The organism is Enterobacter sp. DSM 30060 (genome assembly GCF_013375955.1).
GTDB classification, from domain to species: Bacteria; Pseudomonadota; Gammaproteobacteria; order Enterobacterales; family Enterobacteriaceae; genus Enterobacter; species Enterobacter intestinihominis.
Window position 1 is genome coordinate 2694699 of sequence record NZ_CP056118.1, and the last position, 56796, is coordinate 2751494.

General features: G+C 48.9%; 59 protein-coding genes, 1 tRNA gene and 1 pseudogene (2 of these 61 running past the window's edge). 35 read left to right on the forward strand and 26 right to left on the reverse strand.

Annotated features, from left to right (window positions below; genetic code table 11):
* From HWQ15_RS12790 to dinB, 7 genes are all read left to right on the forward strand, one after another.
* On the forward strand, nt 1-738 hold the 3' portion of the coding sequence (locus tag HWQ15_RS12790) for an NADH:ubiquinone reductase (Na(+)-transporting) subunit B (protein ID WP_063149356.1). It extends 498 nt beyond the left edge of the window; only the last 738 of its 1236 coding nucleotides appear in the window; its start codon lies off the left edge, out of view; the stop codon is at nt 736-738.
* Nucleotides 731-1525 (forward strand): Na(+)-translocating NADH-quinone reductase subunit C, encoded by a 795-nt coding sequence (locus HWQ15_RS12795; protein ID WP_022647144.1) that lies wholly within the window; start codon nt 731-733, stop codon nt 1523-1525. Before HWQ15_RS12790 ends, HWQ15_RS12795 begins: the two co-directional genes overlap by 8 nt.
* Nucleotides 1518-2156 carry an NADH:ubiquinone reductase (Na(+)-transporting) subunit D gene (locus tag HWQ15_RS12800; protein ID WP_003863219.1) on the forward strand — a complete coding sequence of 213 codons (639 nt, stop codon included), beginning with the start codon at nt 1518-1520 and terminating at the stop codon, nt 2154-2156. The genes HWQ15_RS12795 and HWQ15_RS12800 overlap by 8 nt, the downstream gene beginning before the upstream one ends.
* A gap of 6 nt (nt 2157-2162) precedes the next feature.
* Nucleotides 2163-2759 (forward strand): NADH:ubiquinone reductase (Na(+)-transporting) subunit E, encoded by a 597-nt coding sequence (nqrE, locus tag HWQ15_RS12805; RefSeq protein WP_003863217.1) that lies wholly within the window; start codon nt 2163-2165, stop codon nt 2757-2759.
* Between the two features lie 10 nt (nt 2760-2769).
* Nucleotides 2770-3993, forward strand: coding sequence for an NADH:ubiquinone reductase (Na(+)-transporting) subunit F (nqrF, locus tag HWQ15_RS12810; RefSeq protein ID WP_023299390.1), 1224 nt, complete (start codon nt 2770-2772; stop codon nt 3991-3993).
* Nucleotides 3994-3995: 2 nt separating this feature from the next.
* A complete protein-coding gene (nqrM, locus tag HWQ15_RS12815; protein ID WP_003863212.1) occupies nt 3996-4196 on the forward strand; it encodes a (Na+)-NQR maturation NqrM in 201 nt (66 codons plus the stop codon).
* 107 nt (nt 4197-4303) lie between these two features.
* Nucleotides 4304-5362, forward strand: a complete 1059-nt coding sequence (dinB, locus tag HWQ15_RS12820; RefSeq protein WP_063149357.1) for a DNA polymerase IV — start codon at nt 4304-4306, stop codon at nt 5360-5362.
* A gap of 55 nt (nt 5363-5417) precedes the next feature.
* Here the strand turns inward: dinB and pepD are convergent, their stop codons facing one another.
* On the reverse strand, nt 5418-6875 hold the full coding sequence (gene pepD / locus HWQ15_RS12825) for a cytosol nonspecific dipeptidase (RefSeq protein WP_063149358.1): 1458 nt from the start codon (nt 6873-6875) through the stop codon (nt 5418-5420).
* A 258-nt stretch (nt 6876-7133) separates the two neighbouring features.
* Here pepD and gpt point away from each other — a divergent pair, with 258 nt between their 5' ends.
* The 3 genes from gpt to crl all read left to right on the forward strand — a co-directional run bounded on the left by gpt (nt 7134) and on the right by crl (nt 9399).
* On the forward strand, nt 7134-7592 hold the full coding sequence (gpt, locus tag HWQ15_RS12830) for a xanthine phosphoribosyltransferase (RefSeq protein ID WP_003863205.1): 459 nt from the start codon (nt 7134-7136) through the stop codon (nt 7590-7592).
* Between the two features lie 104 nt (nt 7593-7696).
* Nucleotides 7697-8941, forward strand: a complete 1245-nt coding sequence (gene frsA, locus HWQ15_RS12835) for an esterase FrsA (RefSeq protein WP_023305490.1) — start codon at nt 7697-7699, stop codon at nt 8939-8941.
* A 56-nt stretch (nt 8942-8997) separates the two neighbouring features.
* On the forward strand, nt 8998-9399 hold the full coding sequence (gene crl, locus HWQ15_RS12840; RefSeq protein WP_022647149.1) for a sigma factor-binding protein Crl: 402 nt from the start codon (nt 8998-9000) through the stop codon (nt 9397-9399).
* A gap of 131 nt (nt 9400-9530) precedes the next feature.
* Here crl and phoE read toward each other — a convergent pair whose 3' ends face one another.
* Nucleotides 9531-10583: a phosphoporin PhoE gene (gene phoE, locus HWQ15_RS12845; protein WP_022647150.1), complete on the reverse strand. Its 1053-nt coding sequence runs from the start codon at nt 10581-10583 to the stop codon at nt 9531-9533.
* Nucleotides 10584-10888: 305 nt separating this feature from the next.
* Here phoE and proB point away from each other — a divergent pair, with 305 nt between their 5' ends.
* The 5 genes from proB to HWQ15_RS12870 all read left to right on the forward strand — a co-directional run bounded on the left by proB (nt 10889) and on the right by HWQ15_RS12870 (nt 14571).
* Complete coding sequence (proB, locus tag HWQ15_RS12850) at nt 10889-11992, forward strand: glutamate 5-kinase (RefSeq protein ID WP_015571369.1); 1104 nt, start codon at nt 10889-10891, stop codon at nt 11990-11992.
* Between the two features lie 11 nt (nt 11993-12003).
* Nucleotides 12004-13257, forward strand: coding sequence for a glutamate-5-semialdehyde dehydrogenase (gene proA, locus HWQ15_RS12855; protein WP_063149359.1), 1254 nt, complete (start codon nt 12004-12006; stop codon nt 13255-13257).
* 111 nt (nt 13258-13368) lie between these two features.
* Nucleotides 13369-13444: transfer RNA gene (locus HWQ15_RS12860), tRNA-Thr, on the forward strand.
* A 568-nt stretch (nt 13445-14012) separates the two neighbouring features.
* Nucleotides 14013-14171, forward strand: coding sequence for a hypothetical protein (locus HWQ15_RS12865; RefSeq protein WP_023303150.1), 159 nt, complete (start codon nt 14013-14015; stop codon nt 14169-14171).
* A 157-nt stretch (nt 14172-14328) separates the two neighbouring features.
* Nucleotides 14329-14571, forward strand: a complete 243-nt coding sequence (locus HWQ15_RS12870; protein WP_023303151.1) for a hypothetical protein — start codon at nt 14329-14331, stop codon at nt 14569-14571.
* 21 nt (nt 14572-14592) lie between these two features.
* On the opposite strand, the gene yecR is transcribed toward HWQ15_RS12870, so the two are convergent.
* On the reverse strand, nt 14593-14766 hold the full coding sequence (gene yecR, locus HWQ15_RS23190) for a YecR family lipoprotein (protein WP_223862021.1): 174 nt from the start codon (nt 14764-14766) through the stop codon (nt 14593-14595).
* A 291-nt stretch (nt 14767-15057) separates the two neighbouring features.
* Between yecR and HWQ15_RS12880 the strand changes: the two genes are divergently transcribed.
* Nucleotides 15058-15414: a hypothetical protein gene (locus HWQ15_RS12880; protein WP_045608302.1), complete on the forward strand. Its 357-nt coding sequence runs from the start codon at nt 15058-15060 to the stop codon at nt 15412-15414.
* A gap of 87 nt (nt 15415-15501) precedes the next feature.
* On the opposite strand, the gene HWQ15_RS12885 is transcribed toward HWQ15_RS12880, so the two are convergent.
* Nucleotides 15502-16062, reverse strand: a complete 561-nt coding sequence (locus HWQ15_RS12885) for a tyrosine-type recombinase/integrase (protein ID WP_023303153.1) — start codon at nt 16060-16062, stop codon at nt 15502-15504.
* 1513 nt (nt 16063-17575) lie between these two features.
* Here HWQ15_RS12885 and HWQ15_RS12890 point away from each other — a divergent pair.
* The 9 genes from HWQ15_RS12890 (at nt 17576) to HWQ15_RS12930 (ending at nt 24943) form a co-directional block, all read left to right on the forward strand.
* Nucleotides 17576-17752, forward strand: a complete 177-nt coding sequence (locus HWQ15_RS12890; RefSeq protein ID WP_013098603.1) for a hypothetical protein — start codon at nt 17576-17578, stop codon at nt 17750-17752.
* Nucleotides 17749-17907 carry a hypothetical protein gene (locus HWQ15_RS12895; protein ID WP_023303154.1) on the forward strand — a complete coding sequence of 53 codons (159 nt, stop codon included), beginning with the start codon at nt 17749-17751 and terminating at the stop codon, nt 17905-17907. The genes HWQ15_RS12890 and HWQ15_RS12895 overlap by 4 nt, the downstream gene beginning before the upstream one ends.
* On the forward strand, nt 17873-19321 hold the full coding sequence (locus HWQ15_RS12900) for a hypothetical protein (protein ID WP_023303155.1): 1449 nt from the start codon (nt 17873-17875) through the stop codon (nt 19319-19321). The genes HWQ15_RS12895 and HWQ15_RS12900 overlap by 35 nt, the downstream gene beginning before the upstream one ends.
* Nucleotides 19322-19729: 408 nt before the next feature.
* Nucleotides 19730-20125 carry a hypothetical protein gene (locus HWQ15_RS12905; protein WP_032623407.1) on the forward strand — a complete coding sequence of 132 codons (396 nt, stop codon included), beginning with the start codon at nt 19730-19732 and terminating at the stop codon, nt 20123-20125.
* Nucleotides 20115-20471, forward strand: coding sequence for a hypothetical protein (locus tag HWQ15_RS12910; protein WP_023303157.1), 357 nt, complete (start codon nt 20115-20117; stop codon nt 20469-20471). Before HWQ15_RS12905 ends, HWQ15_RS12910 begins: the two co-directional genes overlap by 11 nt.
* A gap of 656 nt (nt 20472-21127) precedes the next feature.
* Nucleotides 21128-21343, forward strand: a complete 216-nt coding sequence (locus HWQ15_RS12915; protein ID WP_023303158.1) for a hypothetical protein — start codon at nt 21128-21130, stop codon at nt 21341-21343.
* Entirely contained in the window at nt 21340-21699 is a 360-nt protein-coding gene (locus HWQ15_RS12920; protein ID WP_023303159.1) for a hypothetical protein, read from the forward strand. The genes HWQ15_RS12915 and HWQ15_RS12920 overlap by 4 nt, the downstream gene beginning before the upstream one ends.
* Before the next feature lie 16 nt (nt 21700-21715).
* Entirely contained in the window at nt 21716-22756 is a 1041-nt protein-coding gene (locus HWQ15_RS12925) for a major capsid protein (RefSeq protein ID WP_023303160.1), read from the forward strand.
* A gap of 324 nt (nt 22757-23080) precedes the next feature.
* Nucleotides 23081-24943, forward strand: coding sequence for a cell envelope integrity protein TolA (locus tag HWQ15_RS12930; protein WP_023303162.1), 1863 nt, complete (start codon nt 23081-23083; stop codon nt 24941-24943).
* 42 nt (nt 24944-24985) lie between these two features.
* On the opposite strand, the gene HWQ15_RS12935 is transcribed toward HWQ15_RS12930, so the two are convergent.
* Both HWQ15_RS12935 and HWQ15_RS12940 read right to left on the reverse strand, forming a co-directional pair.
* Nucleotides 24986-25657 carry an EAL domain-containing protein gene (locus HWQ15_RS12935; protein WP_023303163.1) on the reverse strand — a complete coding sequence of 224 codons (672 nt, stop codon included), beginning with the start codon at nt 25655-25657 and terminating at the stop codon, nt 24986-24988.
* A gap of 293 nt (nt 25658-25950) precedes the next feature.
* Nucleotides 25951-27201, reverse strand: coding sequence for a DUF6538 domain-containing protein (locus HWQ15_RS12940; RefSeq protein WP_045616431.1), 1251 nt, complete (start codon nt 27199-27201; stop codon nt 25951-25953).
* Nucleotides 27202-27522: 321 nt separating this feature from the next.
* Between HWQ15_RS12940 and HWQ15_RS12945 the strand changes: the two genes are divergently transcribed.
* The 4 genes from HWQ15_RS12945 to HWQ15_RS12960 all read left to right on the forward strand — a co-directional run bounded on the left by HWQ15_RS12945 (nt 27523) and on the right by HWQ15_RS12960 (nt 32629).
* Complete coding sequence (locus tag HWQ15_RS12945) at nt 27523-28743, forward strand: integrase arm-type DNA-binding domain-containing protein (protein ID WP_063149360.1); 1221 nt, start codon at nt 27523-27525, stop codon at nt 28741-28743.
* A gap of 681 nt (nt 28744-29424) precedes the next feature.
* Nucleotides 29425-30156: an ABC-three component system protein gene (locus HWQ15_RS12950; protein ID WP_063149361.1), complete on the forward strand. Its 732-nt coding sequence runs from the start codon at nt 29425-29427 to the stop codon at nt 30154-30156.
* On the forward strand, nt 30156-30665 hold the full coding sequence (locus HWQ15_RS12955) for a three component ABC system middle component (RefSeq protein ID WP_058668608.1): 510 nt from the start codon (nt 30156-30158) through the stop codon (nt 30663-30665). The genes HWQ15_RS12950 and HWQ15_RS12955 overlap by 1 nt, the downstream gene beginning before the upstream one ends.
* Entirely contained in the window at nt 30665-32629 is a 1965-nt protein-coding gene (locus HWQ15_RS12960) for a DUF3732 domain-containing protein (RefSeq protein ID WP_063149362.1), read from the forward strand. Before HWQ15_RS12955 ends, HWQ15_RS12960 begins: the two co-directional genes overlap by 1 nt.
* Before the next feature lie 365 nt (nt 32630-32994).
* On the opposite strand, the pseudogene HWQ15_RS23200 reads toward HWQ15_RS12960, so the two are convergent.
* The 3 genes and pseudogenes from HWQ15_RS23200 to HWQ15_RS12970 form a co-directional block, all read right to left on the reverse strand.
* Nucleotides 32995-33108, reverse strand: a pseudogene (locus HWQ15_RS23200) (DNA-binding transcriptional regulator RamA); the annotation flags it as partial.
* A gap of 55 nt (nt 33109-33163) precedes the next feature.
* On the reverse strand, nt 33164-33415 hold the full coding sequence (locus tag HWQ15_RS12965; protein WP_063149363.1) for a DUF1471 domain-containing protein: 252 nt from the start codon (nt 33413-33415) through the stop codon (nt 33164-33166).
* Between the two features lie 125 nt (nt 33416-33540).
* A complete protein-coding gene (locus tag HWQ15_RS12970) occupies nt 33541-34332 on the reverse strand; it encodes an SDR family oxidoreductase (RefSeq protein ID WP_063146715.1) in 792 nt (263 codons plus the stop codon).
* 148 nt (nt 34333-34480) lie between these two features.
* Here HWQ15_RS12970 and HWQ15_RS12975 point away from each other — a divergent pair, with 148 nt between their 5' ends.
* Nucleotides 34481-35374 (forward strand): LysR family transcriptional regulator, encoded by an 894-nt coding sequence (locus HWQ15_RS12975; RefSeq protein ID WP_063149364.1) that lies wholly within the window; start codon nt 34481-34483, stop codon nt 35372-35374.
* A gap of 34 nt (nt 35375-35408) precedes the next feature.
* Here HWQ15_RS12975 and HWQ15_RS12980 read toward each other — a convergent pair whose 3' ends face one another.
* Nucleotides 35409-36398, reverse strand: coding sequence for an aldo/keto reductase (locus HWQ15_RS12980; protein WP_063149365.1), 990 nt, complete (start codon nt 36396-36398; stop codon nt 35409-35411).
* A gap of 26 nt (nt 36399-36424) precedes the next feature.
* Nucleotides 36425-37276 carry an aldo/keto reductase gene (locus HWQ15_RS12985; protein WP_063149366.1) on the reverse strand — a complete coding sequence of 284 codons (852 nt, stop codon included), beginning with the start codon at nt 37274-37276 and terminating at the stop codon, nt 36425-36427.
* Nucleotides 37277-37544: 268 nt separating this feature from the next.
* Between HWQ15_RS12985 and HWQ15_RS12990 the strand changes: the two genes are divergently transcribed.
* Together HWQ15_RS12990 and HWQ15_RS12995 are read left to right on the forward strand one after the other, a co-directional pair.
* Nucleotides 37545-37832, forward strand: a complete 288-nt coding sequence (locus HWQ15_RS12990; protein ID WP_042934169.1) for a hypothetical protein — start codon at nt 37545-37547, stop codon at nt 37830-37832.
* Nucleotides 37832-38725 (forward strand): TIR domain-containing protein, encoded by an 894-nt coding sequence (locus tag HWQ15_RS12995; protein WP_063149367.1) that lies wholly within the window; start codon nt 37832-37834, stop codon nt 38723-38725. Before HWQ15_RS12990 ends, HWQ15_RS12995 begins: the two co-directional genes overlap by 1 nt.
* Before the next feature lie 126 nt (nt 38726-38851).
* On the opposite strand, the gene HWQ15_RS13000 is transcribed toward HWQ15_RS12995, so the two are convergent.
* The 8 genes from HWQ15_RS13000 to HWQ15_RS13035 all read right to left on the reverse strand — a co-directional run bounded on the left by HWQ15_RS13000 (nt 38852) and on the right by HWQ15_RS13035 (nt 46246).
* Nucleotides 38852-39682 (reverse strand): hypothetical protein, encoded by an 831-nt coding sequence (locus tag HWQ15_RS13000; protein ID WP_063149368.1) that lies wholly within the window; start codon nt 39680-39682, stop codon nt 38852-38854.
* Between the two features lie 265 nt (nt 39683-39947).
* The gene (locus HWQ15_RS13005; protein ID WP_063149369.1) at nt 39948-41012 is read right to left on the reverse strand and encodes an alpha/beta fold hydrolase; all 1065 of its coding nucleotides are present in this window, start codon (nt 41010-41012) and stop codon (nt 39948-39950) included.
* 23 nt (nt 41013-41035) lie between these two features.
* A complete protein-coding gene (locus tag HWQ15_RS13010; RefSeq protein WP_063149370.1) occupies nt 41036-41620 on the reverse strand; it encodes a flavodoxin in 585 nt (194 codons plus the stop codon).
* Between the two features lie 9 nt (nt 41621-41629).
* The gene (locus tag HWQ15_RS13015) at nt 41630-42391 is read right to left on the reverse strand and encodes a carboxymuconolactone decarboxylase family protein (RefSeq protein WP_063149371.1); all 762 of its coding nucleotides are present in this window, start codon (nt 42389-42391) and stop codon (nt 41630-41632) included.
* Nucleotides 42369-42848 (reverse strand): cupin domain-containing protein, encoded by a 480-nt coding sequence (locus HWQ15_RS13020; RefSeq protein ID WP_063149372.1) that lies wholly within the window; start codon nt 42846-42848, stop codon nt 42369-42371. Before HWQ15_RS13020 ends, HWQ15_RS13015 begins: the two co-directional genes overlap by 23 nt.
* 64 nt (nt 42849-42912) lie before the next feature.
* Nucleotides 42913-44370 carry a heavy metal sensor histidine kinase gene (locus tag HWQ15_RS13025; protein WP_063149373.1) on the reverse strand — a complete coding sequence of 486 codons (1458 nt, stop codon included), beginning with the start codon at nt 44368-44370 and terminating at the stop codon, nt 42913-42915.
* Nucleotides 44371-44384: 14 nt separating this feature from the next.
* On the reverse strand, nt 44385-45065 hold the full coding sequence (locus HWQ15_RS13030; protein WP_063216386.1) for a heavy metal response regulator transcription factor: 681 nt from the start codon (nt 45063-45065) through the stop codon (nt 44385-44387).
* A gap of 14 nt (nt 45066-45079) precedes the next feature.
* Nucleotides 45080-46246, reverse strand: coding sequence for an aldo/keto reductase (locus tag HWQ15_RS13035; RefSeq protein ID WP_171936209.1), 1167 nt, complete (start codon nt 46244-46246; stop codon nt 45080-45082).
* A gap of 250 nt (nt 46247-46496) precedes the next feature.
* Here HWQ15_RS13035 and HWQ15_RS13040 point away from each other — a divergent pair, with 250 nt between their 5' ends.
* Both HWQ15_RS13040 and HWQ15_RS13045 read left to right on the forward strand, forming a co-directional pair.
* Nucleotides 46497-47546 carry an alpha/beta hydrolase gene (locus tag HWQ15_RS13040; protein ID WP_063146705.1) on the forward strand — a complete coding sequence of 350 codons (1050 nt, stop codon included), beginning with the start codon at nt 46497-46499 and terminating at the stop codon, nt 47544-47546.
* Between the two features lie 259 nt (nt 47547-47805).
* Entirely contained in the window at nt 47806-48486 is a 681-nt protein-coding gene (locus HWQ15_RS13045) for a nitroreductase (RefSeq protein ID WP_063149375.1), read from the forward strand.
* A gap of 7 nt (nt 48487-48493) precedes the next feature.
* Here the strand turns inward: HWQ15_RS13045 and HWQ15_RS13050 are convergent, their stop codons facing one another.
* From HWQ15_RS13050 to HWQ15_RS13070, 6 genes are all read right to left on the reverse strand, one after another.
* Nucleotides 48494-49696: a multidrug effflux MFS transporter gene (locus tag HWQ15_RS13050; RefSeq protein ID WP_176587394.1), complete on the reverse strand. Its 1203-nt coding sequence runs from the start codon at nt 49694-49696 to the stop codon at nt 48494-48496.
* 390 nt (nt 49697-50086) lie between these two features.
* Complete coding sequence (locus HWQ15_RS23205) at nt 50087-50833, reverse strand: cyclopropane-fatty-acyl-phospholipid synthase family protein (RefSeq protein WP_063149377.1); 747 nt, start codon at nt 50831-50833, stop codon at nt 50087-50089.
* Nucleotides 50834-50845: 12 nt separating this feature from the next.
* Nucleotides 50846-51727 (reverse strand): bifunctional 2-polyprenyl-6-hydroxyphenol methylase/3-demethylubiquinol 3-O-methyltransferase UbiG, encoded by an 882-nt coding sequence (locus HWQ15_RS23210; protein WP_223862020.1) that lies wholly within the window; start codon nt 51725-51727, stop codon nt 50846-50848.
* Nucleotides 51728-51734: 7 nt separating this feature from the next.
* The gene (locus HWQ15_RS13060) at nt 51735-51992 is read right to left on the reverse strand and encodes a YjhX family toxin (protein ID WP_022647185.1); all 258 of its coding nucleotides are present in this window, start codon (nt 51990-51992) and stop codon (nt 51735-51737) included.
* Nucleotides 51993-52257: 265 nt separating this feature from the next.
* Nucleotides 52258-54189, reverse strand: a complete 1932-nt coding sequence (locus tag HWQ15_RS13065) for a bifunctional diguanylate cyclase/phosphodiesterase (protein WP_063149379.1) — start codon at nt 54187-54189, stop codon at nt 52258-52260.
* 17 nt (nt 54190-54206) lie between these two features.
* Nucleotides 54207-54701: a molybdopterin-dependent oxidoreductase gene (locus HWQ15_RS13070; protein WP_022647187.1), complete on the reverse strand. Its 495-nt coding sequence runs from the start codon at nt 54699-54701 to the stop codon at nt 54207-54209.
* 181 nt (nt 54702-54882) lie between these two features.
* On the opposite strand from HWQ15_RS13070, the gene HWQ15_RS13075 reads away from it, so the two are divergent.
* Complete coding sequence (locus HWQ15_RS13075; protein WP_063148326.1) at nt 54883-55392, forward strand: hypothetical protein; 510 nt, start codon at nt 54883-54885, stop codon at nt 55390-55392.
* 22 nt (nt 55393-55414) lie between these two features.
* Here the strand turns inward: HWQ15_RS13075 and HWQ15_RS13080 are convergent, their stop codons facing one another.
* Nucleotides 55415-56796, reverse strand: partial view of a diguanylate cyclase gene (locus HWQ15_RS13080; protein ID WP_063149380.1) — the 3' portion only. The gene runs 403 nt beyond the window's last position; only the last 1382 of its 1785 coding nucleotides appear in the window; its start codon lies beyond the right edge, outside the window — the gene reads right to left on this strand; the stop codon is at nt 55415-55417.

The following is a 56796-nucleotide window of genomic DNA, read 5'->3' on the forward strand; positions in this document are numbered from 1 at the left end:
CTGATTGTTCCGCCAACGCTGCCGCTCTGGCAGGCGGCGATGGGGATCAGCTTTGGCGTGGTGATTGCCAAGGAGATCTTCGGCGGGACCGGACGCAACTTCCTCAACCCGGCACTGGCAGGGCGCGCGTTCCTGTTCTTTGCTTATCCGGCGCAAATCTCGGGCGACCTGGTGTGGACGGCAGCAGACGGATTCTCCGGCGCGACGCCACTTTCACAGTGGGCGGCAGGTGGCGGCGAAACGCTGGTTAACAATGCAACCGGACATCCTGTCACCTGGTTTGATGCGTTTATTGGCAATATTCCAGGCTCCATCGGTGAAGTGTCTACCCTGATGATTTTGATCGGCGGAGCCATCATCCTCTTTGGCCGCGTGGCGTCCTGGCGCATTGTCGCTGGCGTCATGCTTGGGATGGTCCTCACCGCCACGCTTTTCAATTTCATTGGTTCAGACACTAACCCGATGTTCTCCATGCCGTGGTACTGGCACCTCGTGCTGGGAGGCTTTGCGTTTGGCATGATGTTCATGGCCACCGATCCCGTCTCGGCTTCGTTTACCGACAGAGGAAAATGGTGCTACGGCGCGCTCATTGGGGTGATGTGTGTACTGATTCGCGTGGTCAACCCGGCCTATCCGGAAGGGATGATGTTGGCCATTCTGTTTGCCAATCTGTTTGCGCCGCTGTTCGACTATCTGGTCGTGCGCGCCAACATTAAGCGGAGGAAGGCGCGTGGCTGAGATCAAAAATAACGACAGTATCAGCAAAACGCTGCTGGTGGTGCTGGTACTGTGTCTGGTCTGTTCCATTGTCGTGGCCGGTTCTGCCGTTGGGTTGAAACCGCTACAGCAGGAGCAACGTGCGCTGGATAAACAGCGTAACATCCTTGCCGTTGCCGGGCTGATGCAGGAAGGCATGACGAAGGATGACGTCGCAGCGGTGTTTGCCGAACGCATTACCGCACGGTTGGTGGATTTAAAAACCGGGGAGTTAATGGATAAAGACCCGGCGAAATATAACCAGGCGCTGGCGCTAAAAGATCCGCAGATGAGCACCATGCTTGACGCCTCGCAGGATCCGGCAGGCATTAAGCGCCGCAGCAATGTCGCGGAGATTTACCTCGTCCGCGACGAGCAAAAGCGCATCCAGGAAATCGTGTTGCCCATCTATGGCAACGGTTTATGGTCAATGATGTACGCCTTTGTGGCGCTGGATACCGATGGCCGTACGGTCAAAGGCATTACATATTACGATCAGGGCGAAACACCAGGGCTGGGGGGCGAAGTTGAGAACCCTAACTGGCGGGCACAGTTTGTCGGTAAAAAAGTGCTCGATGACAACGGCCAGCCTGCGCTGAAGGTGGTGAAAGGTGGAGCGCGTCCCGGTGATGAATTTGCCGTTGATGGCCTTTCCGGCGCTACGCTCACCTCTAATGGGGTGCAGCACAGCTTTGATTTCTGGATGGGTGAACTGGGCTTTGGTCCCTTCCTGAAGAATGTACGTGAAGGAGCGCTGAACAATGGCTGATACGGGTGAACTGAAAGAAGTTAAAAAGGTGCTGATTGGCCCACTTTTAGCCAATAACCCGATAACGCTTCAGGTGCTGGGTGTATGCTCGGCTCTGGCGGTAACCACCAAGCTGGAAACGGCGGTGGTCATGACGCTGGCGGTAACGCTGGTGACAGCGTTTTCCAGCATGTTTATCTCAATGATCCGCCACCACATACCCAACAGCGTGAGGATCATTGTCCAGATGGCGATCATCGCCTCGCTGGTGATCGTGGTTGATCAGCTTCTGCGCGCCTTCGCTTATGAAACCTCGAAGCAGCTTTCGGTGTTTGTCGGCCTGATTATCACCAACTGTATCGTGATGGGGCGCGCTGAAGCCTATGCGATGAAAATGCCGCCACTGGCGAGCTTTATGGACGGTATCGGCAACGGGCTGGGTTACGGTGTGATCCTGTTGACGGTTGGTTTCCTGCGCGAACTTATTGGCAGCGGCAAACTGTTTGGCATTCCGGTGCTGGATACAGTACAGAACGGCGGCTGGTATCTGCCGAACGGTTTGTTCCTGCTGGCACCAAGCGCATTTTTCATTATCGGTTTGCTGATCTGGCTGATTCGTACGCTGAAGCCTGAACAGCAGGAAAAGGAGTAACCGACGATGGCTCATTACCTGAGTTTATTTGTGCGCGCGGTGTTTGTTGAAAACATGGCGCTCGCTTTCTTCCTGGGCATGTGTACGTTCCTTGCTGTTTCTAAGAAGGTATCGACGGCATTCGGTCTGGGTGTGGCGGTCACTGTTGTGCTGGGGCTTTCCGTTCCGATTAACAACCTGGTGTTCAACTTCGTGCTTCGCGATGGCGCGCTGGTGGAGGGCGTCGATCTTAGCTTCCTGAACTTCATCACCTTTATCGGGGTGATTGCGGCGCTTGTTCAGATCCTGGAGATGATCCTCGATAAATACTTCCCGTCGCTGTACAACGCACTGGGGATCTTCCTGCCGCTAATCGCGGTGAACTGCGCCATTTTCGGTGGCGTCTCATTTATGGTTCAGCGCGATTACAACTTCAGTGAATCGGTTGTGTATGGTTTCGGTTCCGGTATCGGCTGGATGCTGGCGATTGTCACCATGGCGGGGATCCGTGAAAAAATGAAATATGCCAACGTACCTGCGGGGCTTCGTGGCTTAGGGATCACCTTTATCACCACCGGCCTGATGGCGTTGGGCTTTATGTCCTTCTCCGGTGTGCAGCTATAAGGGCTAAAAGATGGAAATTATTCTTGGCGTGGTGATGTTCACGCTGATAGTACTGGTGCTGTCAGGGCTGATCCTGGCAGCGCGTGCGAAGCTGGTGAATTCCGGGGATGTGATCATTGATATCAATGACGATCCGCAGAATCAGATCCGTACCCCGGCAGGGGATAAGCTGCTTAATACGCTCTCCGGCAACGGGATTTTTGTCTCGTCTGCCTGTGGCGGCGGTGGCTCCTGTGGACAGTGCCGTGTGACGGTGAAAGAGGGAGGCGGGGATATTCTGCCAACGGAACTGTCGCATATCACGAAGCGTGAAGCGAAAGAGGGCTGCCGTCTGGCGTGTCAGGTCGCAGTGCGCCAGAACATGAAGATTGAGCTGCCGGAGGAGATCTTCGGCGTGAAAAAATGGGAGTGCGAAGTTATCTCTAACGATAATAAAGCCACGTTCATTAAAGAGCTCAAGCTGCGCGTTCCTGAAGGGGAGAGCGTCCCGTTCCGTGCGGGTGGGTATATTCAGATTGATTGTCCGGCACACACCGTGGCGTATGCTGACTTCGACGTGCCCGAGGAGTACCGGGCCGACTGGGATAAATTTAACCTCTTCCGCTTTGTTTCCGAAGTAAACGAGCCCGCGCTTCGCGCTTATTCCATGGCTAACTACCCGGAAGAGAAGGGCATTATTATGCTCAACGTGCGTATCGCCACGCCGCCGCCGAATGTGCCTGATGCACCCCCTGGCGTCATGTCGTCCTATATCTGGTCCCTCAAGCCTGGTGACAAAGTGACGATTTCCGGCCCGTTCGGCGAATTCTTTGCCAAAGACACCGACGCGGAAATGGTCTTTATCGGCGGCGGTGCGGGTATGGCGCCGATGCGTTCACATATCTTTGACCAGCTCAAACGCCTTGGCAGCAAGCGCAAGATCAGCTTCTGGTACGGGGCGCGTTCACTGCGCGAAATGTTCTATGACGATGAGTTTGAACAACTGGCACGTGATAACCCTAACTTTACCTTCCATGTGGCGTTATCCGATCCGCAGCCGGAAGATAACTGGACAGGTTATACGGGCTTCATCCACAACGTGCTGTATGAAAATTACCTCAAACAGCACCCGGCACCGGAAGATTGCGAGTTTTATATGTGTGGCCCGCCAATGATGAACGCCGCCGTGATTAAGATGCTAAAAGATCTTGGCGTGGAAGATGAGAACATCATGCTCGATGATTTCGGAGGCTGATTATGCTGACCTTTCTGGCGACCTTTGCGGTGTTTGTACTGGTGATATTCGGGATGTCCTTAGGCTGGATCATCAAGCGTAAAAGCATTCAGGGCAGCTGTGGAGGTATATCTTCCATCGGAATGGAAAAAGTGTGCGATTGTCCGGAACCGTGCGATGCGCGAAAAAAACGGATGGCTCGCGAGCAGCAACGCATTATTTAGTCTTGTATGTCGGGTAAGGCAACGCCGCCACCCGACAATTCCCACGCATACTTCTCAACCCTCATTTGTTTACTGTATACTTATCCAGTAATGAGTGAGGGCTTACTATGCGCAAAATAATCCATGTCGATATGGACTGCTTTTTTGCCGCAGTGGAGATGCGTGACAACCCGGCGCTGCGGGATATTCCCATCGCCATTGGCGGCAGCCGGGTTCAGCGCGGTGTCATCAGCACCGCCAACTATCCTGCTCGCAAATACGGTGTGCGCAGCGCCATGCCGACAGCGATGGCGCTGAAACTGTGCCCGCATCTCACTCTTTTGCCCGGACGTTTTGATGCCTATAAAGAAGCATCGAACCACATTCGGGAGATCTTCTCCCGCTACACCTCTCTGATTGAACCGTTATCGCTGGATGAAGCCTATCTGGATGTCACCCACAGCGTGCACTGCCACGGCTCCGCCACCCTGATGGCGCAGGAGATCCGCCAGACTATTTTTAACGAGCTGAACCTGACGGCATCGGCAGGCGTCGCGCCGATAAAATTTCTCGCCAAAATCGCCTCCGATTTAAATAAGCCCAACGGCCAGTACGTCATCACCCCGGAAGAGGTTCCGGCGTTTTTAAAGACGCTGCCGCTCAGCAAAATCCCCGGTGTGGGTAAAGTCTCCGCCGCAAAGCTGGAAAGTATGGGGCTACGCACCTGTGAAGACGTTCAGCGCAGCGATCTGGCGCTGCTGCTTAAGCGTTTTGGTAAGTTTGGCCGCGTACTGTGGGAACGCAGTCAGGGCATTGATGACCGGGATGTGAACAACGAACGGCTGCGTAAATCGGTCGGCGTTGAACGCACGCTGAGCGAAGATATCCATGACTGGGCAGAGTGTGAAACCATTATTACGGAACAACTCTATCCTGAGCTTGAACGACGCTTACTGAAGGTCAAACCGGATCTGCTTATTGCCCGGCAGGGCATCAAACTGAAATTTAACGATTTTCAGCAGACGACGCAGGAGCACGTCTGGCCACGCCTCAACAAAGAGGATCTTATTGCGACGGCAAAAAAGGCATGGGAAGAGCGGCGGGGCGGACGAGGGGTAAGGCTGGTGGGGCTGCACGTCACCTTGCTGGATCCGCAGCTGGAGCGTCAGCTGGTGCTGGGACTGTAGATTAGGCTAATCGTATGCCCGGTAAGCGAAGCGCCACCGGGCATCAAACGGCTTATTACTTAACAGGGATTGCTTTCAGCAGCTCAGTCAGCAGCGTCCAGTAGTGACCGACGCTTTCAATGTGAACCTGCTCATCCGGGGAGTGTGGCCCCGTGATGGTCGGCCCGATGGAGACCATGTCCATATCCGGATACGGTTTCTTGAACAGACCACATTCCAGACCCGCGTGAATAACCTGAATGTTCGGGGTGCTGTTGAACAGTCTCTGATAAGTTTCACGCACCAGTGCCATGACCGGAGAACTTGCATCCGGCTGCCAGCCAGGGTAGCTGCCTTTTGCAGACGTTTTCGCGCCCGCCAGGGTACCCAGAGATTCCAGCATGCTCACAACGTACTCTTTACCGCTGTCGATCAGGGAACGGATCAGGCAAATGATCTCTGCGCTGTCGTCGCCCATGGTCACTACGCCCACGTTCAGGGAGGTTTCAACCACGCCTTTTGCGACGTCAGAATTGCGGATCACGCCGTTTGGCGTTGCGTTCAGCAACTGGACGAACGTGTCACGAGACTGAGTGGTCAGCGCGGCTTTATCCGTTGTAACGGACTCCAGTACCACCGTCAGGTTTTTCTCTTTCTCAGACAGCTCGTTTTTCAGGATATCCAGATACAGGCTGGAGAGGTTTTTCAGCTCATCCGCTTTCGCCGCAGGCACCGCCACGGTCGCGAAGGCTTCGCGAGGGATCGCGTTACGCAGAGTGCCGCCGTTGAAGTCCACCAGACGCAGATCCAGTTCAGCGGCATGGCCCGCCAGGAAACGCGCCAGCAGTTTGTTGGCGTTGCCCAGGCCCAGGTGAATATCACCGCCGGAGTGACCGCCTTTCAGCCCTTTCAGCGTCAGCTTAAAGGTCTCGAAACCGGCAGGAATCGCTTCGCGGGACAGCGGCAGGGTAGAGATGAAATCGATCCCGCCCGCGCAGCCCATGTAGATCTCACCTTCTTCTTCGGAGTCGGTGTTGATCAGAATGTCCGCTTGCAGCCAGTTTGCCTGGAGACCGAACGCGCCATCCATGCCCGCTTCTTCAGTCATGGTCAGCAGCACTTCCAGCGGACCGTGTTCAACGCTGTCGTCAGCCAGCACGGCCAGCGCGGAAGCCATACCAATACCGTTATCTGCGCCCAGGGTCGTGCCGCGCGCCTTCACCCACTTACCGTCGATGTACGGCTGAATCGGGTCTTTTGTGAAGTCGTGAACGGTGTCGTTGTTTTTCTGCGGAACCATGTCCAGGTGCGCCTGCAATACCACTGGCTTACGGTTTTCCATACCTGCGGTGGCAGGTTTGCGGATGAGAATATTGCCAACCTGGTCGCGCTCAGCGTGCAGACCTTTTTCCTTTGCCCAGCCCATAATATGTTCGGCAAGCTGTTCTTCGTGATAGGAAGGGTGCGGAATGGAGCAGATTTTGGCAAAAATATCCCACAGCGGCTGTGGAGATAATTGAGACAGTTCAGACACGATAGGTCTCCTTGTCGTTGCGCTGCAAAACAATGTTGCAGGTCACTGGGTTAGCAGGTTAATCGTTACCACAAGACGGGCTTGCGAGATGCATCTGAGAATACCACTTTCTCCCGTGGCTGGTAGCATTAAGCATGTAAAAACTCAGGCTCATGGCGCGTAACACTGGTTTTTAGTGCTTCAGATCTCTATAATCTCGCGCAACCTGGTTCACCCTCATTTTTTTAAGCCGTATATAAACAGGCTGGGACACTTCACATGAGCGAAAAATACGTCGTCACCTGGGACATGTTGCAGATTCACGCACGCAAACTGGCTGCGCGTCTGATGCCTTCCGAACAGTGGAAAGGCATTATTGCCGTCAGCCGTGGCGGTCTGGTACCGGGGGCGCTGCTGGCACGTGAGCTGGGTATTCGTCATGTCGATACCGTATGTATCTCCAGCTATGACCACGATAACCAGCGTGAGCTGAAAGTGCTGAAGCGCGCGGAAGGCGACGGTGAAGGCTTTATCGTTATCGACGATCTGGTGGACACCGGCGGTACCGCTGTGGCTATCCGCGAAATGTATCCAAAAGCGCACTTCGTCACTATCTTCGCGAAACCAGCGGGTCGTCCCCTGGTTGATGATTACGTCATTGATATCCCTCAGGATACCTGGATTGAACAGCCATGGGATATGGGCGTGGTCTTCGTACCGCCTATTTCTGGCCGTTAATTTCAGTACGTAACTTTACACGCCCGGTTATGCCGGGCGTTGTTCTTTTTGGCCTGTCACGCGTTACAATGGTCTCCAAGTGATGTATCCATGGAGGCAACGCAATGGCGCAGGCGAATCTCACCGAAACTCTTTTCAAACCCCGTTTCAAGCATCCTGAAACCTCGACGCTGGTGCGTCGGTTTAATCCGGGGACCATGCCTGCTGTACAGTCAGCGCTAGATGGTAAAAACGTGCCCCACTGGTACCGCATGATTAATCGCCTGATGTGGATCTGGCGCGGTATCGATCCACGTGAAATCCTCGACGTGCAGGCGCGTATCGTCATGAGCGAGTCTGAGCGCACCGACAGCGATCTCTACGACACGGTGGTGGGCTACCGTGGCGGGAACTGGATCTACGAATGGTCAAAGCAGGCCATGCTCTGGCAGCAAAAAGCGAGCCAGGAAGAAGATGCCACTCTCAGCGGCAAACACTGGCTGCATGCGGCAAACCTTTACAGCATCGCTGCATACCCGCATCTGAAAGGAGACGAACTGGCGGAGCAGGCCCAGGCGCTGGCAAACCGGGCTTATGAAGAGGCCGCCCAGCGGCTGCCTGGCCGGATGCGTGAAATTGAGTTCGCCATTCCCGGCGGTAGCCCGGTGACTGGATTCCTGCATATGCCGGAGGGGGAAGGCCCGTTCCCGACGGTTCTGATGTGCGGCGGCCTGGATTCGTTACAAATTGATTATTACAGCCTGTATGAGCGCTACTTTGCCCCAAACGGGATCGCCATGCTGACGCTCGATATGCCATCAATTGGTTTTTCATCCAAATGGAAACTTACGCAAGATTCCAGCCTGCTGCACCAGCATGCATTAAAAGCGCTGGAGAATATCCCCTGGGTTGACCATACCCGGGTAGGTGCGTTTGGCTTCCGCTTTGGCGCTAACGTCGCGGTACGGCTGGCCTACCTTGAATCTTCCCGCCTGAAGGCCGTCGCCTGTCTTGGTCCGGTAGTGCATGCACTGCTAAGCGAGCCTGCGCGTCAGGGTAGCGTTCCTGAAATGTATCTGGACGTGCTGGCGAGCCGACTTGGCATGCATGATGCTTCAGATGAAGCGTTGCGCATTGAACTTAATCGATATTCATTAAAAACGCAGGGCTTGCTGGGCCGCCGTTGCCCAACCCCGATGATGTCCGGTTTCTGGAAGAACGATCCATTTAGCCCGGAAGAGGAGTCACGCTTAATCACCTCGTCATCTTCGGATGGCAAATTGCTGGAGGTACCCTTCAGCCCGGTGTACCAAAATTTTGACAAAGCGCTTAAAGAGATCACACGCTGGATCACGCAGAGATTGTGTTAATAGTTTGCTAAATTTCGTTGGTTTGGTAAAACAGTGCTTCACAAAAGGAGATCGCAATGACGTTACCGAGTGGACACCCGAAAAGTAGACTGATTAAGAAGTTCATGGCTCTTGGCCCGTATATTCGAGAAGAGCAGTGTGAAGAGAATCGCTTTTTTTTCGACTGCCTGGCTGTTTGCGTCAACGTGAAGCCTGCACCCGAAAAACGTGAGTTCTGGGGCTGGTGGATGGAAATGGAAGCACAGGAAAACCGTTTTACCTATAGCTATCAGTTTGGCCTGTTTAATAAAGACGGGCACTGGCAGGCGACGAGCATCAAAGATCAGGAAGTGATCGATCGCCTGGAGCATACGCTAAAAGAATTTCACGGCAGAGCTCGCGACCTGCTGGCAACGCTGGATCTGAAGCTGGAGCCTGCGGACGATTTTTCCAGCGAAGCGGTGAAACTGAGAGCCTGATGATGTCACAGCGCCGGGTGGCGGCTACGCCTTACCCGGCCTAAAAACGTATTACTCCCCAGGTCCGGTAAGCATAGCGTCACCGGGCACAAAAAAACCGGCTCAGCGCCGGTTTTTTTATTACCACAACATCAGAACTGGTAGGTCATGCCCAGCGCAACGATATCATCGCTGCTTACGCCCAGTTTATTATCGTCATCGATCTGGTTGATTTTATAATCAACAAACGCAGACATGTTTTTGTTGAAATAATAGGTCGCACCTACATCGATGTATTTCACGATATCTTCATCGCCGATGCCTTCGATATCTTTGCCTTTAGACTGCACGTAACCCAGAGATGGGCGCAGACCAAAGTCAAACTGATATTGCGCAACCACTTCGAAGTTTTGCGCTTTATTTGCAAAGCCACCGGAAATAGGGGCCATATTGCGGGTTTCAGAATAGAGAGTGGCCAGATATATATCGTTGGCATCATATTTCAGACCGGTCGCCCAGCCTTCTGCTTTTTTACCTTCGCCGCGTGCCTGAAGGTTTTGCTCATTGGTGCGATCGGAGCTGGCATACGCACCAATCACAGAGAAATCGCTGCCGCCGAAGTCATAGCTCAGGGAGGTACCGAAGCCGTCACCGTTTTGCTTCTTCACGTCGCGGTTTTCATTTTTACCCTGATATTGCAGGGTCATATTAAGACCGTCAACCATGCCAAAGAAATCGGTATTACGGTATGTGGCCAGACCGGAAGCGCGTTTCGTCATGAAGTTATCGGTCTGCGCCAGGCCGTCACCGCCGAACTCCGGGAACATATCGGTGTATGCGGCGACGTCATACAGTGCACCCAGGTTACGACCGTAATCAAAAGAACCAAAATCTTTCAGTTTAATACCCGCAAATGCCAGGCGCGTTTTTTGAGAAGAGTCGCTTTCTGCTTTGTTACCCGCGAACTCTGCTTCCCAACGTCCGTAGCCCGTCAGCTGATCGTTAATCTGCGTTTCACCCTTAAAGCCAAAACGAACGTAAGTCTGGTCACCATCCTTCGCGTCATCATCACTGAGATAGTGCATTGCTTTTACTTTGCCGTACACGTCCAGTTTATTACCGTTTTTATTATAAACTTCTGCTGCGTGAACAGATGTGGATGCAACTACGCCCATTACCACTAATGCCAGAGTGCTCTTTTTCATTTTCAATCCTGATTTTATAAAAACGCGCTAATATTCGCTGAGCAATAAGATTCAACTTATTACCCCGTGAAAAACAGGAAGGGTTTTATCGTTAGTGGGTGAACGTTTTATGACAAAGTAAGAATATGTCTAAAAAAGTATGTTTTAATTTTTCGGTAATAAAATTGTCAAAATCTGCCGCTACGCTTCCTGATCCCGCGCAACAAAGTGACGGGTGATGTGCTAAGGCAGTTGGCAACGGGGCTGACACCTGTTAAAACGTCTGACTGACATCATTTTCCCTTATTGTTGAACGGCAGAGAATCATGAGTGACAGCCAGACGCTGGTGGTAAAACTCGGTACCAGTGTGTTAACAGGCGGATCACGCCGCCTTAATCGTGCCCATATCGTTGAGCTTGTACGTCAGTGCGCTCAGTTGCATGCCGCAGGGCATCGTATTGTGATTGTGACCTCCGGGGCGATTGCCGCCGGGCGTGAACACCTGGGCTACCCCGAACTCCCCGCGACGATCGCCTCCAAACAGCTGCTGGCCGCCGTAGGACAAAGCCGACTCATACAGCTCTGGGAACAACTGTTCTCCATTTATGGCATTCACGTCGGGCAGATGCTGCTGACGCGTGCGGATATGGAAGACAGAGAACGTTTCCTGAACGCCCGCGATACGCTGCGCGCGCTGCTGGATAACCATATCGTTCCGGTCATCAACGAAAACGACGCTGTTGCCACCGCTGAAATCAAAGTAGGCGACAACGATAACCTCTCTGCGCTGGCGGCGATCCTGGCAGGGGCCGATAAGCTGCTGCTTCTGACCGATCAGCAGGGGCTGTTTACCGCTGACCCGCGTTCCAATCCACAGGCAGAACTGATCAAAGACGTTCACGGCATTGACGATGCGCTGCGTGCCATTGCAGGAGACAGCGTTTCTGGTCTTGGGACAGGCGGTATGGGCACCAAGCTCCAGGCTGCGGACGTGGCGTGCCGTGCCGGTATCGACACCATCATTGCCGCGGGCAGCCGTCCGGGCGTGATAGGTGATGTGATGGAAGGCATCTCTGTGGGCACACGCTTCCACGCCCAGGCCTCCCCGCTGGAAAACCGCAAACGCTGGATCTTTGGCGCGCCCCCGGCTGGTGAATTGACCGTGGATGAAGGCGCGACCGCCGCTATTCTGGAAAGAGGAAGCTCGTTGCTTCCAAAAGGAATTAAAAGCGTGACAGGCAACTTCTCGCGTGGTGAAGTGATCCGAATCCGTAACCTTGAAGGTCGCGACATCGCTCATGGCGTAAGCCGTTATAACAGCGACGCGCTGCGTCGGATTGCTGGCCACCATTCCCAGCAGATCGACGCCATCCTGGGCTATGAATATGGCCCGGTTGCCGTGCATCGCGACGACATGATTATTCGTTAAGGAGCCAGAACATGCTGGAACAAATGGGCGCAGCCGCGAAAGCCGCCTCGTATAAACTGGCGCTCCTTTCCAGCCGCGAGAAAAACCGCGTGCTGGAAAAAATCGCTGATTATCTGGAATCCCAGTCGCAGGAAATTTTGCTCGCCAACGAGCAGGATCTGCTGGAAGCGCGTCGCAACGGCTTGAGCGAAGCGATGCTCGACCGTCTGGCATTGACCCCGGCGCGTCTGAAAGGTATCGCCGATGACGTCCGTCAGGTGTGCAACCTCGCCGACCCGGTAGGGCAGGTGATTGACGGTGGGGTGCTCGACAGCGGGTTACGCCTTGAGCGTCGTCGTGTGCCACTCGGCGTCATCGGTGTGATTTACGAAGCGCGTCCAAACGTGACGGTGGATGTTGCCTCCCTGTGCCTGAAAACCGGTAACGCCGCTATCCTGCGTGGCGGGAAAGAGACCTGGCGCACCAACGCCGCGACGGTAAACGTCATTCAGCAGGCGCTGGAAGAGTGCGGCTTACCGGCGGCTGCCGTGCAGGCGATTGAAAGCCCCGACCGCGCGCTGGTCAACGAGATGCTGCGCATGGACAAACACATCGACATGCTCATCCCACGCGGCGGCGCGGGCCTGCACAAGCTGTGCCGTGAGCATTCCACCATTCCGGTCATTACCGGCGGTATTGGCGTATGCCATATCGTGGTGGATGACACCGCGGAGATCGAACCTGCACTGAAGATTATCGTCAACGCTAAAACTCAGCGTCCAAGCACCTGTAATACGGTGGAAACGCTGCTGGTGCATCAGGGCATCGCCAGTACCTTCCTGCCAGCGCTGAGCATGCAGATGGCGGAAAGTGGCGTTACGCTGCATGCGGACGAGAAGGCTCTCGCCCTGCTGAAAGACGGTCCGGCAAAGGTCGTTCCGGTTAACGCGGAGCAGTACGACGATGAGTATTTGTCGCTGGATCTGAACGTGAAGGTAGTTGCGGATCTCGATGATGCTATTGCGCACATTCGTGAACACGGAACCCAGCATTCTGATGCGATCCTGACGCGCACCCTGCGCAATGCCGATCGTTTTGTGAATGAAGTGGATTCGTCTGCGGTTTACGTGAATGCCTCGACGCGCTTCACCGATGGCGGCCAGTTTGGTCTGGGCGCGGAGGTGGCTGTGAGCACTCAGAAGCTGCATGCCCGCGGTCCGATGGGGCTGGAAGCGCTGACCACCTACAAGTGGATCGGCTTCGGTGATGATACCATTCGTGCGTAAATAATCGCGGGTGATGCAAAAATAGCCGTTTGATTCAAAAGGGCATTGACGCATCACCCGGTTAGATCTACTCTTTTGCCCCGTGGTTACGCTCGTAACCGGTCTCTCAGGGCCGATATAGCTCAGTTGGTAGAGCAGCGCATTCGTAATGCGAAGGTCGTAGGTTCGACTCCTATTATCGGCACCATCAACAGAAAATCCCGTAAAAACAGCATTCTTTAGCATGTTTATCTAACGGTTTGTAACTTCTGTTAGCACTGGTAAACGCCTTTGCGTTGTATCGGCTCAAGTATTGTACAACGTACTGGCGGGTAGTTACCAGGCTCAAGCCCGAACAGCATTAGAAATTATGCCATCCCTTGAAGCTAAAAGAGTTGCCGGACTCTCTAAACACATCACTTGAACCCTTAGCGATACGTTCCGCGCTTCGTGCGGCGCTCAATGATGCTACACGTCGAGATGACGTTGCAGAGAATAAACAGGCGTAATGTTGGGAAGACTAACCGGATCGGGAAAGAATCCGGCTCTGCCACGGTTTCGATCACCGGAGTATAACGATCACCTGATAAGAGAACGTGCTAAGGCTTTATCCTCCCTGCGAAGGGATTACACCCTGCGGAAGCGCTACGCGCCGCCTTTTCTTATGTGCCCAACACGGCACGTAATGGTCATCCATTATCTGCACCATTGTAACTTTCGTTGTACTGTCTCTCTGCTGTACGTTGAGCGCTGGCAGATTCAGCGGAGGTGATATCATGTCAAAAGCCACGAATAAGGCAGCCACTAAGCGCAACAACCGTAAGATTCACGCTCGTAAATTCCTTGCTACGCCAGAAGGTAAAGCTTGGCTTGCTAAGAAGCAGGAAGAGCGAGAGGAAATCAAGCTGGCGCGAACGGCTAACAACATGTTTTAAGCTACCCATCACGGTGCTAAATGGCTTATATCGTCTAAAATCTATTAGTTGCACAATTTAGTGGGCTCTTTCTTTGGAGACACTCACCTTGACTGGAGAGCAACGAGATTTTGTTGAGTCAATGTATCAGGATAATACTAACAGTAGGGGGATGGTAATGACCAATAAGCAGTTACGTATCCACTATGGGTTTCATGGAAAACATAAAGAGAAAATTATTGAATGGGACGGATGTGATCAAATCAATACCGTGTTGTCAGCGCTTGTTGAAGATTTGAATATACCGACAGCTACTCAGACAGTTAACCTCCTTGAGCATGGCATTGATGATGTGTTCTTCTTTGATGAAGTAAGCAAAAAGTGGGAAGAGATCCCTACAAAATGGTTGGCAAGGGCATAAGGGGGCGATGTCCCCTTTATTTTATTTTTTAATATCGCCAGTACATTGATACTCCATTGAGACCAGTGTTTCCATACATCCGCTTGTGGATGGTTGAGAACAAACTGAAGTATAACCGCCGAAAGGCTCAGCACCAGAATAGCCACATGCAGCGCAACGCTGTGCTGCTGCTTGAGCGCCTTGCTGGACGTTCACTTTAGGGGGCGAACATCCCGAAAGAATAACTCGTTTTTACAGTCCCATCAGACTTGCTACCACCAGTTAGAACCTGTTGTTTCTATACAGCACACCCAGACAGAAGCAGAGAAGAAGCTAACAACATCAATAAACTTTTACGCATCAAGGATCATCCCTACCAAGAGTTTTTGTGTTAAGTTGTTGCGGTAAGATTGCTAACTTAAAATATAGCCTCAAAAACTTTAAGAGTTTTCTTAATGATTTCTGTCTGATTCTTGAAAGAAGGAATAATAGTTGCTGCGCGTGATAATGTTAATTGTTTCTATCTTGGCATTACCTGAAACATTAGGTTGCTCTTTTATTGTGTTCTTGTTTGTGAATAACTGGTTAAGTAAACAGGAGGCGATTGCCATCGCGCGTATTATTGCCGTCGAGATGCGTTCATCTGGTTATATAGATAGTTTCGAACTTCGTGTGAGCAGATTTGGGGCGAAGAAGTTTTTTAGTATGTTTGGGGAGTTTTACCTCAACCAATTTGATCCCGACACACGAGAGAGAAAGTATCAGGGGGATGTATCTCTGCAAGGTGTGGGTAATGTGTACTGTGAGTTCACTTATGATCACTACAAGTTTACCAAGTGCACCCTCACTGCTGGTGTGTTCTGATTGCTTTCCAAATGCTCTGGTGCGCCTTGCGTTAACCTTTCAGTCTCATGAGCGCCAGCGGCAGTACAATCAAGCGTTTCATATTGCTCACTCCCAAATGTTTGCAAGGGCAGCGCCCACGCTCTTAACGTCAATTTTCAAATAGTTCATGGTGACTTTGGGATCTGAGTGGTTCAGCGCTTTCATTGCTAAAGCCAAATTCCCGTTAGACTTCTCCCACACCTGTGTGGCAGAAAACTTGCGAAAAGAATGGCATCCTACTGTTCCTTTGATCCCCACATTCTCCGCAGCCTGTTTGATCTCACGGTTCACCTGTTCACGGCTGACAGGGGCTTTTCCTGATGCACGATTGCTGTGTGACGTAAAAACATATTCGTCTTTCGGGAATGCCTGGCGGCGACGTTCTACAATCTCCCACACCTTCGCAGGGACGATGATTTCTTTCTTCTTGCACGTCTTACTCTCCAGTACTTCCAGCGTATTTCCTTCCTTGAACTGGGTGAACTTTAAATTCACCGTATCCCCGACACGTAAGCATAAAGAGGCCATTGTTACCGCTACGTCTGCGAATAGCTGTTTGTTATGACTTTCAAGCCAGTTAATCAGCTTAAAAGCCTCTGCCTGGGTGATTATCTTCGTGGTCGCCATCTGCTTATCTCCGTAAATCTTGAAACTGTGAAATAAGATTATGATCATTTTCAGCAAGTTACAACTATTCAATCTCACATTTTTTGACGGAGTGGTGGAAGGTTGCGCCATTTCCAGCACTACTGAACGCGAAAAAGCACGGACTCCTGTTTGAAATTCGAACAATTTCGGAATATCTTGAACAAAATCATAATGTTGGCAAGTCTAAACAGATGTTTGAACGTTGCCAAATCCTGGCGAGGCTATGCACGGTTTATGCAGATTCATTGCATACCAGAGAGGCGAAGGGCGAAGATAAAGCGTAGCGTATCAAATAAATCAATAGGTTAGGTATTCTATCTCACATTTCTACAGAACCTTGAGGTAGGGATATTGCACCGTAGATGATAATGATTCTCATTTGAATTGATTGTACTAAGAAATGATTAGAATGCTAATGAATTGGCTGGTTTCAGCATGGAAAAAGAAACATCGTTTCAATTTAGAAAACTCATTCAGCACATTGCACCTATCATGAAAGTGCTCATTGTGGACAATGATCGCTGTGAGCCGCACGGCGCAAGGCTTTCGTATAAGTGATGAAAGATACTTTGAAAGTGAGAAAGGCGCTCAGAGAGCGTTACTGGTGGATTATTTGGAATAGATTAAGCATCGCTTTACCTGGGGTTTAGCGGGTATTTAGAATGTAATTAGCGTGGGATTTTTCCGGCGCTATGGAGGCGAGTATTCGCAATTAACACGCAATCATGAGTGAAACGAGGGATGTAGGGTTAATTCTCCATAAAGTGGACTGTACAATTTGGTATGCGCTGATCACGCGCATGGAGGATAGCTATACAGGAAAGTGACTTCTACAGAAAAGTATTGTTGAGAAGAGATTTTTCCTGTATAGAAACTTGTCATGTTCGCTTCACTCACTGACACAAACCAACTACTAACTACCCTTAATTAAATTAAGGTTATTAATTATCTCTCTTATGTTCTCGTATTCCTCGAACATACATCATTGTGCAGGATGATCATGAGTAGATACCTTTTCATGCGACATTCACCCGCTGATCGCTGGTTCATTGTGAGCCTACGATCTCAACACATCAAAATTATGTAAAAGGGCTTATCATTAAAATGATGTGTTAACAGGTTCATTGTGCGATGTAGCGTAGCTACAAGATCGGCTCACTCGCATGAAGAGCCGGAAATGATGCCAATCGTAGAAGCGTCCTCTCCGGTTGGCAAAACTACCATAAAAACTTGTTGACTTCCACTAACTAATGTTGCTATAAAGCACATTATGTCATTGACATTTAGCAAGGCATTGAAATAGATCAATAAATGTCTTGACAAAACGTTCGTTTGTATGTTATAGTTAGGTATGTTCTGAAGAAACAGAACAACAATTCACTCTACAGATTTCCTTTTAAGCCTCCTCCTGGGCATTCGGTGAGGGGGCTTTTCTGCGTCTGTAGCTCACCGACAAGGTGAGTCCCCACAATGAATAAGGAGACAATCTTCTATGAAGTATTTCAGCAGTGACCAGGTGTTTTATGAACTGGTGAGTGGTAAAGCCACAAGAGATTTAATCTACGCATCTATGTACGTAGCCAGAAAACGAAAGTATTTCGAACGTGAACAGATGTTTAAAGAAGCACTATCCCGTTTTGATGAATTTAAGAAGGATTCCAAAGAATGAAGATTAACTTCACCCCTGAAACTTACGAGGCTTTGATCAATCGGGCTAATCGTGAAAATAAAGCCGCCGCCGCACTGGTGAGCGAATTAATAACAACAATCCTTAACAAAGAGGAAACAAATGAACCAAAGAAGAAAAGTAATAACCTACGTTGATGCAATTTGCGGATCTGGAAAGTCCACCACGTTACAGCACTACATCAAATCAAGTTTATTAACAAACTCCGAAGCAATTCCCCCTCGTTATCTTCTCGTGATGCCAACACATGAATTATGTGGACAGGTGAGGGAAGAACTAAAAGACAGACGGGTGAAGAGTTTCCATGTGGACACCGAAACAGAAGCGGTAAGACACCTAATTTCCACCTTGGAATACGATTTCCAGCATTCGGTTATTATCTGTACACATCAATGTTTCATTCATTACTGCTATCGTGCAGCGCTTGAAACGGAACTTCAAAACCTTCTCCGTAATTTCAGTATCTTTGTTGATGAAATCCCTGATGCAATGTTTGGCGCTTACATCAAAGTGCAGCATACCAAACGGACGGAACAAAATTTCCCATTCCTGGATTGGCTGGAAGAGCGGGACGGATTGTTATTCCTGAGTGAGGATAAGCGTGAAGATTTCTACGACTATTGGCACGAAACAGAGGCGAATGGTGCTGAGTTAAAGCGCCTGCTCTGGGCGATTATGCAGGGTGCTGGACTTCTCTACGAAGAGAATAAACACCTGTTTGCCTTCACTGAGTCTCCAATTATCAGATCTGTAGAATGGGCTGAACAACTCACACTTTTAGGTGCTGGCTCTTCTCGAAGTTTGTTTACCTGGGCTGCTGAACATCTGGCGAAATACGAAGTTGAGGAAGCTGGTGAAGATTTACAGCCGCCACTTGAAAGACGTAAACATAAGCGTGTACCGATCTCCCTGGTCGCCGTATGTGAAAACAGATGCACTTTGACAGCATTACAGAAAGTGTTTCACGAACATCTCCAGGAAATCATCCAGCGCGTGCCTGGTGAATTTATCTTCGCTACCAACAGAGATAAATCCCTGTGTCAGTTTACTACGATAGGGGATGAAATTCTTACCGATGCTTCCCGTGGTATCCGTGTTTCAATGGCTTCCTATGGCCTGAACCATTACCAGCACATACACAATGCAGCGTTTCTTGGTTGCAGTAATCTTGATAAAGATTTCCAAGGTAAATGGCGGCAGTATGCGGAGCTTAACGGCTGGAATGTTGAAGAATTTGAACAGAAGCAACGCTCCGCGATGAATTATGAACGGTGCTACCAGTTTATTAGTCGTACATCTATCCGTAATGCTGACACTGATCACCCTCTGGTGTTCGTAGTACCTGATCTGGCAACTGCTGAATACATCAAAGAGCATTATTTCCCTGGAGCAAAGATTGAATGTCTGAAATTTGGGAAAGTGAGAAAGAAAGTTAAAGGTAACAACACCCGTAAAGAAGTACAGGAACACAAATCCAAAGGATTGACCCAAAGACAAACGGCTGAACTAATGAAGAAAGGGATCGCCACAATACAACGCCACTGGAACTAATCAGGAGGACTAATTGATACAATACATAAAATTGAACAACACAAACCAGATACAGATCAACGATAGCGGGAAGGGCGTTTACCATGCCCTGGTTTGGTTCTGGAGAGGACGTAGGACACGCATTTCCTACGGAGAACTATCTGATAAATCCGGTGTAAGTGATCACGGGATCAGGTTCTGGCTTCGTGCGCTGCGCAACATTGGTGTGATTGAGATAGATGATGAAAGTAGCTATTTATCATTCACGCTGAAACACATCGAACGAGACAATGTAGAATTTATCTACTCTAATTTCTAAAACTCACAATAGGGAAACTTTTATGATCATCGCTATGTATTGGTTATTTGCATTTTACGCAGTATGGACATTAACGAGAAAACACGGAAGTTTCCCTCTACGAGGAATGAATGGGAAAAAGAAAACGTAACGTAGTTACAAAATTTGAACGAAACGCACAATCATTATTACGAACATCTGATTTTCAAAATCTATCTCGCCTTTCGAAGGAATACAATTCTGTTCCTGGTGAATGGCAAACTACAATAATTGAAGAGAATAGCCCTGCAATGTCTCCTGACGAGATGGGCGCATTACAGGATATTCTCAATAGCTGCCCTGGTGCATTCTGGAAACCCAGGAAGATGAAAATCTTTAATGTGGATTCTTCAAATCTTCACAAATGGCAAATTCTTAATTTCTCCTCATACGAACATTATTGCGGCTGGCTTTCGGTTAATCACCTTAACAATTTAACCCGCGACTTTGACACCCTATTTGATACCAAGGAACATTATGACTCTTAACACTATGGACACCGTGAACATCGTGAACACCCTTATTAACTCTTTCCACGATATCTGGCATCTACCAGCATTGCAGCTTGTTAATAAGGCGTGGCGTGAGAGAACGCCCTCCGCGCTTCTGGAAGCGATACAATACACTGAACAGGCAATTACCGCCCTTGAACACTGGAGCGCTGCTGTAGAGCACCTGGTGCAGATGAACGGGGATACCGTCACCGTGGATCAGGCGTGGCGCATTGCCAATGACCTTGAAGAGCTTGCTTGCTCCCTGCAATACATCACCGCCGAACTTGCGGAACTGGCAGGAGCCATTGCCGAGAAATACGCAGTAAGCGAATTTGAATAAAAATGCAAGGAAAGTGAATAAAATTTCGGTTTGGGTATTGACAAATTAACAGAAATGTTATAGAATAAGAAGTATGGATAGTATTCGAATCACCTCTCCCTCCAGAATGCCGTTTCTCATAGCGGCACTCTCTCCATCTGAATTTTCTCTCTGAAAGCTGGTTGTTTTCCTTTGTTGTGTTTAGTTCCAAAGGGTGGCGCGGGCGTTCCCACTTGTGTCGGGTGGTAACGGACAATCACCGCGCACATTCTCTTTCAGAGAGCAAATTCTTTGCTCTAAACCTTATAACCCCGTTAGGATTATAAGTAGTCAGACTGAATAAATGCCGTCAGTGGTAGTTACGTTCAGGCTGGCAATCTCTTATTACTATTCCAGTGGTGATATTGAGATTCCATTCCCACTTCTCGCCATGACAGAAGGGCTTCTGTTTTGAAGTGGGAGCAATGACGGGCGATCCTTCTTCTGTTATTCGTAACAGTTGCGCCCTTCATTTTATTCAAGAAACCATTCTTTAACTTCATAATCCTCCGAAACGATGACGTTAAACAATGCTTTCTAACAAGGGCATACTCTTCAGGGCTACTTCGGTAGCCCTTCTCTTTACCCTGCATACAGCATTTATGTTGTACGCAGACACAACGCGAAGGAACAACACAATGTTCTTATTAAACAATCGCGACCGAATCCTAAAATACAAATCCGAAGTGATTCAAGTTAACCCTGAAATAACAGCTAAAGTGGCTGAAATGGCAGGATGCACTATAGAAGAAATTGAACTCGCTGTAGAGCGTTATTTCCCTTCTGAGGACACTCCTCAACTTAGTATGCAGGAACGGATCGCAATCAAATCCAAGGAAATCAAACAACAATGATTGTAGACCTAACCGAACTTTTCCCAATTCGTAAGAGTTTCACGGACGTAGTGAGCTACGCCACTGATTCTTTTGCAGTCGTAGAAGGTCGTGTTTTCGACCTGCCAGCGGATATTCAATGCGCCGATGTCATCGGGGCTGATGGCGCTTTATACACCTCCGGCGATAATGCCTTTGTGGTGGTAAGTGATTTCGTGAGTGCTGGCGACGGTAAAACCGTGAATGTCCTACGTGCGCCTAATGTTGGCAGCTTCGTAGCGCTCAAAGCCGACAACCTGAATGCAGCTAACCACGCCGCAGCTATTACCACGCTCGAATCCAAAGGATTCGTATGCCGTCCATTCTTCACCTCTTAATCAAGGATGATCATTAATGACTAAAATCGCAATTGGGCGTGAGATGGTCGATTTAGCGCCAATCTTCCAGGCCCTGCCGGAACGTAACTACCTTATGAATGCCCTCGACCTCTTCGACGAAGTAGGTGTTCAGAATCCGAAAGTGGTGGTGACACAGCTTCTGGATGATAACTACAGCCTGTTTAACACCCCGCAGAGCCGTTATTCATCAAACCACGACACTACCGCGCGTCAGAATGGTAAAGAATATTTGGTGGAGATTCCTTGGTTTGCAAGGGAAGACACCTTCAAACCAGTAGACGTACAAGGGAAAAGGGTACAAGGCACTGATTACGAACAAACCGTTACAGACCTGTACACCGAATACACTGGGAAACATAAAATTGCTTACCTTCGTACCCGAGAATCGTACCTGGCCCGCTGCCTCTTCAAAGGTGAAGTGTACACCCCTGCAACTGATGACCTGCTGATCTCTTATGCTGAATTGTTTGGCGTTGTGCCAATGACAGCCAGCGTGAGTGCAGCGACAGCGGCACAGGATTTTGATGCCATCTTAGACAAAGTTCAGGCTGCCGCAGGTGGATTGGCTGGTCAGATTGAACGAGTGATCGTATTCGCTAAACCTGCTGCATTCAGCCAGATTCGCTTCTCTGACAGTATGTCTAAAGCGTTCCAGTATGTAGCGCCATATGACGACCGTAACCTGTTCTACCAGCGTCACGAGCTTCTCCCTGGTGTTTCAACCTTTAGCCTACCTGGTAGCCCAGTAGATTTTGTGAAGGTCACAGACACGCTGATCCTTGCACAGATGCCAGATGATGCTGACATGGTGGCGGTTCCGGTGTTCAGCAAGGGCAGTGGCAGTACAAACCCTTATCAGAACATCTACGGCGCTGCCTCTGGCAACTTTGCGCTGATTGATGCTGCACCTGCTGAATACTACTCCTGGGGCTACCTGAGCGAGCGCGGCGATGCTTACCACGTTATGCACGAAAACAGCGCACTGCCTGTAAACCATGCGTTAGGTATGCAGGTGAAAATCACCATCACTGCTTAATGAGCAAGCGGCAGCCTGCCGCTGGAAATAATCAGGCGTTTTAATGAGGGATGCTCACTAATCCACAGCGCAATTGTGGCTCTGGTTGCATCCCTTTTTTTATTTCCCCCATAACAAGAGGAAAAATAGAGGTGGAACTCATACTCAAATCCAATCGTGGCCTACACGTCCGACTGAGTGCAGACGATGCAGAAGGGCTGCTCAAGGTGAGCCAGCTTTGCGAGCTATTAGAGATATCGTATACGGGCGTTAGAGCGCGTATTTTCCGTGGTGAAACCGTCGAAGCGGCAATTCATCACTTCTTGGATCAGAAAGGCGGTGGTGATGCTTGATATCAACGTAGCTTCCATCAAGACGACCGTTTCCTTTGTGGTCGATAAACAAAGTCTGGCGGAAGCCCGTAAAGCTGGCGATGACCTGAAAAAATACTTTGAGAAAATAGCCGATCCGAAGATTCGCTTCCAGGCTCAAAAGCAGCGCAGACAGAAAGCCCGTCAACAAGCTGACGATGCACGTTTTAATGATAAACCTCGTGATACGAAGGAAATGAAAGCCCAACGTGCGGCGGAGAAGCAGAAAGTCAGGGATGAAAAGGCTAATCTGAAAGCGAAGCAGCAGCTACAGAAGCGCCAGGAAGTAGCCGAACTTAGACTTCGCCATGCAGGGCTGCAAATCTCTGGGATTAAAGGTAAATACGAGCTTGATCCTAAGTCTCAATATGAAGCGTTACGTATCATACGTCAGCAAACAGAGGAATTTGCCAAAGGCAATCTGACCAGTGCCCGTATGAACGCATCTATTCGTGAGCGTGTAACTCTGTTACGCAGAGAAGCCGCACAACAAGCGAAAGTGACACAGGCACAGCGTACCCAGTATGCCGCAGCAGCCACTAAGCTAAAGGCTCAGAAGGGCGGGAATGCTCCTATCGTCGGTGGTGGGGTATTAGGAAGCCTTGCGTTAACGGCTGGCTCCCTCGGAGTGGGGCAGCGAATTGTTGACAAAGGGAATGATAACCTCGAACTGGTGAGAATGAGTGAACGTGTGAAAACCAACCCAAACGCCATAAAAACGATGGTAGCCTGGGGACAGCAACACGGTGTTGATTCAGCTAATACCTCAAAAGCCGTCGATAACATGAAAGATGTGCGTGAACGCCTCGCCATGACTGTTAACGATGCTCAAATGAAGAATGGCGAATGGAAGGGTGGGGATGGTGGCATTACGTCGATAATGAACAAATTTGGATGGAGTAAGGATCAGATTTCCAAGTTCCAAGATTCACCACTCGATTTTGTTCAAGCTACGGTGAATGAAGGGCAACGCCGTGGTATGTCACAGGCTCAGATTGGTACGTTGATCGAGAGTTTAGGTGATGACCTGATGCACTACACCGATATGTTCATGAATAACGGTGCAGAGTATAACAAGACGCTGAAAACTCTCGTTGAATCGGGGCAGACGCTGAACGACGAGCAAATCCGCCAGGTATCCGCTTACGGCGATCTGTCCGTGGCAATGGGTAATCTGATGAATGGAGTAGACAATCAGTTGTTTACAGGCTGGATGAAAGGCTTTGCCGATGGGGGCGACGATCTGGTAAGGAACACCAAAGTGATCACAGAATCAGCCGGATTGCTCGGAGAGGGATTAGGCGACCTTGCTAAACAGGTGACGGGCTTTGTTGGAGAAATCTCCAGCGTAGTGTCCGATCTGAATGCTGGCATTCGTGAGAAGTTCCCAGATTGGTTTAGCGAAGCTAACAAGCCAGCGGCCCAGGCGGTAATAGATGGTGTAACAGGTAGTGCTGATAGTGCGGCTTCTTGGGTGCAGGACAAGACAGGGTTTAATACCCGTAGTGTCGGTCATGCTGTTAAAGATTGGTTAGGAATAGATGATCAGCCTACAGGGACAGCGGTAGAACAATACAGTCTGAATGGTGATTCTCTGCCAGGGGGATCGCTTCGTGATTCTGCTATATCATCCCTAACCAGCACCAATAGTGCGCCATCGTACAACCTTGCACCTGTATTCAATCTCAATCTTGAGGCGTCTGTTCCGCTCACAATTGCGAGTGATTCAAGTAGGCTTGCGGATTATGTGGATTTTACGGCGAAAGCCTCACAAGCGGCGTTTACTCAGTCACTAACCTTGTCAGCCTTGAGCGGTCAAAGCAGTACAGGCGGGTGATACATCAAAGGGGCGTAAGCCCCTTTTTTGATGGTTTCAACACTACAGCAATAAATCCACGTTTTTAAAAGGGACAGATTTAAAAAGATACCCCTGTAATCCCCAAACCCCCACCTCACGCAGTATTCCCAAATGTTCTCGATTCTCAATCCCTTCGATAATAACTTTGCCGCAGTGTTTTTTAATTGATGCAATTAACTGGTTGAAGGTTGGTTTTTTCACCTGCTCATTGAAGAAAATACGATCTATTTTTACCACTTCAAAGTAACCTTCTATCAAACTAACTACATTTGCATTACCTGCCCCAAGGTCATCGAGCCATAGCCCATTTACACCCTGGCTCAGCGATTTTAATAAGGGACTTTTCAATCCCTTATCCAAACCAGGGAAATGCTCAGAAAGTTCAAGTTTGATGAATGGCATCGATTCGAAAGTTTGTCTAAGTATGTAGTCATGACGTATTAAAAAAGCCATTTTCTGATCAATGTTCAGTGTACAAAATAGATTCTTTCGTTCGAACCACGTTTGCATAGTGGCAATGTTTCCACATTGTTCGTATAGGAAAAGCCGCTTCCTATCTAAATCCCAAGATGAAATTACGAATTCAGGGTGAAGGGGGCGTCCATCTGAGGCAATGAAGCGAGTGAGAAGCTCAACGCCTAACAACCTCTCGTCAATGCTCACTATAGGATCAGCAATGAATGTAGTATCCATAACAAATACCTTAAATTTTAATTAAAATTATATTGTAATTTTTATCACAATAAAGCAATAGTATTGCTAAAATTTATGGTACGGATGCAGGGTTTTGACTAAATGATTGATATAAAATGACTTTTTACTTTGCGGTGGGTGTTTGCTGATTGTTATATATTAGTCTTGTGATGTATTTCTGGTTGTTTTTTTGCTCGGTTTTTTGTTTGATACTGGTTCATATTCACCTAAATATATAAGTAATGTAATAATGTTCTATTCGATAAGTTAACGAGGGGCTTACGCCCCTTTTCTTATGGGTTGTCAATTTTTGAATAGCGTAGCAATTCGATGTACTGCTGTAGCTCAACAGGGGAGGCGGCATTCTTGCTGTATGTTTTGAAACTCTCCGTTTCTCCTCTCGAATGTCCCAGAAGAAGGGCTATGCGATCTTCTGGGACGGGGTTTAACTTATCTCGACCAACCCCGCCCCTATCCAGAGTTTGAGCAACGAGATGCCTGATCGAGTGAAACACCTTGTTTTCCTGCCCTGGGAGAATGTCGCGTTTAAGTCGTCCAAAGCGGTTTACATGCCACGAGGAGCGCTTGCCGTCCTCTCTCTTGGTCACACTTGCACGGTAGAATAAAAAACCGTTGTGCGGCTTCTGGCAGCGTTCCAGAACCATTGTTCTAATCGCACTATGAAGTGGAACCAACCGCGCCGCATTGCGTGTCTTACCCTCCGTAACCTCGAAACATAGCACCCCCTCTACTTCACAGATATTGTCTGATTTTAAACTGGCTATTTCATTAATGCGCATCCCGCTATAAGCGGCGATAGTGGTCACATCCCTTAGCTCGTCCTCTCCTAACTTGTTAAACGCGCTAATGAGCTTCGTAATATCCTCTTCCGTGAATGCCTCGTAACTCTGGCGGCTCTGCGCTGTGTTGAGTTTATGCCCCCTGAACACGTTACTTTCCAGCGGTGGGGCGTCCTGGTATCGGGAAGAGGCAAGATCGAAAATGTTTGCCATTGCTGATAGATAGTTAGCCACTGTCTGGACTGCCTTTGTCTCTCTGAGATGATCAAGCCAGCCTGTAACGGTGGTACGGTTGATATCGTTAAGTTCCACATCCTTCTTTCGCAGGTAATTCAGGAATAGTTCTACGGCTTTCCTGGTCTTGCTTAATGTTCCCATTTTCAGGCGATCAGCGTTATGCATAAGGTAGATCTCTAACATCTTAATCAGAGAAGGGCATTGGTAGATAATCGGCGCTGATGCTTTCGGGGCAGCTTTCGCGTACTTAGCCACGCTCTTTAAATAGCTGATCGTGTCCTGCAAGCTGTCCGGTTTTGGAGGCTCTGCAATTTGCCTGATGTGGTGAAATTCATCGGCTATAACATCACGCTTCCTACGAGCCACACGAAGATCGGAAGTTTTCAGACTACGGACGAGAGTTTTTCTTCCACCAAATGCATTACGGAGCCATACAGGAATTGAGATCCTGACGTAATAAACTCCGTAACTATCGGAAATGATGTATTGATCCGGCTTGTATTTCATTTTCCACCCCGTTAAAGTTGAGGGGCGTTTATCATGTGCAGGGTGAATGCCAGATTATCAGCGTGCGTAAAAATCGTTAAATCAGGTAGTTGCGAAGGTCGTAGAAGAAGACCCGAACACAAGATTTATCGCGTGTTACACTCCTATTATCGGCACCATTTCAAGCTCTTCCCAGGTCTACCGAAATCAACTAAAAGCCCGTATACTGCGGTTTCTGGCCCGTATCTTATCTCCTGTTATCAACTGTGCTCAACCGAAATCAAGTTACAGTTGGGGGCATAAGTGGGGGCATTCTGTGTTCGGTCCAGGGAGATGCCCCCAATGAAGCTAAATGCACGACAGGTAGACGCCGCTAAACCCAGAGAGAAGGCCTACAAGCTGGCAGATGGTGCTGGTTTGTATCTTGAGGTTGTTCCCTCTGGTTCCAGATACTGGCGGATGAAGTATCGCTTCAATGGAAAAGAGAAGCGTATGGCTTTTGGTGTCTATCCAGCAGTGTCCCTTGCACAAGCGAGGGCACTACGTGATGAAGCCAAGAAAAAGCTGGCTGAGGGCATCGATCCGTCTTTCGCTAAGAAAGAAGAAAAGCTGGTTCGCGATGTGCAGCTCAACAACACGTTTCAGGCTGTGGCGCTTGAATGGCACGGAACGAAGGTGAGCCGGTGGTCAGAAGGCTATGCCTCCGACATTATCGAAGCCTTCAATAAAGATATTTTCCCTTATATTGGCCAACTGCCGGTGAATGACATCAAGCCTTTGGTTCTGCTGAATGTGCTGCGTCGAATGGAAAGCCGTGGCGCAACAGAGAAGGCCAAGAAGGTTCGCCAGCGCTGCAGCGAAGTTTTTCGTTATGCCATCGTTACCGGCCGCGCGGAATACAATCCTGCGGCAGATCTAACCAGCGCGATGTCAGGACATGAATCAAAGCATTATCCCTTCCTTACCGTTGAGGAGCTACCAGACTTCTTTAAAGCTCTCGCAGGCTATACAGGAAGCCCGTTAGTTGTTCTTGCCGCTCATCTGCTGATCCTTACGGGAGTTCGCACCGGTGAGCTTCGAGGTGCTTTCTGGAGTGAGTTTGATCTTGAAAAAGCGGTGTGGGAAATACCTGCAGAGCGTATGAAGATGAAACGGCCTCACTTGGTGCCCCTCTCTACCCAAGCGCTAGAGATCGTACAGCAGCTCAAAGTGATGTCTGGGCAATATCCTCTGGTGTTTCCTGGAAGGAATGACCCCCGTAAAACGATGAGCGAAGCGAGTATAAATCAGGTGTTCAAGCGGATTGGATATACGGGGAGGGTGACGGGGCATGGTTTCCGCCACACGATGAGTACGATTTTGCATGAAGAAGGGTTCAATACGGCGTGGATTGAAACCCAGCTTGCGCATGTCGATAAGAACGCGATTCGTGGGACGTACAACCATGCTTTATATCTGGAAGGAAGGAGGAAGATGATGCAGTGGTACGGGGAATGTATTGAAAGTATGTTTGAAAGAAAAGTAGCCGTTAAGTTGCAGGCTAATACAAAGGAGCGGTATTGAGCTAGATTGTTCCTTCTAAGCATTCTGCAATGTGACGGTTGCTAAGGAAGCTATAAAGCAAACCGCATAATGCATGATATGCAGATATGATTCGTCGTGATGTTCTTCACGATGTCGCGTTCAACATTAGATTTAGTATGGAATTATGCTTGCGTATTTTTTATACTTTCTTCAAAATTATCCATAATTTTCATGTTGTTCAGATTATATCCTGAACCAGAACTGCAAGGTAGCAAGCCGAATGAGTATAGGAAAATCCTCCCAACCAAAGTCCAGCGCGCCTGGCCAATATTTGGGATTTGCGCTTCAACCTGTTCGCCTCTGCTACCATCTTCTCAACTGTTCTGATGATGCATGTGTATCGCTCGAGTATCTTGACGACGTAGCCGTACATTATCCTGATGGCCGGATTATAATGGAGCAGACTAAAAGTGCTTTAACACATAACCCTTTATCAGACTGGTCGGAGGATTTCTGGAAGACAATTTCTAACTGGATCGACATAGTGACAGTAAATGATATATGTCTTAGCAAAGTAAGTTTTCGCTACTATGTTACACCTGCAAAAAATATAGGTACAATTTGTTCGCTATTTCATAATTCCAAAAATGATGACGATATTAAAAAATTAATGTTTTTTTGCAGAGTGAACTGAAAAAATTAAAATCAGAACCTGCATGTATGAAATATATTTCTCGGTTTCTTAATGCTACACAAGAACAACAAAAAGCAATAATTGCAAATTTAGTTATAGAGAATGACAGAATAGATCCGCTTGATTCAATTCGTAAGTGTTTAAAACCTACAATTGCAGAAGAAGTAATTGAACTAACTTGCCGGTATGCGATAGGAATGGCAAAAGAAAAAGCGGATGGACTTATCCGTAATAAACAAAATGCAGTTATATCTGTGCAGGAATTTAGAAGGGTGTTTATAAATTTTGTACAGAAAAATAATATTCCTGGATACCTTCAGCCACTCAGTACAGAAATTAATAATTCTGATGCTGAAGCATTGCTCAAACGGGCCCCCACGTTTATAAAACAGCTAAAACTGATAGAACTTCGTCAAGATCGTCAGCTTAGGGCTGTCAGTGATCTATTAAAGACGGACGCTAACATAACCATGTGGGCCGAAAATGGACTAATTTTTGAGCAAAATATTTCTGAATGGCATAATTCATTATTAAGACAGTACGATGCAATATGCGATGATATTGAGGTTTGCCACTCCGACAAGACTGAAATAAGCAGAGGTAAAGTTATTTATAGCCGTTGTTCTGCTACAAAAGTATCCTTCGATAATAAGATAGTCCCTGAATATTTTACTAATGGAGGTTTCAATCTTCTGGCTGACGATCTCCGTTTAGGATGGCATCCGAATTATATAGAGCTTCTCGATAAGGATGAATAGTGAGAATCGAACTGAGAACGCCCGAGCTGAATGATGCAGCTTTAGTACAAAATAGTGCTTTGGGAGCCTTTTTTTTATGGGTATTTTGTCGGTATTATCAACAATACAAGAAGGAGTCTCCAACTATTACTATCAGTTTTCTTGTTTTACCGCTTATTTTACATAAAGCTACTGTTACACTAATTTGTAGCACCCAAAAGGCCTCAGGTATACATCTCTTTGCAGGGAAAATACAGAAAAAAAAGGAAGCAATATTTACTATTCATGAAAGAACGCTTCAGTTGCGATCACTTACATTTGAATCTTTAAGTGTTGCTGAAGACGCTGGATTAATAGAAATTGACGTTAAAACAGCCACATTAAGGGTTAGATGTGATGGTTCAGAGGTTGATTTACCATTGCTCTCTGACGAGTTGAAAAAAATTCATGCTTGCTGTGATAAATTAGCATTTTGGTTCTCTGAAGTTTCGGATCAACAAATTGCGAAAACATTGATGGTGGATTTCTGATGTATTTCCAAATAAGAAAATTGATACTTTGGCCTAAAACAAATCAACAACCACGGGTTGTAAAATTTGAACCCGGAAAAGTTAATATTATCAGCGGTGCATCAAAAACAGGTAAGTCGGCTGTTATCCCTATTATTGATTATTGTCTATGTTCTGATAAGTGTGCCATTCCAGTTGGTGTCATTCGAGAATCATGTTCATGGTTTGGTATACTGATTGATACGGCTGAAGGTCCAAAATTACTGGCACGTAAAGAACCTGGTAATCAGCAAGGGACTAGTGAAATGTATATAGAAGAAGGTGATGGAATAATTATACCTTCATTAGCTCCTCAGAAAAATAGTACAATGACACATGTGAAAGGAATCTTGGATCGTTTGGCAGGTTTATCAGATTTAGCATTTGAACCAACTGGACATGATAATTTTCGCAGTCGTCCAAGTTTTCGTGACTTAATGGCATTTATTTTTCAGCCACAAAATATAATAGCAAATCCAGATGTTTTATTCTTTAAAGCAGACACTACAGAGCATAGAGAAAAACTTAAGACTATATTTCCGTATGTATTGGGGGCTATTAGCCCCTTGGTTCTTCAGGCAAGACATGAATTAGATAGAGTTACTCGCCAATTACGTCGTAAAGAAACAGAACTTAAAACACGTAAAGCCTCAGGAGATGCCTGGCAACGCGAAAGTCGGATTTGGTTGTCACTTGCTATCGAATACGGGCTTTTACCCGTAGAACAGTCTATTCCTGACGAGTGGCCTGCAACTTTAAAACTTTTGAAGTCAATCCTTGAAAAGGATATTAAAATTACTCAGCCTTCTTTAAGGTCAACACAATACGTTATCACTGAATTAAAGAAATTGAGAGAAAGAGAAACAAATAATATTACACAAATTAATAAGATTAGAAGCCAGCTTATAGAAATTGAGAGACTTAACGATAGTAGTGATTTGTATAAAAAAGCTCTTGAAGTAAAAAGAGAACGTCTTAGTTTATCCACATGGATTCGTGAACAACATGCTAAAGCTAAAATAATTGAGCCGTTAAGTGAAGTACGAAGTTCAGAAAAAATTAGGCAGCTTTGTCTTGCACTTGAAGGTATTGAATTGCAGTTACGTTCCTATCCACAGGTTAACCATTCTTTGGATAAAGAAACTTTACATCTTCGCTCACAATTAAATGAGTTTACGAAAGAATTAACGTCTATAAGGCAAGAAATACGAGCGTTAGAGAAACAGTCAGAAGAAGTAAAAAAATATAATACTCAAGGGGAATTGATCTCCCGTTTTATTGGTAGATTGGAAGAAGCTTTACGCTTGTATCAAAGTACAGATGTGTTAACTAAATTAATAAGTGAAATTAAAGAATTACAGTCAGAGCAGAATAAGTTATTAAAAATAGTATCGGAGAAAGAAATTTCACGTAAGCTTGATATAGTGCTTGATAAAATTCAACGAGCAACTGGGAAATTGTTACCCCATCTAGATGGGGAGTGGCCAGACTCACCTGTCAGGTTAATTATTAATGATTTAACTGTAAAAGTTAGTAGAGGGCAGCGAGATGATTATCTTTGGGAAACTGGTAGTGGGGCAAACTGGTTAGCTTACCATATTGCTACAACATTAGCTTTGCAATGGGTGTTTACGAGAAATCCTCAGCATCCTGTACCAAGCTTGCTCATTTATGACCAGCCAAGTCAAGTATATTTCCCTGTAAGGCAAGCAGGAATTATAGACAACGAAAATAATGAGCCAGAATGGCAAAACGAGGATATTGTTGCTGTTCGTAAAGTATTTAAAGTTTTAAATAAATTTATATCTTCTACTAAAGGTATATTTCAGTTTATTGTACTAGACCATGCTAATGAAGAAGTTTGGAGTAATCTGGAGAACATCCATTTAGTTGAGGAATGGCGTGGTGCAGCGTTGATTCCATATGATTGGATTGCTCGTGATTAATTGTTTTTATTGTCCATGACAGTATTGTTTTTTTGTTTCAAGTATATGTTGGTAAATATATCTTTCCCTCACTGGTAGGTGAGGGAAAGAATGTTAAAGTAATTTGAGCTGAATCGATAATTAAAAGCTTTTGAAGTTTTTATTTTTTGTGTTGTATTCTTTAAAGCCTTTATTCCTATTTTTTTGGGGGGTACTGGGATATAACAATTGGAAAACATTAATGTTCTCAGTTGGGACTCGGAAACATTCTTACAATCAATGATAATAATGAATTTAACCATTCTAATTAGTGCTTTTTTCGCTATCGGGAATTATTTTATCCAGAATGTGGTATTGATTTTACCAAATTATTAATCCGCATGAAAATGCCACTTGGAGTATCCTGCCCGCGCAGCAACATCCTCTATCTTCAGCGGCTTATGTAAGTTTGAATCAATCCATTGAGTTATCTCATCGATGATGCCTTCTGTTCTGAACATAAATCGACGCTCACTTTAAGAGGGCTGTGACACATCCTGTTCGCGATGCTAATGATTATTTATAGATTTCAGCAACCCCGTGCAGCCGGTTATTCCCTGTGGTTGACAGAATTTTGAATGATGTTGCTCCTTGCTCATCAGCCTTACGAGAGAGCGCATCCGATAACTCATCAAGCGTATAGGCATTGCTGGCTGAGACTACACCGAGCTTTTCTTTCCCATCTGCATGGTTAATTTCCTGAGCAGCAGATGCGGCATTCACTGTAATAAATCCCATGACCAATGAAGTAATAAGTAGTGATTTCATATCTAATACCTCTTTTAAAATTTATGTTTGAAACTGGACTCGTATCAGGGGAACTCGCCCACCTATGTGCATTCAAATATACAGACCTAAGCTGTCATGAGACTGACCGCTATATGACAAAATTGTCAGGGTTGTCGATTGGTTAGTTTTTTTGAATACAAATTCAGCTCGTTAATAATGCAGTCAGGTTCTTCACGCAGAGGCATATTGTCTATGTCCAGAACCCCATCATTTTTTTGTGGATCATCAGCCTGCAGGTCTGCAAACAGTGGGGTAAGATCCTGCTGTGCTTCACCTCGTTCAGCCACCAGCTCGAACGTTTTATTTTTTGCCTCGTCGTGGGTCAGGGCACTGACCAGAACCTGGGCGATTTGCTCCCGGGATATCACACCATCTTCCGGTGTTCCCGTATGGCGACGATCCCCCTGAAGCATAACGATTCGGTGTTCATCATCATTGTTGTAATCAAACCAGCCGGGCCTGACGATGGTATAGGGGTGACCAGTGGCCCTGACCAGACGCTCGGCACGTCTTTTCCAGTCATGAACCTCAGTGCGTTGATTCCAGGTGCTGAGTCGTTCAGTCACGCCAATCGTGGTCATCAGGCTGATACGAACAGATACATCCCTGAATATTCGTAAAATATTGCGCACTCCGCCATAATCTATCGCCCTGGCACCAATACGACCCTGACCATCGGAACCGAGAGTGAAGATGATGGCATCGATATCTTTCGGTAATTCGGTGAGTGTTTCAGGCAATGAAACATCGCCGTAAAAAATATCTGTTCCCCGAGGAAGCGATTTCACTTTGCGCTTATTTCGGATCAGCGCTACAGGCTGATGGCCCATTTTGATAGCGGTATTGACGACATGAAGGCCAATACTTCCTGTCGCCCCTGCAACGAGTATTTTCATGATAAACCTACTGATAATTCAGACTTATTTTCGATACGGTCAGAATATCAATTATCATTAATGTCAGTAATGGGGCTAAAATGATTGTGTCTATGAACACCCTTCATGAGTGTGCGATGAAGGGAATGCCTCCATAAGGAAATCGCCGATGCTCAAAGAAAATTTCAACGAACTGCAAATCTTTCTTGTGGTGGCGAGGGAGCGAAGTTTTACCAAAGCAGCGGGCAAACTGGGCGTTTCTCAGTCTGCACTCAGCCACGCGATGAAGGCCCTGGAGGAAAGGCTAAATATCCGCCTCTTGACCCGCACGACCCGAAGCGTTGCCCCTACGGAAGCCGGTGAGAGAATTATTGCCTGCCTTGAACCCCGTATTGCCGATCTTGAGCAGGAGCTGGAATCGTTGGTTCAGATGAACGGCACCGCCTCTGGCAATATTCGTTTATCAGCCGGGGAGCATGCCGCGCGAAGTCTGGTATGGCCGAAGCTAAAACCCTTCCTCAGGGAATATCCGGAAATTAATCTCGAACTGGTGGTTGATAACGGCTTTGTCGATATTGTTGAGGGGCGTTTTGATGCCGGGATCCGCTTGGGCGAAAGCGTGGATAAGGACATGATTGCGGTAAGAATTGGGCCGGACATGAGAATGGCCGTAGTGGGAGCACCGTCTTATTTCGCTGCAAATCCTGCACCTGAAACGCCGCACGAACTACAAAATCACCGGTGCATCAATATGCGCCTGCCGACAGCCGGTGGACTTTACCACTGGGAGTTTGAGAAGGAAGGGAAACCGTTGCGGGTCAGAGTGGAGGGGCAGGTAACCTTTAATCTGCAGGCGGAAAGGATTGATGCGGTGTTATCCGGTTTTGGCATCGCCTGCATACCTGAAGACAGGGTGCAGGATTATATAAAGTCAGGAGAGCTTATTCAGGTTTTGCAGGAGTGGTGCCCATCTTTTCCCGGATATTACCTCTACTACCCGAGCCGCAAGCAGCATCCGCCTGCTTTTGCGCTGATGATCGATGCACTTCGCTACCAGGAATAACGGGTCCGCCAATTGCAGCGGACCCGTCCGGGTATTAACGGCCTACGCGAGCCTGGTGCTCAGGAGAGTAACGTTCGCCGACGATTTTAATCGTTTCAAGCGCCTGGGTTATCTGTCGCGAGTCATCCTGAGAAAGGATGATGTCGGCGGCCCCCAGGTTTTCCTCCAGCCGGTGCAGTTTCGTAGTTCCAGGGATAGGAACAATCCACGGCTTTTGTGCCAGCAGCCATGCCAGCGCAATTTGCGCAGACGTCACGCCTTTCTCTGCCGCCAGTTCACCCAGCAATAAGACCAGCTTTTCATTGGCTTCAATCGCCTGCCCGGCGAAACGCGGCACGGTGCTGCGGTAATCATCCTTGCCAAAAGTGGTTCCTGGCTTAATCGATCCCGTCAGGAATCCTTTGCCTAATGGGCTGAAGGGTACAAAACCAATACCCAGTTCCTCCAGTAACGGCAGGATCTCCTGCTCAGGCTCGCGCCACCACATTGAGTATTCGCTTTGTAGGGCCGTGACAGGTTGTACGGCATGCGCACGACGAATGGTTTGCGCACCCGCTTCGGACAGACCGAAATGTTTAACTTTGCCTTCAGCTATCAGGTCTTTTACCGTACCCGCAACATCTTCAATCGGGACATCCGGATCGACACGGTGTTGATACAGCAGGTCAATGACATCAGTCTTAAGACGGCGTAATGATCCTTCCACAGCTTCACGGATATGCTCCGGACGGCTGTTTAAAATCTGCTGCTTGTTGTCGTCGCCAAAAGTAAAACCAAACTTAGTGGCGATGACCACGCGGTCACGAAACGGTTTTAAGGCTTCGCCGACAACTTCTTCATTGAGGAAGGGGCCATATACTTCAGCGGTATCGAAGAAGGTGACGCCACGTTCAACCGCTGCGCGAATGAGCTCGATAGCCTGTCGGGTATCGGTCGCCGGGCCGTAGCCGTGGCTTAAGCCCATGCAACCGAGCCCAAGCGCGGAGACTTCGAGTCGGGATTTACCCAGATAACGTTTTTGCATTGAGTGAATACCTCTATTATCGCGACTTAAACATCAAGTTTGCGGCCGGTCAGCCATTCCACCATCGCCGGGTCGCGGTGAGAGAAGAAGGCGCTGGTTGCAGTGTCGAGGGCGGCAATCTGCAGCATATCTTCAGAGCTGAGTTCAAAATCGAGAATGTTGATGTTCTCTTCCATGCGTTCTTTGCGCACCGATTTCGCCAGCGAAACGATGCCTCGCTGGAAGATCCAGCGCAGCACAACCTGGCCCACGCTTTTGCCGTACTTCTGACCAATTGCCGTTAACACGGGGTGCTGGAACAGGCCATTTTTACCCTCAGCAAACGGTGCCCAGGCTTCCGGCTGAATGCCATGGCTTTGATTCCATGGAACGGCATGCAGCTGCTGGTTGAAGGGGTTAACTTCAATCTGGTTCACCGCAGGGGCAACCTTGTTGAAGGCGATAAGGTCGGCCAGTCGGTCAGGATGGAAATTGCTGACACCAATGGCGCGAATTTTGCCTGCCTGTTGCAGTTCTTCCATAGCACGCCATGCCCCATGGACATCGCCGTAAGGCTGGTGAATCAGATACAGGTCGACGTAATCAAGTTGCAGACGATTCAGGGAGCGTTCGAACTGGGCTTTAGCGCCTTCGTAATGGGTATCCTGTAGCCACAGTTTGGTTGTTACAAAGAGTTCGTTACGCGCGATACCGGTCTGTTTCAGTGCGTTTCCGACCTGGGTTTCATTCTGGTAAGACGCAGCGGTATCGATCAGGCGGTATCCCGTATCGATGGCGTCAATCACAGCTCTTTCACATTCAGCAGCATCTGTCATCTGGAAGACACCAAAGCCCAGCAAGGGCATTTCAATACCGTTGTTCAGTTTTACAGTTTGCATGACGTTATCCTTCAGCTGTTGTCCAGGAAAAGCATAACGCAAAGTGATTTATTCGATTAGGTGGGGTAATTAGCTAGGGTTTATTAGATGTGTTCATTAATTTTTAGGGCCAAGGATTGGCTTTGCGCCAGGAGGGGACTTCTAGCTGTTCTAGAAATTTCTCGTGTCGTGACCACATTTTGTCGACCACTCCAGTGTGAATAATTTTCCAGGCCGAGGTATAATCTTCAATGCCTCTAAATTATCAATAAAACAGTAGGTTGCAACCATGTTAAAAATTACCGGTTTAGACAAGCTACAAAAAGAGTTGAAAGTGGCCCAGTTGGCACTGAGTGAGTTGGATGGAAATTTAGGTACTGTGCATTTTGACCCACAAGATCCAGCCAGTATTGAAAATGCAATTCAAAAGATAAATCAAATAGTTGACGAACGAGTCTCTCAATACTCATCCAATTCGATTATTGGTCCATTGGCCGAGCAAATGAAGCAAGCATATCGTGAAAATTTAATCCAAAAAGCTACAAAGTTCAGAATTAAAAATAACGAGGAAAATTGATGTCAAAAGATATATTTGCAGATATTAATAATGCCGTTCTGGACCTACAGGCTTCACAGGCACAAACCTTTGAACGTCCTTTAAAAAAACTTGCTCAACTTCTGAAACATCCTGATCTTGAGCCTTATAATAAAGAATTAGTTGCAGATCTTGACTTAGAGAGTTTTCTTGAAAAGAGTGCACAATCTGCGAGATCAATGGTCGGAAGTGCAACTCTTGACTGGCCAGAAGATCCCAGAAAAGAGCTAGGCCTAACACTACTTTTAATCTGGAAATTAGGCGCCGATCCTAGCTATGCCGTCCACTTCAGTATTAATTTCTTTTATTCTGGTAAAAGAATCATCAGCAATATTCATGCGCTCACCGGTCAGTTAATCATCCCCTTTATTCGGGACTACAAAAACTACATTCAATCGAAGGGAATTCCCCAGGCCATGTTAACTCCCCCTCTATCTAAGAAAGTATTTATTGTTCATGGTCACGATGAGGGTTCCCGCGAAAAAGTGGCTCGCTTTCTGGAACGCCTTGGTCTGGAAGCAATTATATTGCATGAACAGGCTAATCGGGGTCGAACTGTTATTGAGAAAGTTATTGAATACGGCAACGTGGGATTTGCGGTTGTCCTACTTACCCCTGATGATGAAGGGTGTGTAAAAGGTGGTGCGCTTGAACCCAGAGCACGCCAAAATGTGCTTCTGGAGTTAGGTTTTTTTATTGGTCACCTTGGACGAGATAAAGTCTGCGCCCTTAAAAAAGGGGCAGTAGAAATACCCAGTGATTTCGCCGGTGTTGTTTGGGAACCGATGGATGATAATAATGGATGGAAGCAATCTCTTTCCCGAGAACTCGAGGCTGCTGGCCATGTAATCGACTGGAACAAAGTGATGCGTTAAAGCACCATATAATCGTTATAGGTGCTTACAGGAGGACTGACAGTTTCTGCAGCGAAGGCCATTTCATGGTAATATCGTTGTCAGTCCCTAGCGCCCAGGGGCTCGGAATGAAAAATGCAACTGAGCTCAAAGGTTCGAAGCTTTGCTGGGTTTCACTTTTCTAATTCGTCGCTGATTGAGCTTCAGTTTTCCATCTCCAAGAACATACCGTCCAGAATGTACCGCTAGCCAGAACTGTATTGTGATAATATGGTGGTTGCTCAAAAGTTTGCATAGGCTTTTGCGTAATATTCCATTCCAGGGATAAGGCCCGAGCCCAGCACTGTAAAGGGAAAAATGTTTAAATTCTCCCAATCGCCAACGCCAATAAGACTTCATTTCGGTTTTCGCATGCTCAATGGCATTACAGTTCCATAACTCTCCCCAGCGTCGCACCCATTTGTCATTTAGCAACCAGTTATATGTTAGATGGGACCTTATTGAATCAAAGGGTTGCTGTTGTTGGCCCCCAGCTAACGTAATGACGCATTGAGTTAACTGCGTTTCGGTAATCGAAAAAAATATACCGCGCTCAGAAGCCTCCACAAGCTCCTGCCGAGGAATTTGATCTAAGTGAACAATCAGGACAGATTGGTCCAGATTTACCAAATCAATTTTCTGCTGGTAACGAATACCATGTCCAGACGCTTCAAAATAAAGTTTAATATTCTCTACCAGAATATCTTTTGCCCGAAAAGCTATACAGGATTTTACTGTTTCATGATCGGCAGAACTAGAAAGGCGCAACGAGTACTCTAGGTACTCGCCGAGTGGTTCCCAACGCGCTCCTAACCGAAGGCGACTAGCTTTGTACTCGTGAGATTTTTGATAGGTCTTTAGTAAACATAATCGAGTAATTTTATCCCACATCCACTTAAAAAGGCGTCCAGCTAAACTCCAAGGCATTGATAAGTTCATATATTTCTCCGTATTTTTGGCCCTATGCTTTCATCTTTCTACGAAGAAAAATAAAGATTTTACATATTTTTACTGTCCTTCACCTCTGGCTTACTCCCCGTTAATTAATACATCCGTGATGTTAGTAATAACTTCATTAGTTGTGTAAATAATTGCCAGGTTCCGCGCCTTGCTCACAGCAGACCGTCACGTTCCCATTTTATTTTTTTGATAAACTGATGTTTGTATTGAGCCTTCATGAATGAAGGCTCAATACTAGCTTTCCCTATTGCAGATCTTTTTCCTTCAAAAATTGACTAACCAAATCAGCAATCTGCACATTATTTAAATCAGAGAACGGGAAGTGGGTATTCCCTTTGATTCCCACTTCAGGTAGATGCGTCACCGTCACATCACCGCCATGCTTGTTCACCACGTCGCGCCACTCCCGAGCCATTGCAAGGCGTACGCGCCAGCTGTCCTGCGCGGGCATGGCGACAGGTTTATCCGGTATGTTATCGCCGTAAATAATCAGAATCGGGATTTTGGTCAGAGCCATAAACTGCTCCATCGGAACAGGCTCACCCTTCAGCGTGTCGAACGCGCTTGGCATAGGGGCAGGGAGTTCTTTTTCCGGGAAGACAAAGCTGCTGCCTGGCTCGAAGGCGACAATGGCTTTGACCTTGTCGTTTTTCATCGCCGTGTACCAGCCTGGTCCGCCACCCTGAGAGTGGGTGAAGAGGATAGCGGGGCCGGATTTATCCACGACGGCGGACATCGCATCAGAGATAACATTGATATCAAACGGCCCGGTACTTGGGGTCATCTGACGGAAATACTGATTCAGTGCTTCTTTGTCGTGAGAGAACTGAACGCCCTTAAAATACTCTGGCCACACGCCAACGCGGAACTGGTTGAACCACATCTGTTCATCCGGTTTAGGCGTAACAGTACCTTCTACAGTCGTACGTCCGGCGCTGCCCCGACGCGGCTGATCGACAAGATAGGTTGAGAACCCGCGACGCAGGAAGATGTTCTGGAACCCTTCGCGACCATCTGGAGTACTTTCCCAGGTACGGGAGAACTGACCTGCACCGTGCAGCATGACGATAGGGTATTTATGCGGATTTTCCGGAATTTGGTAGAACACTGAGGCATGATCGCCATGATAAGTTTGGCCAGCAGAATCCAGCGGCTTCTTCGCGTCAAACTTACCCGGGGCAGTGGTGATAGTTCCGCCAGCAGAAAAGCTTCCCTGTTCCTGAATGACCAGCGGCGCTGCGTATACCGACTGAGCCACCAGGCCACTCGCTATCATGCAGACGGACAGTGTTTTTAAAAGTGTCTTCAAGGGTATCTCCTCATATCAATGAATCAGCTGCGTATTGTCTCTAACCAACTTGTTACCGTTTCAGTGGTTCTTCGCTCCTGATCGCATTCAATGACCAGCGGTTTTTCCCGACGCGCAGTTGGGGCGAGACTGGCAAGGATGTCGTCGCTGTCTCCTTTACCGTAGCCACCGTGAGTAATAAAGGGGATGAGTAATTTGCCCGCAAGGTTGTGGCTGCTGAGAAATGCTTGCACTACAGGCGGCACGCTGGTCCCCCAGATCGGAAAGCCTAAATACACGGTCTCGTAGCGTGAGGTATCTGCAACGCTATTTTTTAATGCCGGTTTTACGCCTCGCTCACGCTCATTTTTCGCCTGTTCAACGGTCTGAAAATAGTCTTCCGGATAAGGCGTAGCTGGTTCGATTTCAAACAGATCGGTATTCAGGCAGCGGTGAATGACGCCCGCAATGACTCGTGTATTTCCGCTGCGGGAAAAGTACGCCACCAGAACACGGCTTTTACCCTGCACGTTTGCGGTTCCGGTCGCAGCTGAGGCAAAAGAAACGTTCGCCAGCGTCAGCCCGGCAAGTGCGGTGATTAACATTCTGCGGTTGGGATCATGCTCCATAATCCACTCCTAATTGTTTGCGAGCGCCTGCTGCAGCGCCTTTTCAGCTCGCGTTGCTGCATCACTTTCGCCATGTTCACGCAGAACCTGTGCCAGCTGGCGCAGCTGCGACACCGTCAGGCCGACCCGCATGCTTGCTCGCGTATGCGACAGCAGTTGTGATTCGACGCCCGGCGTGGCCGCTAATGCGCCAACCGTTGCCAGCTCGCGGCTTTGCCAGTCAAGGTTATCACGGGCGAAAATGTCGCCGAAAAGGTGCGTTTGCAGAAACTGGTTAATCACCGGGGCAAAATCAAACAGTGGGCCCTGGACGGGAGCGCCTGAGATTTTTGTCTGGTTTGCGGTACCGACACGGCGAAGCTCATCCCCGACAGGGATCGGGGCAACCGGTTCTTTACCCTCAACGTCTTTGATACCACGTTGTTTACGTGCTTCGACGACCTTCATCAGTTCACTAAGCGCATTCAGGCTACGGGGGAAGCCCGTATAGGCATAAAGCTGGACGAGAATCTCTTTGGTTTCGTTTATCGTGAGCCCTGCGTCAAGACCCTGATTCAGGGCTGCATTCAGCTTATCCATCTGGCTGCTGGCCATCGATGCCGCAATCAACGGGATGGCCTGTTGGCGGGCTGACAGCGTATCTGAAACCTTTTGTTCGTGGTTCATTTCTGAGGCTCCTTTATTGACGGGCGCAGCATGTGCCGCGAGACCAAAACCAAAGGTCAGCAGTACCGCTGCCGTTAATGCTTTAATGGGCGTGGTATTGTTCATCTGTCACTTTCTCCATCCAGTTAACGCTTTTGCCATCCACAATCCCGGTTATCGCCAGATGCGTCATCGCGCTGCCGGGGGCCGCGCCGTGCCAGTGTTTGACGCCCGCCGGGCAAGAGACTACATCTCCGGCGCGAATAACCTGCACCGGCTGGCCTTCTTGTTGGGTGAGCCCAACACCCGAGGTCACAATCAGCCGCTGACCTGCCGGATGCGTATGCCAGGCGGAACGAGTGCCGGGTTCAAACGTGACATAAGCCCCGGAAACAGGGATGTCATTATCCGGTTTGAAGAGAGGATCAACCCTGACACGACCGGTAAAGTTCTCGGCTGGCCCGAACACCGCGTTCTGACTTCCTGCTGGGGCGATATGGACAGCGGGATTTTGTTCCGCTGCCCAGGATGAAAATGTGTAGAAGGGCAGTAACAGCCCGAGGTAACGTAAATGTCCGATCATGCAAAGCGTCCTTATCAATGAAGAGGGGATTGCCTGCGATGATTTTATCGGGAGGGTAATGACGTCAGGCTGACGCCCCCCTGACAATTCTGTCAGCTAACCCCGGTCCCGGCTCAGTATCGGAATGAGCATTGCCCGCCGCTTTATCCGCTTGTAGCGCAAAGGTGAGGCCAAAAGTATTGATGCCTCCTTCACTACGGGCAAAGACATCTCCCCGGTGCATAATGGCGACGGCACGTACGATCGACAGGCCCAGTCCATGATGGGTATCACTCCTGGCCCGGGAGGTGTCAACGCGATAGAACCGCTCGAAAAGCCGGTGTAAGTGCTCTGGTGCTATTGGATCGCCCGGGTTTGACACTTCAACACAGGCTTGATGACCGGTTTCGCTTAACCGCACCGTAACCGTACTGTTGGAGGAGGAGTGTCTTGCGCTGTTTTCCAGTAAATTGGCCAGTGAACGGTGGAACAGTCGTCGGTCGATGTCCGCGGTGACGTCGCCCTGAACATCGAGAGAGAGCTGTTTTTCAGCAAAAGAGGGTTCCACATACTCCGCTGTTTTTAGGGTTTCTTCGCGCAGGGAGACTTGGGTAAGCTGGGATGCATGTTCACCCGCATGGGCATGGGAAAGGAACAGCATGTCGTTAACAATAGACGTCATGCGTTCAAGTTCTTCCAGATTGGAACCCAGTAACTCTTCCAGTTCATCATGTGAACGGCGGCGCGAAAGCCCCAGCTGCGTCTGGCCGATCAGGTTAGTCAGCGGAGTCCGGAGTTCATGCGCAACATCGGCATTAAAGCTTTCGAGCTGCCGCCAGGCGACCTCCTGCCGTTCCAGCACGCCATTAAAAGATGATGCTAACTGCTGTAATTCGTCAGGTAATGCTTCGGTATTCAGGCGCTGACCATGGTCCCCGGGAGCGAGTTGCCGAGCCTGTTTACTGAGCGCCCCAACGGGACGAAGACCGATCCTTGACACGACGTATCCCAGTAAGGCGACAATCACGACGCCCAGTGCGGTAATGATCAGCAATGTCCGCGTGAACGCATCGAGTGTGCCCATATACGGCGTGGAGTCGATGGCAACCACATAGCGCAGCTCAGGCCTTTCACCGTTGGCGGGGATCGTTTTCACTAACAGAAACAGCGAGCATGCACCTTCTGATGCACCTGGTACTTTATTAAAGCCTTCCTGTAAAGAAGACCACTGAACACCCACCGGTGGTGTTCCCCCCATGCTAAAGCGTGGGTTATCGCTTACTATCCAGTAGCGAACGCGCTCACCTTCAGAATTGGTTAATACGGTAAATTTATTGGCAAGCAGTGACCAGCCGTCAGCCGAGGTTCGTGCGGTGATCCACGGACTCATTAATGATTCCCGGAACAACAGCTCGTTGTGCATCTGCTTTTGCAAAGAGTCATGCAAAGAGCCTCTGAGCAGGATACCGATAACGGAAACAATCAGTAGCGCGGATAAGGCAAACATCAGCGCCAGGTGAACGGAGATGGAACGCTTAAGCATACATATCCCCTTCATTATTCTGACCGGACTTCGAGGACATACCCCATGCCACGAACGGTATGTAACAGCTTGATATCGAACGGCGCATCCACTTTGGCCCGAAGTCGTTTAATGGCCACTTCAACCACGTTGGCATCGCTGTCGAAATTCATGTCCCATATCTGCTCAGCTATCATCATTTTTGAAAGAATCTCTCCCTGATGCCGGGCCAGAAGGCTCAACAGGGAAAACTCTTTCGCGGTCAGCTCCAGCCGTGTTCCGGCACGAAATACGCGGCGAGCCAGCAGGTCGAGATGCAGATCGTGAATTTGCAGTTGGGTGATGTCCGCACCATCCGTAGAACGACGACGTACCAGTGCCTGTATACGCGCCACCAGCTCAATCAGCGAGAAGGGCTTGGGCAGATAATCATCCGCGCCAAGACGAAGCCCTTTAACGCGCTCGTCGACCGAGCCGCGAGCCGAAAGCATCAGCACAGGCGTCTGTTTTGCTGCTCGCACCCCCTCGAGTACCCGGTAGCCGTCCATCCCCGGTAGCATCACATCCAGTATTATCGCGTCGTAGTCGAACTCCAGCGCGTAATGAAGACCTTCAGCGCCATCTGCAGAGACATCAACCGTAAACCCGGACTCACCCAGCGCACGGGAGAGATAGGTTGACGTTTTTTCTTCATCTTCGACTAACAACAGGCGCATAACGGGACTTCCTCTTAACTTTTCATCGGTGCTTCAACATCGGAATAAACCTGCACGGCATCCGGCAGACGTTGACCCTGGATAGTGATGGCGTCCAGTGAGCGGGTGAGCTCGGTCATCTCAGCGGAAGTCAGCGATACGCCGGTAGCCGCTGTGTTTTGCAGCATATGGTCTTTATTGGTGGTGCCAGGAATGGGAACAATCCAGGGTTTACGGGCCAGGAGCCATGCCAGTGCAATCTGCCCCGGCGCGGCATTTTTTCTTATTGCCCAGGATTTCAGTAGTTCAACCAGCTGTAAGTTGTGTGGCAGGTTGTCAGGCGAGAAGCGTGTTTCTGTCGCGCGGAAATCACCGGTAGCGAACCGGGTATTCTCATCAATCCAGCCCGTTAAAAATTGCACGCCGAGTGGGCTCCATGGCACGAACCCAATGCCCAGTTCTTCACACACCGGAAATACCTGCTTTTCAGGGCCACGCCAGAGCATGGAGTATTCACTTTGTACAGCTGTAACGGGTAATGCTGCATGAGCGCGTCTCAACGTGTTGATGCCCATTTCAGACAGACCCCAGTGCAGGACTTTTCCTTGATCCATTAAATCTTTCACCACACCGGCGACATCTTCGATCGGGATCTGTGGATCAACCCGGTGTTGGTACAGTAAATCGATACGATCGGTACGCAGGCGTTTGAGCATGTTTTCGACGACCTGCCTGATATGCTCCGGCCTGCTGTTAAGGCCCGGCAGACGCTTTCCCGTCTGTTGGTCAATGTTCCAGCCAAACTTGGTGGCGATAACGATTTTGTCCCTGAACGGGGCGACGCCTTCCCCGAGAATTTTTTCGACTTCAAACGGGCCGTAGGCTTCAGCTGCGTCGAAGAACGTTACCCCTTCATCAAATGCCCGACGGATAACATTGATCATCTCAGGACGCCAGGGAACGGAGGTGTCGTATTTGCGACTCATGTTCTGCGCGCCCAGACCGACGGCAGAAACTTCCAGCTTCCCGAGTTTACGCTTGCCCGGAGCAGCATTGCGTTGGCTGGGTTGTCTGGATGAATCGACCTGAGAGGATTGGCTCGCCGCCGATACGTGGGGAATCAGCGAGGCGGCGGCAATACCGGCCCCGGCGACTAATAGCTTGCGCCGCTCTGGCATTGTTGGGGCATTCTGTCTTTTCATTGATCGCTCCTTTTCTCAGAAAACTGAACATGAATCGCATTTAAGCGAGACCATTCTGCCTTCTGATTGCCAACATAAAGCTGACGGTTACCTGACAGCGTTGTCAGAAACACTTATCCATCCCAGCCCGTTTCCTGACAAAAATGTTATTTCCCTGTCACGATGCTGACAGCCCTCTCCGCCTACTCTGAGCCTGCAAATTTGATTCCGCGAGCCTGTATAACCAGGCCAATACTCATCGGGAGAGATCATGAAATTCACGCTTATCAGTGCAATGCTACTCACGGCAATGGCCGGAGTGACCTCAGCCAATGCGGCTGATTACAAAAAAAATCCATTCACACTCGTCTATGACGGTGCCATAACTGAGAACGTCAAAGGCAAGGTCAACATTCATCCGGTGAAATACGATCTGCATGGCATTCAGATTGCTGCGAATGTCTATACCCCTGCTAACTACGATCCCGCCAAAAAATACCCTGCGGTGGTGGTTGCACATCCTAATGGTGGCGTAAAAGAGCAGGTCGCCGGGTTGTATGCCCAGCGTCTCGCCGAGCAGGGCTACATCACCATTACCGCCGACGCGGCTTATCAGGGTGCCAGCGGTGGGATGCCTCGCAGCGTGGATAAACCCGCTAATCGCATTGAGGATATCCACGGCATGGCTGACTACATAAGCCAGTATCCTGGTGTAGATACCGCCCGCCTTGGTCTGCTGGGTATTTGCGGTGGCGGCGGTTATTCACTTGTTGCGGCTGAAACTGACAAGCGGTTTAAATCGATAGCAACCATCAGCATGTTTAATTCAGGCCTTGTGCGCCGCAACGGCATGCAGGATTCACAGCTGGATACTATCCAGCAGCGTCTTCAGCAGGCTTCTGACGCACGTGCTCAGGAAGCCGCCGGAGGCGAAGTGCTTTACTCCGGCGATGCCAACCTGACTGATGAACAGATTGCTAAATTACCCTTTGCCTTGTATCGCCAGGGCTACGAGTATTACTGGAAAACCCACGCGCATCCGAACTCCACGTTTAAATACACCACCAGCAGTCTTCTGGATTTGATGAGCTTTGACGTAACGGACCATATCAATCTCATCAATAAACCGCTGCTGATGATTGCCGGTACAAAAGCGGATACGCTCTATATGACTGAAGACGCGTTCGCGAAAGCCACTGGTACGAAGGACAAAGAACTCTTCCTGATCGATGGCGCTACCCATATCGAGACGTATTGGGTGCCTGAATACGTTGATAAGGCTTTGCAAAAGTTAGACGTCTTCTTCGATAAGAATATTTAGTTAGCCTCCGATGACGCCCCAGCCGCGCAGGCTGGGGTGTGTCCATCAGCTGTAGCCACTTCCCGCTTGCGTATTCACGCGATAGACCCAGATTAACGAAGTTGCGGTTAAAGATAATTACGCTGCTTAAATAGGCGCTATGAATGGAATTCATAGACCTAATCTGGAGCAGGGAATGAAAAGGATGAGCCTGATGTGACAGGATGGATCGGGAGAGAGTGAATCATTCACTTCAAATTACTTTCAGGCGGAGAAGCAAATGAGTACGCAAGAGCCAACACTTAGTGAGGTAGTAAAAAACAGATACTCGGCTAGAGCCTTTCTTCCATCTCCCATCCCCAGCGATATCCTCAAAGACATTTTGCTCGAAGCGCAATGCGCACCATCCAACTGCAATACTCAACCCTGGTCCCTGCATATCGTTGCAGGAGATAAACTTCGTGAATTAAGCCATGCACTGACGGAAGATCTGAGGGCGGGGAACTACAGCCTTGATTTTACGTTTGATAAAGAAGCTTATCCCGAGCCATTCAGGCAACGGGCTTCGGAGCAGGGGCGCTCGTACTATCAGGCACTGGGCGTTGCGCGGGGGAATAACTTAAGTCGCTCAGAAGTGGTCGAGCGTAGTGTGAGATTTTTCGGCGCGCCTCATGTTGCCCTGCTGTTCATTCCTGCTGTAGGGGACAACGTTCGCGTAGCCTCTGACGCCGGTATGTATGCCCAGACATTCCTGCTTTCCCTGGCAGCTCGCGGTTACGCAGGCGTTCCACAGGCAGTGCTGAGTTATTTTGCCCAAACGGTGCGTCGAATATTAAATGTTCCTGAGGGCTTCAGGCTGCTTTACGGTATTTCGTTTGGGATCCCAGATAAAACGCATCCCTCCCTGAGCTACAGGGAAGGGCGGGTATCTCTGGACGAAAGTGTCGTCTGGCATCAATAACGACGTTTTATTTTTTTATCTGAACGGTCAGTGCCATCAGGGTGCTGGCTGCTGTAAACAACGCAATTATCCAGCCCATCGTCCATGGTGTGCCGTCACTGAACAGGGCAAGAAGAAGTGAAGAGATGATGCCGCTGCCGTATTGTAACGCACCCATTAGCGCCGATGCGGAGCCAGCCACATTAGGCACTGCGTCCAGAGCGCAAGCCGTGGATGTCGCCGCGATGATGCCATTCATAGAGAAGAACACGAACACAGCGCCGACAATCACGGTGATTCCACCCACACCCAGGCCGGTGGTGACTGCCAGCACTATTGCCGCAATAGCGGCGATGAATACGGCATTCCTGAGCAACGCTTCCAGTGGATAGCGGTGAACCAGACGTCTGTTGACCATGCTCACCGCCATCAGTCCAACAATGTTTACTGCAAACAGCCAACCGTAATGCTGCGGGTCAACGCCGAAGTACGTGATGTACACAAACGGGGAACCTGTGATAAAGGCGTAGGCTGCAACGTAGTAGAACGTCAGGCACAAAGTAAATCGCATGTATCTGGCGTTGGTGAGCAAGGCATAGTAGTTTTGAAAAGCTCTGGTTACGGAGGCTTGCGAGCGTTTTTCAGCAGGTAATGTTTCGGGTAACCAGAATAAAGACATCAGCATTAATGTTCCGATAATCGCCAGCAGCCAGAATATGGCATGCCACGAGGTGACTTTAATCATCTGCCCGCCGATCAGGGGCCCGGCAACCGGCGCGATGGCCATGATGATCATCAGAGTCGAAAGCATTTGTGCTGCACGAGTACGGCTAAACAGGTCACGGATCATTGCTCGAGCCAGCATCGGCCCGGTACAGGCACCTAACGCCTGAAAAACACGCCAGAAGACTATTTGCACGATATCTGTTGATAACGCGCAGCCCACCGAGCCGATGATGAACAGACCTAAACCGATAAACAGCGGTAGACGGCGTCCATAACGATCGCTAATTGGTCCCCAAATCAGTTGTGCAATGCAAAAGCCGATAAGAAACCCTGTGATTGTCAGCTCTGCGTCACCCTGCAAATCTTTGGCCATCATGGGCATAGCCGGAAGATAGATGTCAGTTGATAAAGAGGTTACAGCCATCAGGGCGCTGAGAATGAGTAGAAACGAGAGACCTGTTTTGTTAGCTATAGCCGACTGTGTACGCGCCTGTTGATTAAGCATGGGGATCCGTTGGACATGAAGAGATAGGGGTATGTTAACGGGTTTGTGTTCGCTGATAATCACAGGGGGAGGATAGGGACTATGAGTGATATTCATTAATCGAAAAGATTAGTGCAGGTTTTTTGGGGCCAGCGATAAGCAGTATTCTTATAGTGTTACCTCTTCCTGCATGTTGCTAAAGTCACCAGTACAACATGTCAGGCAATTGCGTTCAGATGACCGCTACCGTCGAAAGCAATACTGACAGAACTGTTCATGTTGTGACATATTATGATCCTTATGGTGATGTCCTGATTAATAAACATACGGTATATGTATGGTGTAGGTGATGCTTCAGATTAAAATAAAGGCTAAGCCCCGTATCTCCATTCAGAAATACCGGGCTTGTTGTTACCTGGCAATTAGCGCGAACACGCCCCAGCCAAAGTATTCCCGCGCGTAAGTTACGTGGCGTTTCGGCGAGAGTGATAGCTCGGCCCTGACTTCGGCGGCGAAGCCGTCGTCAGGATTCGCTTCCAGCCAGCGGCGCATGGTCAGCCATTTCGCGGCTTCATACCGGTCCCAGCCTTCCTGGTCTGCCAGTACCATTTCCACCACGTCGTAGCCGAGTTCATCGAACGCGTTGACAAGCCCTGGCAGCGTCAGGAAATCGGTCGTCGAGCTGACGCCGCAGGCCTGGGCAATCTCTTCCGTCGCAGGTAGCTGACGCCAGTAGGGTTCGCCGATAAGCATGATCCCGCCCGGTTTCAGGCTTTGTGCCAGCAGCTCGACGGTCCCGGCAAACCCACCGGCTATCCATGTCGCACCGACACAGGCTGCCACATCGCATTTCTCTTCTGTAACGTATCCGGCGGCGTCGTTATGTATGAACTGAACCCGGTTGCTGACGCCGAGCTCTTCGGCGCGGCGTCTGGCCTGCTCGCTGAACAACTGGCTCATATCGATACCGACACCGGTAATGGCGTGATCCCGGGCCCAGGTGCACAACATCTCGCCCGAGCCGCTGCCGAGGTCAAGAATGCGGGTGCCCGGCTTCATGCGCAGCACGCGACCCAGCGTGGCGTACTTCTCTTCGGTGAACGGGTTGTGGATGCGGTGCTCGCTTTCACTGATGGTAAAAATACGTGGGATATCCAATGTGGAATTCCTTTAATTGCGTTGAGTATTAAGAGGCTGTTTCTCTGAAATATTTGCTTTTTCAGCCAGCAGAACAAACAGCTTCCTTTCGAATGTCTCGCTGACTGGCCAGTCGTGGCTTTCAGGAGGAGGAAGCAGGGCAAACCCGGCATTGTCGAGCAGGCTGACGTACTCATCATCGCGCCAGGCCGTCATCTGGCTGCCGAAACGGGTGGTTTGACCGTTTGCTTCTATGGCCCAGAACTGCGTTGAGCTGGTCTGTGCTTCTTCATCCCAGCCATGTTCCGTCAGCAGCAGGTGAGGGACGCCCAGAAACAGCCCGTCGGGACAGCGTTGCCAGCTCGGTTCAGCCATTCCCTGACGCTTAACTTCGTCGAAAGTATGTACTTCAGTGAGCAGCCTGCCACCCGGCTCCAGCCACAGCGCGCAGCGGCTGACGAGTGAGCGCGCATCCGCCGTGCTAAACACATTCAGTTCCCCGAATGTCATCATGATGAAATTGAACGATTTATCCGGCCAGTATGCGCGGACATCCTGCTGAACATAATCGATATTCAATCCGGTGTTCTGCGCCTGCTGACGGGCCCAGCTCACGGATGCCGGTGAGAAATCCACGCCGGTGCAGTGAAATCCACGTTCCGCTAAGCGGTGGGTATAAAAGCCGGGGCCGCAGCCGAGATCGAGGATATATGCGCCAGGTGGTAACTGGCTGGCGATCCATTCGACCTGCTGCTCAATAACCTCCTGCCTGCGGCTGGCCCAGTCGTGCTCCTGCGACAAATGCTTCGCCAGCATGCGCTGGCTGAAGGCCGGTTCGTCCCAGGGAATTTTACTTTCCTGCGCCGACAGGTGAATGTGCCGGGACGCGGAAATAAGGGTGCTGATATCCATCATCCTCTCCTTAACGGTTATCGGGCTGGGCGCGGACGTTATTCAGCCCGGTAGTGTTAATGCGGTAGGGCTGACCGTTAACGGATTTGATCAGCTTTTTGGTTTTGAGCTTTTTGAAAACGGCGAGCGTGCAGTCAGCCAGCAGTAGCCCTTCGCGGCTATAGCATTCAACGGCGGTGACGCGGCCGGAGGTATTGCGGACGTGCACAATACGGCCACCTTTGGCGAGAACGTGTAAGGTACGTTGTTCCTGACGGGATAAATTCATACTGGAAAACCTGTTTAATCATCATGTGCAAAACGTGCAAACACACAGCGGTGTCCGCATTCGATTTCGGCGCATTGATAATCAGTCCGGCCTGGAAAGGTCGGTAAGCTGATTATCGGATGATTACATTCTCCAGCATCAAAGCCTCGGGTTGAGTTGAAAGGTATTTACGGGGTGAATGATAACACCTGATTTTTATAAGTGAATACCCAGGGGTGAAAAACGTGATCACGGTTGGCATCGGGCTGAGGAGAGGGAATCATTCCTAGCCGCTCTTAATTTTGCTGTCGACCTGAGGCTGTGGTTTGCTGAAAAGATATCCTTGCACAAGCTCGCAACCCAGAGCCTGAAGCCGCTCAAGCTGCTCTTCGGTCTCAACGCCCTCGGCTATAACGCCCATATTAAGGCTCTTAGCCATACCGGTAATAAGCTTCACAATATTAAGCGCATCTTCTTGTGTAGATATCGGATTGACAAAAGATTTATCGATCTTGATTTTATCAAAATTCAGTTCGCTGAGTCTGGAGAGCGACGAATAACCCGTGCCAAAATCATCAATGGAAATTCTTACGCCCAGTGCGCGGAGTTTTTTCAGAATCGCAATGGGGTTATTTCTGTCACTAAAGAGGGATGACTCCGTGACCTCTAACTCAAGACGGTTAGCCGGGAGCCCGGTCTCAGCCAGAACGGTCTGCACCGTATTAATAAATGATTTGCTGCCTAATTGAACAGGCGAGACGTTTACGGAGATCCTGGCCGGAACAGCCCAGGAGACCGCTTCCCTACAGGCCAGTTTAAGTACGGTTTTACCTATCTCGTTGATCATGCCTGTTTTTTCAGCGGCGAAAATAAAGCTATCCGGGGAAAGCATTCCCTTGACGGGGTGCATCCAGCGAATAAGCGCTTCATAGCCGTAAATTTCCTTGCTGACGGAATTCACAATAGGCTGGTAATAAACAATAAACTCATTGTTTTCTATCGCCCTTGCCATATCATTTTCAAGCGTTCTGCTCTCCTGCAACTTCTGAAGCATTCGCTGACGGAAAACTTTAATCTGCTGTGAGCCTGCCTTTTTGGCTTCATAGAGCGCCAGATCGGCGAACTTATAAAGATAATCAGCACGTCGTTCATTATCTGATAAAACAATACCCACGCAGGTGGCAATTTTTATGAGCTGGTTATTAATCGTATAGGGTTTACTGATATTCTCGCTGATTTCTCTAGCGCGTAAAACGGCTTCGCTTTCGTTTAACCCACTGGCTAAAAAAGCAAACTCGTCTCCGCCTAAACGGTAAAATCTGTCTGAAATATTGCTCATGGCGGTCAATCGCCTGGATACCTGACGTAACAGTAAATCGCCAGCATCATGACCATAGGTATCGTTGACCTCTTTGAATCGGTCTAAATCAAATAACATTACCGTAACGGGAACATGATTTTCTTCGGCCTCAAGATTGAGTTTGCTGAGCTCATCCCAGAAGTACAGACGGTTTTTCATGCCAGTGAGGGAATCATGGTAAACGTCATACTCTAGTTTTGAATTCTGAATCTGTAGGGTCTCCTTGGATAACTGGAGTTCTTCTGCAAGACTTTCAACCTGCCTGTGCGCTTTAAGGATGTTTTTATTTTGATAGATCGTTAAAAAACCCAGGATAATACTCAGAATGATCAGCAGTAAAGAGAGGGCTGAGTAAATATAATACAGGATCTGTATTTTATGGTTGCTACTGTTAATCGTGCTAATGTCTTTCGTTAACGCGCTTGATGAAAGCTGACTGAGTGGAGCATCCAGCAAATGCATGGTATGAAGGTATGTTTTTACATCCGAATGGCTCATTTTTTCGAGGTTAGCATCCAGATACGTAAGGATTTTATCAAGGCTTAACGCGAGGTCATGATGTGCCTGAACGTTTTTAATGTAATGTCCTAAATCCCCCTCCTTAAACAGATCATTCTGGCTTAGCATAATTTCCAGCCGCATCCGGACCTGGTCTATCGTAACGTCATCGGAATCGGTTGCGTACAGACCAAGCCATGATTCAAAGCGGTAATATTCGGATACCAGTTGGGCGACAGACCATGACTCCGTGTAATGAGTCAGTTTTTGGAGCTCCTGCTGTCGATCGTAAACAAGAAAAGCAATATATCCAGTGGTGATAAAAAGAGAAAAAATGATACCAACCAGTATCCTGTTCATTATGTTCTCCTGAACTGCTATTCAATCTTCATTTTGCTGACCTGCCATGCCGATCGCGAATAATATATCTGATTATTTAATTCAGGAAGACTGTCGTAGGGATATACAATGAATGCCGGCCCTTTATCTCGGATGCGCATATATTCACCATTAACCTTCAAAGCGAGTATGGCATTATATTTTTTAAAGTCGCTGAGCGGGATGGCTGTCGCGTAATCATTAAGCGCTATAACATTAACCACGTTACCCTTTGCGCCAATATAATCCATGAGTTTGCTCATTGGAACACCCTCAAACTTTGTGCGGCCATTATACCAGGGGGATGATGTCTGGAAGCTCACCATACCGAGTTTTTCAAGGCTGGCGATATCAAACACGGCTTTTCCACTTTCATTCGTGTTCTCGATATTACCGTAAATCGTTAAAATGGGTTTACCAGCAGGTTTTGGCAACTCACCAGCCAGGGTGACGCTTTGCACTAAAAAGCAGCACAGCATTAGGATTAATCGCATTTCAGCCTCCACGTTTTAACATAAGTATAAGAATTATAATTTAGTTATCCTACTAGTTTATATATTTTATCTCTCCCCACGTTATCCATCATAATCAGGATGTAAAAACGCCGTCAGTCGGCAGCCACCCGAGCGATGCTTAACCTTCTTACCGCAGACGCATGACAAGGAACCGTCCATCATGAAAAAAGATAGCTATGCCTTTTTAATTCCACTCATCGTTGGCGGGTTAGCGTTGATATTTGGCTTTGTTGTCTGGTCAATCGAGATTTATCGCGTGACATTTCTTACGGCCCTGGGGGAACAGTATCTTGCGGCTGTCACATTGCTGCTGCCGCTGGTGGCGATAGTGATGTTCGCCGCGAAGAGGGCGTTTAAAGACAAAACCCTTGTTGACGTTGTCAAACTTTACCTCGGCCTCATCATCTTCAGCCTGCCGGTTGCCATTTTCGTCATCTTTACCGCGGCCTGGCTACTGAACGGAGAATACTCTGCCTGGAGCCAACATTACCGGTATGAATCCGGCAGCAGAAATAGCTGTTCGGGGGCGGAAGTCTATGAGCCGGAACTCAAGAGAGAGATCCGCATCTGTTATCCTCAGGGATATTATTTAATCGATGGCACCCTGTACGTGGAAAAGCGGAGTAATTCGCTGGGTATGGTGGTGCTTTGGGCGATCGCGCGATCCTGAACCTCAGGCTCGAATAACCCCTTTAGCCCGCCTCCAGCATCCCAAAGCTGACAATCCGCGAGCGGCCCAGCTCTTTCGCCCGGTACAACGCGACGTCCGCCGCGCGCAGCAGATTATCGCTCTGGGCGTGCTGCGGATAGCTGGCGATCCCGATCGACACATCCACCGGGCCAATCTCCGAAAGCCCGTAGCGCAGCGAAAGCGCATGCACGCCGTTGTAGATCTCCGTTGCAGCGGCGTGCGCTGCTTCCTCATCTGCACCGGTAAGAAGCACCAAAAACTCTTCCCCCCCATAGCGGAAGGCCAGCCCGCTATCGTGTACCGCCCGTTGAATAATGGCTGCCACGCTTTTGATCACCAGATCGCCAGCCTCATGACCAAAGCGGTCATTAATGCTCTTGAAGTGATCGATATCGATCATCAGGCAGCTTACCGGCTTCTCGTTACGCACGGCCTGCTTCATTTGAGTACGTAACGTATCTTCCAGATGGTGGCGGTTACGCAGCCCCGTCAAGGGATCGAACAGGGCTTTTTCCAGCAGCGCATCGCGCAGCCGCTGGTTGGCCAGCGCCAGTCCCAGCGCCTCGGCCATCAGTTCCAGATAGGCGCGGGACGGCGCGGTTTCAGGCGTGATATCCTGGAATGAGAGCAATCCAATCGCCTCGCCCTGAGCAATCAGGGGAACGCACAGCGATTGCTGCGCCTGTGATTCGGGCAGATGATAACAGCCGATATCCGGCTCGCCGTTCACTGGCGGATGGCTTTGACCACGCCGGACGGCCCAGCATTCGTCAGGATGGAACGGCTTTTTATCCCCTTCTGGCGATAGCCATTCGGCCGTACAGCGCATCTGCCACGGCTCGCGTTCCAGAATATACAGACGCCCTGAAACCCCCGGCGCAATATTGGGTGCAAACAGCTCCGCCACATTCATCACGTCGGCAAAGTTTTCACAGCCCTGCAACCGCTGGGTCATTCGCGCCAGCAGTTCGCGGATGGCCCAGTCAGCATCGCGCTCTTTTTCCAGCCGCTGCCTTGCCAGCCCGTTCTCACGGAAGATGCGGATGGCCTGCGCCATATCACCGATTTCATCAACCTGGGTAAAGTTCGGCGTTTCGACGGCGTAATCCTGCGATGCAAGACGATGAACTACGTCACTCAGACGCACCACCGGACGGAGTACGCGGCGCTTGAGGATGAAAACCATCACAAACAGGAAGAGCAGGGCGGTCAGGCCGACCATCACCTCAGAGGCCGTTCGAAGCGTTTTGGACGTTTTGGTTGCGGCCTGCACGTCGGCAATAATGCGCTTGTCCAGCAGCATGCGAAAGCGTTCGATAGTGTTGTGTGCCCGTTCGAGTTCCAGCTCATAGCTCTTACCAAACAGCAGCGAAACGGCCTGCT

Bases quoted from the DNA above. Each gene is read 5' to 3' on its own strand.
- HWQ15_RS12800 (WP_003863219.1), top strand. From the start codon at position 1,518: ATGGCTGATACGGGTGAACTGAAAGAAGTTAAAAAGGTGCTGATTGGC.
- nqrE (WP_003863217.1), top strand. From the start codon at position 2,163: ATGGCTCATTACCTGAGTTTATTTGTGCGCGCGGTGTTTGTTGAAAAC.
- nqrF (WP_023299390.1), top strand. From the start codon at position 2,770: ATGGAAATTATTCTTGGCGTGGTGATGTTCACGCTGATAGTACTGGTG.
- nqrM (WP_003863212.1), top strand. From the start codon at position 3,996: ATGCTGACCTTTCTGGCGACCTTTGCGGTGTTTGTACTGGTGATATTC.
- dinB (WP_063149357.1), top strand. From the start codon at position 4,304: ATGCGCAAAATAATCCATGTCGATATGGACTGCTTTTTTGCCGCAGTG.
- gpt (WP_003863205.1), top strand. From the start codon at position 7,134: ATGAGCGAAAAATACGTCGTCACCTGGGACATGTTGCAGATTCACGCA.
- frsA (WP_023305490.1), top strand. From the start codon at position 7,697: ATGGCGCAGGCGAATCTCACCGAAACTCTTTTCAAACCCCGTTTCAAG.
- crl (WP_022647149.1), top strand. From the start codon at position 8,998: ATGACGTTACCGAGTGGACACCCGAAAAGTAGACTGATTAAGAAGTTC.
- phoE (WP_022647150.1), bottom strand. From the start codon at position 10,583: ATGAAAAAGAGCACTCTGGCATTAGTGGTAATGGGCGTAGTTGCATCC.
- proB (WP_015571369.1), top strand. From the start codon at position 10,889: ATGAGTGACAGCCAGACGCTGGTGGTAAAACTCGGTACCAGTGTGTTA.
- proA (WP_063149359.1), top strand. From the start codon at position 12,004: ATGCTGGAACAAATGGGCGCAGCCGCGAAAGCCGCCTCGTATAAACTG.
- HWQ15_RS12865 (WP_023303150.1), top strand. From the start codon at position 14,013: ATGTCAAAAGCCACGAATAAGGCAGCCACTAAGCGCAACAACCGTAAG.
- HWQ15_RS12870 (WP_023303151.1), top strand. From the start codon at position 14,329: ATGACCAATAAGCAGTTACGTATCCACTATGGGTTTCATGGAAAACAT.
- HWQ15_RS12880 (WP_045608302.1), top strand. From the start codon at position 15,058: ATGTTAATTGTTTCTATCTTGGCATTACCTGAAACATTAGGTTGCTCT.
- HWQ15_RS12885 (WP_023303153.1), bottom strand. From the start codon at position 16,062: ATGGCGACCACGAAGATAATCACCCAGGCAGAGGCTTTTAAGCTGATT.
- HWQ15_RS12890 (WP_013098603.1), top strand. From the start codon at position 17,576: ATGAAGTATTTCAGCAGTGACCAGGTGTTTTATGAACTGGTGAGTGGT.
- HWQ15_RS12895 (WP_023303154.1), top strand. From the start codon at position 17,749: ATGAAGATTAACTTCACCCCTGAAACTTACGAGGCTTTGATCAATCGG.
- HWQ15_RS12900 (WP_023303155.1), top strand. From the start codon at position 17,873: ATGAACCAAAGAAGAAAAGTAATAACCTACGTTGATGCAATTTGCGGA.
- HWQ15_RS12905 (WP_032623407.1), top strand. From the start codon at position 19,730: ATGGGAAAAAGAAAACGTAACGTAGTTACAAAATTTGAACGAAACGCA.
- HWQ15_RS12910 (WP_023303157.1), top strand. From the start codon at position 20,115: ATGACTCTTAACACTATGGACACCGTGAACATCGTGAACACCCTTATT.
- HWQ15_RS12915 (WP_023303158.1), top strand. From the start codon at position 21,128: ATGTTCTTATTAAACAATCGCGACCGAATCCTAAAATACAAATCCGAA.
- HWQ15_RS12920 (WP_023303159.1), top strand. From the start codon at position 21,340: ATGATTGTAGACCTAACCGAACTTTTCCCAATTCGTAAGAGTTTCACG.
- HWQ15_RS12925 (WP_023303160.1), top strand. From the start codon at position 21,716: ATGACTAAAATCGCAATTGGGCGTGAGATGGTCGATTTAGCGCCAATC.
- HWQ15_RS12930 (WP_023303162.1), top strand. From the start codon at position 23,081: ATGCTTGATATCAACGTAGCTTCCATCAAGACGACCGTTTCCTTTGTG.
- HWQ15_RS12935 (WP_023303163.1), bottom strand. From the start codon at position 25,657: ATGGATACTACATTCATTGCTGATCCTATAGTGAGCATTGACGAGAGG.
- HWQ15_RS12940 (WP_045616431.1), bottom strand. From the start codon at position 27,201: ATGAAATACAAGCCGGATCAATACATCATTTCCGATAGTTACGGAGTT.
- HWQ15_RS12945 (WP_063149360.1), top strand. From the start codon at position 27,523: ATGAAGCTAAATGCACGACAGGTAGACGCCGCTAAACCCAGAGAGAAG.
- HWQ15_RS12950 (WP_063149361.1), top strand. From the start codon at position 29,425: ATGAAATATATTTCTCGGTTTCTTAATGCTACACAAGAACAACAAAAA.
- HWQ15_RS12960 (WP_063149362.1), top strand. From the start codon at position 30,665: ATGTATTTCCAAATAAGAAAATTGATACTTTGGCCTAAAACAAATCAA.
- HWQ15_RS12965 (WP_063149363.1), bottom strand. From the start codon at position 33,415: ATGAAATCACTACTTATTACTTCATTGGTCATGGGATTTATTACAGTG.
- HWQ15_RS12970 (WP_063146715.1), bottom strand. From the start codon at position 34,332: ATGAAAATACTCGTTGCAGGGGCGACAGGAAGTATTGGCCTTCATGTC.
- HWQ15_RS12975 (WP_063149364.1), top strand. From the start codon at position 34,481: ATGCTCAAAGAAAATTTCAACGAACTGCAAATCTTTCTTGTGGTGGCG.
- HWQ15_RS12980 (WP_063149365.1), bottom strand. From the start codon at position 36,398: ATGCAAAAACGTTATCTGGGTAAATCCCGACTCGAAGTCTCCGCGCTT.
- HWQ15_RS12985 (WP_063149366.1), bottom strand. From the start codon at position 37,276: ATGCAAACTGTAAAACTGAACAACGGTATTGAAATGCCCTTGCTGGGC.
- HWQ15_RS12990 (WP_042934169.1), top strand. From the start codon at position 37,545: ATGTTAAAAATTACCGGTTTAGACAAGCTACAAAAAGAGTTGAAAGTG.
- HWQ15_RS12995 (WP_063149367.1), top strand. From the start codon at position 37,832: ATGTCAAAAGATATATTTGCAGATATTAATAATGCCGTTCTGGACCTA.
- HWQ15_RS13000 (WP_063149368.1), bottom strand. From the start codon at position 39,682: ATGAACTTATCAATGCCTTGGAGTTTAGCTGGACGCCTTTTTAAGTGG.
- HWQ15_RS13010 (WP_063149370.1), bottom strand. From the start codon at position 41,620: ATGGAGCATGATCCCAACCGCAGAATGTTAATCACCGCACTTGCCGGG.
- HWQ15_RS13015 (WP_063149371.1), bottom strand. From the start codon at position 42,391: ATGAACAATACCACGCCCATTAAAGCATTAACGGCAGCGGTACTGCTG.
- HWQ15_RS13020 (WP_063149372.1), bottom strand. From the start codon at position 42,848: ATGATCGGACATTTACGTTACCTCGGGCTGTTACTGCCCTTCTACACA.
- HWQ15_RS13025 (WP_063149373.1), bottom strand. From the start codon at position 44,370: ATGCTTAAGCGTTCCATCTCCGTTCACCTGGCGCTGATGTTTGCCTTA.
- HWQ15_RS13030 (WP_063216386.1), bottom strand. From the start codon at position 45,065: ATGCGCCTGTTGTTAGTCGAAGATGAAGAAAAAACGTCAACCTATCTC.
- HWQ15_RS13035 (WP_171936209.1), bottom strand. From the start codon at position 46,246: ATGAAAAGACAGAATGCCCCAACAATGCCAGAGCGGCGCAAGCTATTA.
- HWQ15_RS13040 (WP_063146705.1), top strand. From the start codon at position 46,497: ATGAAATTCACGCTTATCAGTGCAATGCTACTCACGGCAATGGCCGGA.
- HWQ15_RS13045 (WP_063149375.1), top strand. From the start codon at position 47,806: ATGAGTACGCAAGAGCCAACACTTAGTGAGGTAGTAAAAAACAGATAC.
- HWQ15_RS13050 (WP_176587394.1), bottom strand. From the start codon at position 49,696: ATGCTTAATCAACAGGCGCGTACACAGTCGGCTATAGCTAACAAAACA.
- HWQ15_RS23210 (WP_223862020.1), bottom strand. From the start codon at position 51,727: ATGATGGATATCAGCACCCTTATTTCCGCGTCCCGGCACATTCACCTG.
- HWQ15_RS13060 (WP_022647185.1), bottom strand. From the start codon at position 51,992: ATGAATTTATCCCGTCAGGAACAACGTACCTTACACGTTCTCGCCAAA.
- HWQ15_RS13065 (WP_063149379.1), bottom strand. From the start codon at position 54,189: ATGAACAGGATACTGGTTGGTATCATTTTTTCTCTTTTTATCACCACT.
- HWQ15_RS13070 (WP_022647187.1), bottom strand. From the start codon at position 54,701: ATGCGATTAATCCTAATGCTGTGCTGCTTTTTAGTGCAAAGCGTCACC.
- HWQ15_RS13075 (WP_063148326.1), top strand. From the start codon at position 54,883: ATGAAAAAAGATAGCTATGCCTTTTTAATTCCACTCATCGTTGGCGGG.